We start from the raw sequence: 57,671 nt of genomic DNA, 5'->3' as shown, positions 1-57,671 counted from the left end.
CCTGGCGCACCCCGACCGTCCGGCGCAAGGTGGGCGTGGGCCCGCGACACGGGTCCGGACGACGGGGGGACGACATGTGCCGGTGGCTGGCGTACTCCGGGGCGCCGGTGACGCTCGACGACCTGCTCTACCGGCCGACCAACTCGCTGGTCCTGCAGAGCCTGCACAGCCACCTCGGTGCGGAGCCGACCAACGCGGACGGCTTCGGCGTCGGCTGGTACGACGGCCACGTGCCGGAGCCCGGGGTCTTCCGCAGCATGGAGCCCGCGTGGAGCGACCGGAACCTGCGGGAGCTGGCGCGGCACGTGCGGTCCGACCTGGTGCTCGCGCACGTCCGCGCGGCGGGCGGCAGCGCGGTGCAGCAGACCAACTGCCACCCGTTCCGGCACGAGCGGTGGCTGTTCATGCACAACGGCACCGTCGACGGGTTCCCGGCGCTCAAGCGGGACCTGCAGCTCGCGGTGGACCCGTCGCTGTTCCCGCAGATCGAGGGCACGACCGACTCGGAGACGGTGTTCCACCTGGCGCTGACGTTCGGGCTCGCCGACGACCCGCCCGCCGCGATGGCCGCCGCCGTGGGCATGGTCGAGCAGGCCGGGCGTCGCCACGGTGTGGAGTTCCCGTTCCAGGGCACGCTGGCCACGACCGACGGGAACCGGATCTGGGCGGTCCGCTACTCCTCCGAGGGGCGCTCGCGCACGCTGTTCCGCAACGCCGACGTGTCCGCGCTGAAGGCGCACTACCCGGAGAACCTCGCGGTGCAGCACCTGGCGGACGACACCCGCCTCGTCGTCTCCGAGCCGCTCGAGAACCTGCGCGGCGCCTGGCTCGAGGTGCCGGAGGCGTCGTGCCTGGTCGTCCAGGGGATGGACGAGGAGCTGCGGCCGTTCGTGCCGCGGGCACCGACCGCCTGACCGTGCACCGGCGGGCGGGGCGGCGACGCGCCGGTAGCCTCGGAGGTCGGCCGTCGACCCGTCAGGAGGTGCCGTGAGCTGGTCCGAGCACGCGATCTGGTGGCACGTGTACCCGCTCGGGGCAGTCGGCGCACCGATCCGCACGCCGGACGACTCCCCCGAGCCCCACCGCCTGCGCAAGCTGCTCCCGTGGCTCGACCACGTGCAGCTGCTGGGCACCAACGGCCTGCTGCTCGGCCCGGTGTTCGCGTCGTCGTCGCACGGGTACGACACCACGGACCACTTCCGGGTCGACCCGCGCCTCGGGGACGACGACGACCTCGCCGCCCTCTGCGCCGCCGCGCACGAGCGCGGGCTGCGCGTCCTGCTCGACGGCGTGTTCAACCACGTCGGAGCCGAGCACCCGCTGGTCACCCAGGTGCTGGCCGAGGGGCCCGACGGCCCGCGGGCAGGCTGGCTGCGCGTCGACTGGGAGCACCCGGACGGGCCGCGCACGGCCGACTTCGAGGGCCACCGCGCGCTCGTCGCCCTGAACCACGACAGCCCCGAGGTCGCCGCGTACGTCGCCGACGTGATGAGCCACTGGCTCGACCGCGGCGCGGACGGCTGGCGCCTGGACGCCGCGTACGCGCTGCCGGCGGAGTTCTGGGCGCACGTGCTGCCGGCGGTGCGCGAGCGGCACCCCGACGCCTGGGTGGTCGGCGAGGTGATCCACGGCGACTACGCGCAGGTCGTGGCCGCCTCCGGCATGGACTCGGTCACGCAGTACGAGCTGTGGAAGGCCATGTGGAGCAGCCTGGTCGACCGCAACTTCTGGGAGCTGGACCACGCGCTGCGCCGGCACGACGACCTGCTCGCGACCTTCGTCCCGCAGACCTTCGTCGGCAACCACGACGTCACACGCATCGCGACGCAGGTGGGGCCGCGGGCCGCCGTGCTCGCGCTGGTCGTGCTCATGACGGTGGCCGGCGTCCCGTCGGTCTACTACGGCGACGAGCTCGGCTGGACCGCGCTCAAGGAGGAGCGCGAGGGCGGCGACGACGCCGTGCGGCCGGCCCTGCCCGCCTCCCCGGACGACCTCGGGGACGACGAGCGGCACGTCCTGCACGTCCACCAGGCGCTGATCGCGCTGCGCCGCCGGCACCCCTGGCTGCACACCGCCCGGACCACCACGGGCGAGCTGACGAACACCCGCTACCGGTACACGTCGACGTCCGCGGACGGCGCCCACCGCCTGCACGTCGAGCTGGACGTGACGGATGCGCCGCGGGCCGTCGTCCGCGACAGCCACGGGCAGGTGCTCTTCACGGCGTGACGCGCCGCAGCCGCACCCCCCGGTACAGCACCGACGGCAGCACGATCCCCCGCACGAGGACCCGCTCGCAGGTCCAGCCCGGCGCACCCGCGACGGCCGCGCGCACGCCGTCGAAGGGCGCCACGCCCACGTCGTAGAGGTAGGCCGTGCCCGTGGGGCGCAGCACGCGCAGCACCTCCCGGACGGCGACGCCCAGCGGGGACCAGTGGTGGAAGCTCATGGTCGAGGTCACGGCGTCGAACGACGCGTCCGGGTAGGGCAGGGCCGCGGCGTCCCCGGCGACGACGTACGTGCGGTCCGCCAGGCCGGCGCGCGCGAGCAGTGCGCGGGCGTGCTCGACCATCTGCGGCGTGACGTCCACGCCGTCGACGCGCAGGTCGGGCCGCCGGCGAGCGAGCGTCCGCACGAGCATGCCCGGCCCGCAGCCGACGTCGAGGACGCGGCCGCCGGGCGGTGCCGCCGACGACGCGTGCGCCGCCGCCCGCCGCTGCAGGACGGTGAAGAAGGTGCCGGTGCTGCGCTGGTACGCGCCCGGCATCGTGTAGTCGACCATGAGTGCCCCCTCCGGTACCCGCAGAGGGTACCGACGCGGGGCTACGCGGGGTCGGTCGGGTCCGTCTCCCCGTCCGGCTCCCACCGCAGCAGGTCCCCCGGCTGGCAGTCGAGCACCTCGCACAGCGCGGCGAGCGTCGTGAAGCGCACGGCCTTGGCGCGGCCGTTCTTCAGCACCGCGAGGTTGGCGGGCGTGATGCCGACCCGCTCGGCGAGCGTGCCCACGGACATCTTGCGGCGCGCGAGCATGACGTCGACGTCCACGACGATGGGCATCAGATCACCTCGTCGAGCTCGTCGCGCAGGCGCCGGGCCTCGCGGTCGCGGTCGACGGCCTGCGCGAGCAGCATGCGCAGCAGCAGGACGACCAGCGCGATGCCGCCCAGGACCAGCGCCGCGCCGCAGATCAGCAGCACGATCCCGGGCGCGACGGCCTCCCCCGGCGCCAGCACGACGGCCAGCAGGAACACCAGGACCGCGGCGGCGACGATCGCGCCGATGATGACGTCGACCCAGCGGAACGCGGCGGGCGTGAAGACCTCCTCGCGCCGGACCATCGTCAGCAGGCGCCACACGCACACGGCGCAGACCTGCAGCGTGACCAGCCCGAGCACGAAGATCGCGACGAACGGCACCCGGACGCCCGGCGGGGCGTCCGCCTCGACGAGGTCGATCCACAGCAACGGCGCCATGAAGAACTGGACGAACAGGGACCCGGCGAGCGCGAGCACGATGACGACGCGCAACGCGAGGACAGTGAGGTTGCGCATGGGGACTCCTCGATCGAATGACGTGGAGAATCTATCGTTGAACGATCGATTCTTCAAGCGGTTCGATCGATACGTGGTGGCGTCCGCGGTGCGCGCCCCCCGCCGCCTCCACCGATCGGTGGAGGCCCGGCACCGGGGACGACGACAGCATGGACCGACCGCAGCCGGCCACACCGCAGTCACCGATCACAGCCACCGACCGCAGCCACCCACACCGCAGCAGGAAGGGGAGGCGTGACCGTCCAGATGCTTGCCGCTCCCGTGGCACCCCCTGTCGTCGTGTCGCGCCTGTCCAACGGGCTGCGCACCGTCGTCGTCCCGGACCCGACCGTGCACGTCGCGTGCGTCGCCGTCGTCTACGACGTCGGCATGCGGGCGGAGGCGCCCGGGCAGGCGGGGCTGGCCCACCTCGTCGAGCACTTGATGTTCGAGGGATCGGACCACGTGCCACCCGGGGGCCACGGACGCCTCGTGCAGGGGGTCGGCGGATCCTTCAACGGACTCACGGGGGCCGACCGCACGTGCTTCCACCAGCTCGTCCCGCCCGCCGTGGTCGACCGGGTGCTGGCGCTCGAGGCCGACCGCCTCGCGACCCTGGACGTGACCACGGACGGGATCGCCAAGCAGCGCGCTGTCGTCCACCAGGAGGTGCGGGGCCGGCTCGACCACCGGCCGTACGGCGGGTTCCCCCGGGTACCGCTCAGCGCGCTGCTCTTCGACGAGCACGCGTACGCGCACGACGGCTACGGTGACGTCGCCGCCCTGCGGGCCGTCCTGCCCGAGCACGTGGCCGACTTCCGGCGCCGCCACTACCGGCCCGACCGTGCCGTGGTCGCCGTCGTCGGCGACGTCGACCCGGACGAGGTCCTGCGGTCGGTCGAGCGGTGGTTCGGTGCGCTCCCCGGCCCCGCCGAGCCACCTCCCGAGCGGCCGGTGCCGGCACCGCTGCGCGCGGACCGGACCTCGCGTGCCGTCGACGGGGCCGCGCCGCTCCCCGCGGTCGCGTGGGGCTGGCGCGTGCCCGACCCGGCCGACCTGGCGGCGTACCTGCCGTACGTCGTCCTGGCCGACGTCCTGGGGGACGTCGGCCAGCGGCTGTCCGTGCACACCCGGCAGACCGGGCGACCGCTGGCCGCCTCCGTGGGCGCCGGCGTCGACCTCGCGGGCGAGCCGTTCGACGTCCGTGACCCGAACGGCTTCGTCGTCACCGCGATGCTCCTGCCCGGGGTGGACGAGGCCGAGCTGCTCGCCCGGTTCGACACCGCCCTCGAGGAGGTCGCGGCCCACGGCGTGACGGAGGCCGAGCTGGAGCGGCTGCACGCCTCGGCGCTGGAGCGCACGTGGTCCCGCGTCGCGTGCCCGACGCAGCGGGCGCTCGCCGTCGCCACGGCCCTGCAGCACCGGGGGACGCCCGAGCTGCCGTGGCTGCTGCCGGGACTCCTCCAGGCCGTCGGCTCCTCGCAGGTCAGCGACGCGGCCGCCACCCTGCTGCCGTCCCCGCGGGCACTGCACGTGGTCAGCCCCGGTGTCCCGGCCGGCCCTGCGACGGGTACCCGGGCATGAGCGTCGACCTGTCGCTGGTCGACTCCGCACTCGTCCCCTCGCCCGCCGGCCTGCGCGTCCCCCCGACGGCGTCGGCGCGCACACCCGCCGGCACGGACGTCGTCGTCGTCGCCCTGCCGGTCGTGCCGCTGGTGGAGCTCCGGGTCCGCGTCCCGCTCGGCCAGGCGCCGCCCGCGCAGGCCGCACTGCTCGCCCACAGCCTGCTGCACCCGCGTCGCACCGTCGCCGGCGAGCAGCTCGACGTCATCATCCGCCGCCTCGGCGGGACCCTGCACGCCTCTGTCGACGCGGACGCCCTCCACATCCGCGGCACCTGCCTGGCGGGAAGCGCGGCACACGCTCTCCGGCTCGTCCTGCGGGCACTGTCGACGCTCACGGAGGACGACGTCCGCGCACAGGTCCCGGAGGCGGCGCAGATGTCGGCCATGGCGCACGCCGGCCCGTCGTTGGCGGCGCTCGAGACGCTCAACCTGGGCGCCTACGGCACCGCCCACCCGTACGGCAGGCCGAGCGCGGCACCGCAGGACGTGCTCGCCGTCGATCCGCAGGACGTCCTGGAGCTCGCGTACCGGCGCGTCGGACCGGACGGCGCCACGGTCGTCCTGGCCGGCGACCTCGACGTCGACAGGGCGCTCGACGACACGGCGGAGGCCCTCGCGACGTGGGCGCCGGCCGGACCGCCGCTGCGGCCGGTCCCCGTGCCGCACGACCTGTCGGGGCCCGTCCTGCTGAACGAGCGGCCCGGCCAGGTGCACACCTGCCTGCGCGCGGTCCTGACGGTCGTGGGCCGGACGGACCCGTCGTACGCGGCGCTCAAGGTGGCCAACCTCGTGCTGGGCGGCTACTTCTCGTCACGGCTCGTGCACGACCTGCGGGAGCGTCGGGGCGCGTCCTACGGGGCGCAGACCGCCTTCGTGCACGCGGGTGCCGGCTCGCTGCTGCTGGCGTCGGTGGACGTCGCGGCGACCACGTCCGCGGACGGGCTCGTCGCGCTGGGGACGGCCCTCGACGACGTCGTCGACCGCCCCGTGACGCCCGACGAGCTCGTCCACGCGCGCGGCCACGCCGTGGGAGCGCAGATCCTCACGCTGGCACGGCAGTCGTCGGTGGCCGACTGGGCGGTCGAGCTGGCCCAGGACGGCCACGACCTGCACTGGGTGGCCGAGCACGTCGCGCAGCTCGCCGACGTGGGGCTCGCCGACGTGCACGCCGCCGCGGCCGCGCACCTGGGCTCCGCACGTGCGGCCCTCGCGGTCACCGCGGACGACCGCCGTCGCGACGCGCTGCAGGCCGCCGCCACGGCCCTGGGCCGCGAGCTGCGCACCGTCGGCGCGCACTGACCCGACCGTGCGCTGACACGCACGGCGCCCCGGGCGGGAGCACCCGGGGCGCCGTGCTGCACGGACTCAGCCCGCGAGGTACTCCTGGCGTGCACTGACCAGCTCACCGACGCTCATCTCGCCGAACCCGACGGACGCGGGCGCCGCGCTGGCCTCGGTGTACCCGAACACCATGTCCATCACGGCGTACCCGGCGAGCACCCCCTGGAAGCCCGCCCACGCCAGCGCCGGCGTGGCCAGCGTCGGTGTCGCGCTGCGCGGGAGCTCCAGCGGGCGGAGGGTCTCGGCCTCCACACCGGGGACGGTGCGGGCGGCTGCGGCTTCGATCCTGTTCATTTCCGACTCCTCTGTGACGGCGGAACCTGCACCGTCGACGCTAGGGAGGGGCCCGAGGCCGGGCATCAACCGTTGTGTGGAGATCGGGTCCGCAGGGCCGCCCCCACGCGCGTCATCGTCGCCCAGTAGTCGTCGACGACGTACGACCCGAGCTCGGTCAGCTCCACCCAGGTCGTCGGGCGCCGCCCGACGTACCCCTTGGTGACCGCGACGAGACCGGCCGCCTCGAGCGTCGCCAGGTGCCCGGACAGGTTGCCCTTTGACAGGCCGGTGACGCGCCGCAGGTAGGTGAAGTCCGCCGACGCGCACTCCCGCAGCGCGCTGACCACCGCGAGGCGTGCGGGCTCGTGGACGACCTTGTCGAGCCGCGCCAGCTCCGCGTACCCGTCGTCGGTCGTCCCGCCCGACGTCACTGCGACTCCTGGGGAACACCTGCCAGCACGCGCCGCAGCACCAGGTGGCACCAGATCGCGACGACGACCTGCGCCAGGGCCGCCGCCGTCAGGAGGACCGCCATGTGCGAGAAGGGATGGTTCCCGGTGTCGGTCCACCGCCCCAGCGGCAGCACCGAGAGCAGGAGGCCGAGCGCGCCGACCGTCACGATCGGCGGGGCGGCCGGCCCGGAGCGCCGGCCGAACAGGATCGCGACCACCGACATGAGGACGCCCTCCGGGCTCGTCTCCGTCTGCAGGTCGAGCAGCCGCACGAGGAGCACGCCCGCCAGGGCGCAGAAGGTCGCTGCCGCGTACCGGCCCCCGACCCGCGGTGAGCTGCGGACGATGCCGTAGGTGGTCTGGTAGCGGCGCGCCGCCCGTGCTGCGGCGACGGTCGCGGCGATCCCGAGCGCGACGACCAGGAGCTGCCCGCCCGCGCCGGACAGCAGCGGCACGGGCGTCGACGCCGCGTACATGAGCACCGCCACGACCAGCATGCCGGGCGCCACCACCAGTCCCTGCAGCATCTCGAAGTTGGCACTCACGAACCTCACCTCGGCGATACGCCCGTAGGTGGTGTCGTTCTTCGGCATGGTGCCCCCCTCGCTGGTCTGCGTCAGCAACCAGCCTGCGCCACGGACCGGACCGCGCAACAGACCGGACGGGGGCGCCGTCCGGGGTAGCCGAACGGCCAGGGTCGAGGCGACCGACCGTGCCTTCCGCCGTCCCCCGCACCGGGAAGATGCTGGAGGCTCGCGACCGCCCGCCAGGCGCCGGTCGACCGTCGAAGGAGCGCCCATGCCTGCGTCGACCACCACCGCGCTGCGGCCGCCACCCCCGGTGACCCCCGAGGTCCAGCAGCGCGCCTCGGAGCTCATCAGCTACATGAGCACGCTGCCGCAGTACGCGATCCGGGCTGTTGCGACCCTGCACGTCGCCGACCTCGTCGCCGCGGGTGTGACGGACAGCGACGAGCTGGCCGAGCGTTGCGACGTGCGGCCCGAGGCGCTGCGCCGGGTCCTGCACTACCTCGCGGTGCGAGGGTTCTTCGTCGAGGTGGCGCCGACGCGCTTCACGCTCTCCCCGCTCGGCGAGCTGCTGCGCGACGACCACCCCCTGGGGCTGCGCCCGCACTTCGACCTCGAGGGCGTCACGCACCGCATGGAGCAGGCGTACGCCCACCTCATGACGTCGCTGCGCACCGGCGGGCCGGCCTACCGCGTCGCCCACGGCACGGACCTGTACGACGACGTCGAGGACGACCCCGCGCGGACCGCGGCGTTCACCGACCAGATGTCGTCGCGCGCGGAGCCCTCGGCACGAGCCCTGGCCGACCTACCGCTGTGGTCCGAGGTCCGCGAGGTCGTCGACGTCGGCGGCGGGGACGGCGCGCACCTCACGCACCTGCTCACCCGGCACGGCCACCTGCGGGGCACGCTCGTGGACCTGCCCGGGACCGCGGCGCGCGCCGCGGCGCGGTTCGCGGCCGCCGGGCTCGGCGCCCGCGCCCTGACGGCCCCCGGCAGCTTCTTCGCCGAGCTGCCCGGCGGGCGCGACGTCTACCTGCTCGCAAGTATCCTGCTGGACTGGCCGGACGAGGACGCCGGCCGCGTGCTGCGCCGCTGCGCCGACGCGTGCACGCCCGGGAGCCGCGTGCTCGCGCTCGACTGGCTCCGCGTCCCCGGTGCCAACCCCGTCGTCACCAGCCACGTCGACGTGCACGAGATGGTCCTCGTCGGCGGCCGGGTGCGCACCGCCGAGGAGGTCGGGGCGCTCGCCGCGCAGGCCGGGCTGCGGCTCGTGTCGAGCGAGCCCTGCGGCCAGGGCACCACCCTCGCCGTGCTGGCGCCCGCGTCCGACGGCGCAGCCTGAGGACGCGGCGCGTGCGCCCCCCGTGGGCGCACCCGCCGCGTCCTACCGCCTCACGCGACCGTGGGCCCACGGGTCGGGACCGTCGGGCACCGGTGCCACGAGGGCGCGCGCGGACGGTGCGGCCGGTGCGGCCGGCCAGGGCTCCGGCGCCGGACCCGCCGGGCACGTCACGTCGGCGGACCGCCCGGTCTCCGCAGGGAGCGCGTCGTGGAGCAGGTAGTCGACCACGACCGCGTCGACGCACGCGTCCTGCCGCACGAGAGACACGCTGTGCTCACGCCCGCCGTCGGACACGACCATCCGCGACCGCGGGAACGCCCGGTGCATCGCCTCGCCGCCCGACAGCCGCATGCCGGCGTCCCCCGTGGCGTGCACCACCAGCGCCGGGACGGCGGTGCCGACCTTCGCGGGACGCCCGGGCACCGGCCACGTGACGCACGGCGCCACGTACCAGACGTTGTTCCAGCCGATGAAGGGCGCGTCCCGGTGCACCTGCTGCGCGTCGGTACGCCACCGGCCCCAGCTGCGCGGCCACCGCGCGTCCGCGCACTGCGACGCCGTGTACGCGGCGTACGAGTTGTCGTGGGGGTGCGAGCCGAACTGCTCGTGGACGAACCGCAGCAGCGCCACGTCGCCGCGGTCCGCGTCGCTGAGCGCCTGCCCCAGGAAGGGCCAGAACGCGGTCTCCCAGGCGAGGTTGAGGAACGTGCTCTCCAGCTCCCACGGGCCGATCACGCCGTCGACCGGCTCCGCGACCGTCCGCGCGCGCAACCGGTCGTAGGCCGTGGCGACCTCCTGCGCGGTCGTGCCCATGCCGTACACCCCGTGGTGCTCGGCCATCCAGGCGAAGAGCTCCTGCGCCCGCGCGTCGAAGTCGCGGCTCTGGTCGAGGTAGTGCTGGTAGAGGTCGCCGTCGGGACGCAGGCTCGAGTCGAGGACCAGGTGCGCCGACGACGACGGGTGGCGGGTGGCGTGCACCGCCGCGACGTAGGCGCCGTAGCCGTACCCGACGACCGACAGCCTCACCTCCCCCAGCGCGCGCCGCACCGCCTCCAGGTCCTCCACCGCGTCGGCCGTGCCGAGGCTCGGCAGCCGCGCCCCGTGCGCCCGCACGCAGTCGAGCGTGTACCCGGCGGCGTCGAGCAGCAGCGCCGCCTCGGCCCGCGGGTCGGCGGGCACGGGGTCGGGACGGACGGGCGTGAGGTGGTCGTCGTCGCACCCGAGGGTGGGCGTCGAGCCGCCGACTCCCCGCGGGTCGATCCCCACGACGTCGTAGCGCGCGAGCAGCTCGGCGGGCGCACGCAACGCGAACATCCCCGCGGCCGAGCGGCCCGGGATGCCCGGCCCGCCCGCGTGCACCACGAGGACACCGGCACGCTCCTGCGGGTCCCCCTGAGCACGGTGCCGGGCCACGGCGAGCCGCTCGCTGCCCGCCCGCGGCCACGCGCGGTCGCGCGGGACCTCCACGACGGCGCACTCCAACGCCAGTGCGGCGAGCTCCGGCTCGTCGCACGGCGCCCAGACGGTCACGGGCACCGCCGCGCCCCCCGGCGTGCGCACGGGCACGGGGGCGGCCGACGCCGGCGGCGCCACCAGCAGCGCCACGGCGACGGCGACCAGCACCACCGCGCCGGCACGCGCTCGTCGCCGCACGGTGCCGCTCACGACTCGCCCACGAGCGTCGCCTGGGCGTCGGGCGTCGGGATCGCGAACAGCGACGAGAGGGCCAGCGTCCCCGAGATCACCGCGACGAACGCCTGGCGCGCCTCTGGGTACCGCTGGTGGAAGTCCGCCATCGCGCGCGCCTGCGCGAAGTAGTCCTCGCGGTCGCGCGTCGGGTCGTAGAAGAACCGCACGTAGGCGAGGAAGCTGGCGATCATGCCCGCGTAGCCCGCGTCGTACGCCTCGAGCGCCGCCGCCTGCAGGTCCGGCCGCCGCAGCGCGGTGTCCACCGTGGCGGCCGCCGCGTCCGCACCGAGGACCGCGAGGCACACCCCGCCGGAGAACAGCGGGTCGATGAACGCCCCCGCGTCGCCCACCGCGAGCCAGCCGGGTCCCGAGAACCGCTCCGAGCAGTACGACCAGTCGCGCGTCGTACGGAAGTCGGCGACCCGCCGCGCCCCGTCGAGCAGCAGACGCAGCTGCTTCGTCTCCTGGCACCGCGACTCGTACAGCTCCTGCAGGCCGAGGCCCGACGCGCGCAGGTCGGCAGTGCCGGTCACGTACCCGACGCTCAGGCGCGCGGACCCGTCGTCGACCGGGATCGCCCAGAACCAGCCGTCGTGGACGCGCTCGACGAGGATGTTGCCGAGCTGGCCCTCCGGCAGCGGCCGCGTGTCCTCGAAGTAGGTCCAGTACGCGATGTTGCGCAGGTCCTCCTGCCACTCGATCTCCGTGAGCCGGCGCGTGAGCACACGCCCCTGGCCCGACGCGTCCACCGTGAGCGGCGCCCGCACCTCCTGCGGCTCGCCGTCGACCTCGGCCCGGACGCCCGCCACCCGACCGTCCTCGAGCAGGGGGGCGACCACCGTGGCCCGCTCGACGACGCGGACCCCGAGGTCGCGCGCGTGGTCGAGCAGCAGCGCGTCGAACTCGTCCCTGCGCACGTGGAAGCTGTACGGGTAGGGGCCCTCGATCTCGGCGAAGTCGACGTTCCACAGGTCACGGTCCGCGCCCCACACGATGCTCAGGCCGTTCTTGCGGGGGAACCCCGAGGCCTCGATCCGCTCCAGGACGCCGAGCTCGGCCAGCACACCGAGCATCCCCGTGATGAGCGACTCCCCGATGTGGTATCGCGGGAACGTCTCGCGCTCGAGGAGCGTGACCCGGTGGCCCTGCCGGGCCAGCAGCCCGGCGGTCACCGACCCGGCAGGGCCGCCGCCCACGACCACGACGTCGCAGGACGTCGTCGTGCTCGCGGGGGTCGAAGGTGCGTTCGTCATGAGGTCCTCCTGGCAGGGGTCCGGACGGCGGGCGCCGCCATGGGGTCGGGCGGGCCCGCCGGGGTGATCCGGCAGGCCGCGGTGGCACCCGGCATGCGGTGCCGGTTCCGCGCGACGGCGCGGTAGAGGGGTGCGGCGAGCCAGCGCACCGGGGGCAGGCCGAGCACGAGTCCGACGACCACCCAGCACGCGCGCGTCGACCCCTGCGCCCGGCGCAGCACACCGGCCGCCGCGAGCGCACCGCCCCGGGTGCTGCCGTCAGGACGCACGAGCACCATCTCGTGATCGACCCGCGCCTGCGTCAGGCCGCAGGCGGCGAGGTCCACCCGGAACGACGGCACAGGCACGACCCGGGGCCGCACGTGCCGGACCGCCCGCTCGACGGTGCGTGTGCAGAACCCGCAGTCGGCGTCGTAGACGAGGAGTGCGTCGTCGCCCGGGCTGGGGGGACCGACGAGCGCGCGGGCCAGCGGTGGGGGTGTCATCGAGGGCTCCTCAGCGTCCGCTGACGGCGTCCTGGCCGTCGAGGTCCGTGTCGTCGAGCTGCACGTCGAGCAGCCCCGTCCGGTAGGCGCGCACGACGGCCTCGGTGCGGTTGCGCGCGCCCAGCTTGCGGAGGATCGACAGCACGTGGGTGCGCACGGTCGCGGGCGCGATGAACAGCGCGTCCGCCACCTGCGGGTTGGACCGGCCGAGCGCGAGGTGCCGCAGCACGTCGTGCTCCCGCTCCGTGAGCGGCACCACGGGCGGCGGCGCGGGGCGCCGTGCCGTCACGCGCACGACCTCCGGCAACAGGATCGGCGGCACGAACGGGTGCCCCTGCGCGACCGCGCGGACGGCGGTCACGACCTCCTCGGGCGGTGACGACGTGTGGAGGAACCCCCGGACCCCGACGCGGAACATCGCCATGACCTCCGCGATGGTCGCCGCGTCGGCCGTCGCCATGACCGCGGCACCGTCGCACGCCGTGTGCCGCGCCAGCCACGAGCCCGGCTCGAGCCGCGCCGGGAGCCCCACGACGTGGACGACGACGCCCCGGCCCCCGACGACGCACGCGCTGCCCAGCGGCCGCGTCAGCACCGGACCGATGCCGTCGGCGCGCGCCAGGAAGGTCGCGAACCGGGCCGCCCACAGGTCGTCGGGGCCGCGAGGCCGCAGGACCACGGCCGTCGCGGCCGGCTCCCCGGCGCTCACGGCAGCCGGTGCAGGTTGGAGAGGAACAGGAGCAGGGGCTCGCCCACGTCCTCGTGACCGGTCGACCGTGCGATGAGGAACTGCGTGCGCCGCGCCCCCGGCGGGTGCTCGCAGCCGTGCGTCGCGTAGTTGAGCAGCACCAGGTAGGTGATGGTGACCTGGAGGTCCTCCTTCTTCTCCAGGATCCCGCTGTCGAGCGTGCGGATGATCTCGCCGATCGCGTCCATGACGACCTTCTCCGCCCGGCGGTCCGGGTGCCAGAAGATCTGGACGAGACGCCGCTGCTCGGCCGGGAAGCACTCCCGCCAGGGCGTGAGCGTGCCGTCCTCCAGCTGGTCGCGGTACAGCAGGTGGGTGTCGTGGACGCCCGGGTTCGGGGCGAAGAACCGCCACTCGGGCAGCACGATCCCCACACCCTCGAGCTTGTCGAGCGCCGTCAGGCGTCGCGTCGGCTCCTGCTTGACCGCGCTCGCGATGAACCAGGCGGACAGCACGGCGACGACCGCACCGAACCGCAGGTCACGGGCGCCCGGCCACGACACGCTCACCGCACGGCCCCCGCACCCGCGGCAGCGGTCGCGCTGCTGCCGGCCTCGAGCGGCGCTCCCGCGCGGACGGCCGCCACGACGTCGAGCACGGCGTCCGCCACGCGCTGCGCGTGCTCGCGGTCCGTCAGGACGGTGAAGTGGTCGGCCCCCGCGACGAGCCGCAGGTCGGGGTGGTCGGACAGCTCCGCGAGCTCGCGCTGCATCGGCAGGTGGGCCGGGTCCTCCTCGTGCGTGCGTTCCGCGACGAGCACGCACAGCGGCAGGTCGCGCCGCAGCGTGCCCGCGCGCACCTCGTCGTTCACCGATCGCGTCCACGCCTCGAACTCGGCGATCGACGCCGTCCACATGCCGCGCGCGCGGGACGCGGCGACCGCCGAGGTGACCCGGTCCGGTGGCAGGCCGACGAGGTTGAGCCGCTCGGCGGTCGCGGTCCGCCGCAGCAGGCCGACGCTCGCCTTGAGCTCAGCGTCACGCAGGTGCTGCTCCACCGCGGTCAGTCCCAGCTGCTGGCGTGGCGAGCGGCTGAGCTGGTCGGGGTGCGACACGTCGACGAGGACCAGACCCGCGACCTCCTGCGGGTGCGTCGCCGCGAAGTGCCGCACCAGCAGGCCGCCGTACGAGTGCGCCACCAGGACGTACGGCGGAGCGTGACCCGCCGCGGCCAGCGCCGCCCGGAGCTCGTCGACCGAGCGCTGCGCGGTCCGGGGCCGCGGTCCGGGCTCCGAGCGCCCGATGCCCGCCCGGTCGTAGGCGACGGTCGGGACATGCGCGCCGACACGCTCCTGCACCCACGACCAGATCTCCAACGGGCACGACATGCCGTTCTCGAGCACGACGGTCGGGCCCGGCAGGCCGCGGCCCCGCGACTCCACGTGCAGCCGCACGCCGCCCGCGTCGACGACCTCACCCGTCGGCGGGTGCGCGCGGCGGTCACGACGCGCCGCTACCGCCTCGGCCGCGACGCCCGTCGCGACCAGTGCGGCCACCACCGACGACGCGAGCGCGATGCCCTTGTAGAACTGCGCCTCACTCATCCGGTCACCTCCACGACCTCACGGCCGGCCACGGGGTCGTCGCCGGCGTCGAGCAGCTGGTGCCGCACCAGGCGGCGGTACGTCTCGTGCGCGAGCAGCTCCCGGTGCGGGCCCGAGGCGACCACGCGACCCTCCTCGACGACGTGGATGACGTCGGCCTGCGTCACCGTCGAGAGCCGGTGCGCGACGACCAGCACGGCACGCTCGCGTGCGATCTCCTGCACGGCCCGGCGCAGCGCGTGCTCGCTGTCGCTGTCGAGGTGGGCCGTCGCCTCGTCCAGGACGAGCACGTCGGGGTCCAGGAGCAGCATCCGCGCCACCGCGATGCGCTGCCGCTGCCCGCCGGAGACGGCCGTGCCCCGCTCACCGACCTGCGTGTCCAGGCCGTCCGGGAGGGACTCGACCCAGCGCGTGAGGTCGGCGCGCTCGAGCGCCACGGCGAGCGCGTGGTCGTCGGCGTCGGGTGCGGCGAGCAGGACGTTCTCCCGGATGGAGGCGTCGAGCAGGCCCGCCTCCTGCTCGACGAGCGCGACGCGGCGCCGCAGTTCGGGCAGCGGGACGGCCCGGACGTCCCTCCCCTGCAGCGTCACGCTCCCGGGCGGCGGGTCCCACAGCCGCGCGAGCAGCACGAGCAGCGTCGACTTGCCGGCGCCGGACGCCCCGACGATCGCCGTGACGCCCCGCGCCGGCACGTCCAGGTCGAGGCCACGCAGGACCGGCCGGTCGCCGTAGCCGAACGTCAGCCCGCGCACGCGCAGCGCGGGCTCGGGGAGCCCGGGCTCGCTGAGCGCGGGCTCGCGGAGCGCGGGCGGGTCCGCCACAGCCGCCTCGCGGGACTCGTCGGGCAGGTCCAGCACGACCGCGACGCGCGCCGTCGCCGCCAGGCCCTGCTGCAGCTGCGCGATGGCGGAGAACAGGGCCACGAGGGGCGAGACGAGGTAGAAGAGCAGCAGCAGGAACGACGCCAGCTCGCCGACACCGAGGTGTCCGGCGGCGGCCCGCGAGGCTCCGAGCGTGAACACCAGCGCGAACGTGGCCTGCACGCCGCCGTTTGCGACCGGGGTCATGAGCGCCGCGAGGCGCACCGCGCGCACGCCGCTGTCGTGCGCGGCCTCGGCGTGCCGGGCCAGACGCGCGGCCTCGCGGTCCTCGGCACGGCTCAGCTTGACCGTCACGATGCCGCCGAGCGCGCGCTGGAGGGCCGCGCCGAGGTCACCGGCGTGGGACAGCATGTCGTGGGTCGCACCTCGGACACGAGACGACACCACCAGGCTCGCGACGGTCGTGAGCGCGATGCACGCCGCCAGGACAAGCGTCAGGACGACGTCGATGACGAGCATGAGGACGATCGCGCCGAGGACGGTCACGAGCGAGAGCACGACGACGGCCAGCGCCTGCGTCAGGGTCGTGCGCATCATCGAGGTGTCGGTGACGAGCCGGGTGAGCGTGTCACCGGTGCGCAGGTCCGCGTGGACGGACATCGGGGCGCGCAGGAGCGTACGGGCCAGCCGTCGCCGCAGGTCGAGCACCACGCGGCTGCCCGTCACGCCGAGGACGTACGCCTGCAGTCCGAGCAGCAGGGCCTCCGCGACGAAGACCGCGACGAAGCGTGCGATCGATCCCGGGGCGATGCCGCCGTCCTGCAGCTCGGAGACGAGTCCCCCGACGAGCACGGGCTGGCTCAGCGACGCGCCGGCGGCCAGGATGCCGAGCCCGATCGCGACGCCGAGCGCGAGCGCGCGCGGCCGCAGCAGCCGCGCGACGAGGCGCACGGGCCCGGGCACGGCCGCACCGGGCGCGGCAGGCGTGACCACGGTCAGCGTCCTCTCGCGCGTCGGACCGTCCCGGTGACGCCGCGGACCAGGTCACGCGGGTCGTCGAGCGACATCGACCGGGCGCACGCCACGACCGCGGGGTAGGTGCCCACGAACGCCCACACGAAGCGGTTGAGCCCCATGAACATCGCGTTGCCGACGTGGAAGGAGGCCCCCATCCCGAGCAGCGCCCATCCTGAGCGCCGGGGAGCGACGAGCACCAGCGGCAGCACGACCTCCCCCACGACGACCGCCCACCCTGCGACGGTCGACAGCAGGCGACGGTCCTTGAGCATGGCGTGCACGCGGCGGTCGCCGTAGACCTTGGTGCGGAAGATCCCGGGCATCGCGAGCCCCGTCCGCCAGGACGGCCCCGCGGCCTTGGCGAGCCCGGCCGCCAGGTACGACAGGCTCGTCTGCCCCGCGATGAACCAGGTGCACGCCTGCTGGACCCGCGCGTCACCCGGCATGACGCGCGCGACGAACAGCGCGGCGTAGGTCAGCAGGGTCATGTGGTCCGTGCCGTCGGTGCCGTACCGGATCCGGTAGTGCAGCGCGTACGTCGTGGCCGAGATGTACCCGACCGCGATGGTGCGTGCGCGTGCGGGCGATGCCGGGTTGAGAAGGACGAGCGCCGCGAGCAGCCGCAGCGCGAACACGACGTAGATGCCCGGCGGCTTGGCCAGGACGTCCAGGACGTCCGCGCGGCGCCGGGACGCGGCGCGCATGCGCGTGCGCTCCACGTCCCAGCTCAGCAGGCCCTTGTCACCGAGCTGCTGCGGACGTGCGAGGTACTCCATCGCCGTGAGCGCGATACCCACGGACGTGATCGTCTCGACGCTCGTGAGTGCTCGGCTGAAAGGCGCCGAGGAATTCTGACCCATTGTCGCTCCGCTCCTCGTGCCGGCCATAGCAGGATCTGCAGCCGCCCGTTCATCGTGCGACCACGGCAACCCACCCGCCACGGCCCCTTCGGAGGGATCGACGGCTAGGGGAACCTAGCCTTCTGGCCATGCCCGCCGGCCCCCCTGGGTGGCGCCGGCGGTGGGCGCGCGGACGCCACGAGCCGCACGGGGGGCGAGTCCCGTGCGGCTCGTGGCCGTCGTGCGTCCGGTCAGCCGCGCAGCATCTGCGTGCGGCCCTGGATCAGCTCGTCGGCGGTGAGCTCGCCGCCCTCCTGGGCGACCATGCCGACGAACGCGGCCTCGGCGCTGGTGCAGCCGTTCTTGTAGCAGTGGTAGGCGGCACCGGCCGCCATGCCCGCGGCCCAGGCGAGCGCGACCGGGGTGAGCACGGGCGCCGCCACGGCGACGGGCTCGAGCGGCGCGATCACACCGGCGCCGTCGGACGGGACGAGTCGCTGCGCGGCGTTCTCGATGGCATTCATCGCATGACCTCCAGGATTTTGTCGTCGTCGCGGCCCCTGCCTCGACGCGACGACTTTATGAGCGGCCGCCCCGGGCGGCATCCACCAATGTGCTGGGAAATGCGTCGCAATTCCCGGGCGAGCCGACGGCGACCTTTCCGTTGGCGGTGACCGGCAGCAGGTCGTGCCGCGTGACACGGTCCGGCACCAGGTGCCGCGGCAGCTGCGCGGCGAGGTGGCGCACCACGTCGGCCGGCTGCAGGTCGGCGCCCGGCACCGGTGCGTAGTCGGCGGCGAGGACGGCGGTGCCGTCGGCCGCCGTGACCACGTGCACGACGCACTGCAGGACCTGCGGGTGCGCGCGCAGCACGGCCTCCGGCTCACCGAGCTCGACGCGGAACCCGCGCACCTGCACCTGGCGGTCCCGCCTCCCCAGCACGTGCAGCTCGCCGTCGGCGTCCCGCAGCCCGCGGTCGCCGCTGCGGTACGCCCGGCCGTGGGGGTGATCGACGAAGCGCTCCCGGTCCAGGGCCGGACGGTCCAGGTACCCGTGGGCGACCGACGCTCCCGTGACGAGGAGCTCGCCCGGGACACCGGCCGGGACGGGTTGCAGCTCCTCGTCCACCACGGTGACGCGCAGGTGGTCGAGCTCCCTGCCCACGGGCGTCGCCCCCGGCAGCACCGCCACCTCGTCCCCCGTCAGGTAGCGGTGGGTGACGTGCACGGTGGTCTCGGTGATGCCGTACATGTTGGAGAGCCGTGCCGCGGGCGCCAGGCCCGTCGCGCGCCAGCGCGCGACCGTCTCCAGGTCGACGGCCTCACCGCCGAGGACCACGTGCCGCAGGTCCGGCAGGGACACGGGTGCGTCGACCAGGGCGCCGACGAGGTGGCCGAAGACCGTCGGCACCAGGCTCAGCACGGTGACCTGCTCGGTCGCGACGAGCATCGCCAGCTCCGCCATGTCGCGCGTCGCCGACCGTGGCACGACGACGAGCTGACCACCGGACAGCAGCGGGCCGAACATCTCCCACACCGAGAAGTCGAAGCTCGTCGAGTGGAAGGACGACCACACATCGTCCGGCCCCGTGTCGATGCGGCGGGCGCACGCGTCGAGCAGCGCCGTGACGTGCGCGTGCCCGACGACGACCCCCTTGGGGACGCCGGTGGAGCCGGAGGTGTGGATCACGTAGCAGACGTCCGGCGGCAGCACGTGCGACTCCCCCGCGCGCGGCACCCCGACCGGGACGGGCCGACCGTCGGCGTCACCCGTCAGGACGACGGCGAGCCGCGCGTCGCGGACGACCTGCGACTCGCGCGCCGCGGGGTACGTCGGGTCGAGCGGCACGTACCCGCACCCGTGCAGGAGGACCCCGAGGACGGCGACGACGAGCTCGGTGCCGCGCGGCAGTCGCACCCCCACGAGCGTGCCGGACGGCACCTGCGCCGCGTCGAGGAGCCCGGCCACGTCCGACGCGCGGCGCACCAGCTCGCCGTACGTGGTGCACACGTCCCCGTCGACGACCGCGACGGCGTCGGGTCGTGCCGCCGCGATCGCCGCGACGCGCGCGTCGATCCGCTCGCCCGAGGGGACCCCGGGCGTCACGGCGGTCACGGGACGACCACCGGGACACGCTCGACGAACCCCACGTCGGCCATGTGCCGCACGTAGCGGGCGACGAGCTCCGCGTCCACGGGCACCCCCGCGGCGTCGGGACCGGCCCACCGCGCGGACTCGGCCGTCGCGTAGGTCGGCTCCTGCCGACCGGCCGCGACATCCAGGAGCCACGGCTCGAGGACGGCCAGCACCATGGGCCACGTCGAGCCGACCTCCTGCGCCGCGAGCTCCCGCAGCCGGCTCGCCCACACGTCGAGCGGCAGCGTCTCGACCGGGACGTCCAGCCCGGCGAGCGCCTCGACGAACACCGGGAAGCAGAAGCGCCGGCGCGCCGCGACTGTGATCCACCGGCCCACGGACCCGGGGTCGGACGCGGCGCGGACCACGGCCGCTGCCGCGACGTCCGCAGGCACGAGGTCGATCTCCCCGGCGGCGTCGGGGACGGCGCGCACCGCCACACAGGCGCGCAGCGTCTGGCTGAGCACGTCGCCGAGCTTCCAGCGACCCGTGTGACGGTCGCCGGCCATGCGCCCCAGGCGGTAGACGGTCACGGGGATCCCGCGGTCGTGCGCGAGGCCGACGACCTGCTCCGCCACCCACTTCGTCTGCTCGTAGCCGTTCTCGAGGTCGGTGGGGTCGGGCGACAGGCGCCCCTCGGCGCGGTGCGCCGGACCGACCGGCCACCGGCCGTGCACCGCCGTCGACGACACGTGGTGCACGCGCGCACCGCCGCGCGCCGCGATGCGCAGGACCTCGACGACCGCGTCGACGTTCACGGGCGCCAGACGCCGGTACGGCGGCAGGAAGTTCACCGACGCGCCCGCGTGCACGACGTCGCCGACGCGGGCGACGACCCGGTCGAGGTCGTCCGGCGCCAGCCCGAGCCCGGGCCGTGCGAGGTTGCCGACCACGAGCTCGACGCGTTCCGCGGAGCCGTCGAGCCCGGCCGCGCGCAGGACCTCCTCGATCCGCTCGGTCGCCCGCCGCGGGTCCCGCACGAGGCAGAGCACGCGAGCCGGCGTGCTGCGCAGCAGCTCGACCAGGAGGGCGGACCCGACGGTGCCGGTCACGCCCGTGAGCAGCACCTCGCCCCGCAGTCCCGCGTCGGGGTGGACCGCGCCGGTGGGGACGACGGCCTCGTCGAGCCGCACGTGCGCCCGCAGGTCCGTCGGTGCCGCCGCCGGCCGCGCGTCCGCCGGCGCGCCCGCACGTCCGCGGTCCACCTCGGCGGCGATCGCGGCGACCGTCGGGCGCTCGAACAGGACACGCAGGGGGACGTCCGCGCCGAGCTCGCGCGCGAGGGCGTTGACCGCGCGCGTGCCCAGCAGCGAGTGCATGCCGAGGTCCACGAGGTCCACGCCCCGGCCGATCGGCCCGGCCACCTCGAGCAGCGCAGCGAGCACCGCGGCGACCTGCTCCTCGGTCCCGGCGCGCGGCGGCAGCGCCGCGTCCGGGTCCTCCGGCGTGGCGCGCGGCGCCGGCACGGGGGTCGTGAGGTCCGGGACTGCACCCGCGGCGACGACCAGCTCACCCACCGACGCCACCCCGGCGGAGATCGCGGCCACGACGCGGGACGTCGCGTCGAGCAGGGCGCGTGCCGATGCCGGGCCGACCCGGCGCACGTCGTGCACCAGGCGCACGGGCAGGCCCACCGGCGGGACGAGCAGGCTCAGCGGCACGTGGGGCCGGCTGTCCATCGCGAGCCCCACGACGCGTGGGCCCCCGTCGCCGAGGTCGACCGCAGGCAGCGGCACGTTCATGTACTCCACCAGCGTCTCGACCAGCTCGCGCCCCGGCGGCGTGCCGGCCGCCTCCTGGACCACGTCGAGCGGGACGTCGAGGAGACCTCGTACCTCCTGCACCGTGCCCTGCACCGCCGTCAGCCAGTCGCCGACCGCGTCGGACGCGTGCACCCGCACGCGCACGGGTGCCGTCGCGAGCAGGCACCCGACGACTCCTTCGACGCCCGACACGTCGGCCGGCCGGTGGGCGAACGTGGTGCCGGCCACGACGTCGTCGCGGCCGCACGCCCGCGCGAGGACGAGCGACCACGCCGCCTGCACGACGCTGTGGCGGCTCACCCGGTGACGACGCGAGGCCGCGTCCAGGGCTCGGGTCCACGGCTCCGGTGCGTCCTCGACGAACCCCTGCGGCAGGCCGTCGACGGGTCCCGCGTCGGACGCCTGCACGGGTGGCGCCGGCTCGAACCGCGCGAGGGACCGCCGCCAGGCTGCCACCGCCTCGGCCGTCGCGGCCCGCGCGGCGCGCTCCACCCACGGGCGCACCGGTGGCGCGGGGGCGAGGACGGGCGCACGTCCCGCCGCGAGGGCGCGGTACGCGGCGGCGAACTCGCCGCACAGCACACCGACGGACCAGCCGTCGACCACGAGGTGCGACATGCGCAGCGCGACGACGTGCTCGTCGGCCGCGACACGGACCAGCGCGACACGCACCAGCGGCGGGCGCTCGAGGTCGAACCCGCGCCGCCGCTCGTCGTCCAGGAGGGCACGTAGGCGCTCCTCGGCGGTCGCGGCACCCGCGGCCCGCCAGTCGTGCTCCTCGCGCGGCAGGCGCGCGGTCCGGGCCACGACCTGCACCGGGACGCGCACGCCGCGCCAGTGGACCCCCGTGCGTAGCGACGGGTGGCGGTCGACGACGAGCTGCCAGGCACGCCAGAACGACCCCGTGTCGAGCGGCCCGACGAGGCGCAGCACCGTCTGCTCGACGTACGCCCCGTCCTGCGGCGCGCGCAGCCCGTGCACGAGCATGCCGCGCGCGAGGGCCGGCAGCTCGTAGATGTCCTCGACGTCGGTCATCACGCGACCTCCTGCTCGATCGGCGCCGGCCGCAGGACCGCGGCGAGCAGCCGGAGCAGCTCGTCGCGCGCGGGGCGGAGGAAGAAGTGGTCACCGGGAAGCACGTGCCGGGCGAACGCGCCGCTCGTCGCGTCGGCCCACGCGTCGAGCGCGGCGACGCTCACGGAGCGGTCCGCGTCACCACCCAGCGCGGTCACGGGGCACGAGATGCCCGGGCCGTCCCGCCACTGGTAGGCGTCGGCGACGGCGAAGTCGGCGCGCAGCACCGGCTCCAGCAGCGCCATGAACGCATCGTCCGTCAGCAGCTCGGTCGCCGTCCCGTTGAGGCGCCCCAGTCGTTCACGCAGGCCACGCGACGTCAGGCTCGCGGTCGTGACGACGGGCCCGGGCCAGCGTGGGCCGCGCATCGCCGCGACCACCAGGTGGTCGACCCGCAGCCCGTGGACGTGCTCGAGCCGCCGGGCGGTCTCGAACGCGAGGACCGAGCCGTAGCTGTAGCCCAGCAGCGCGACCGGCGCGGCGGCGAACGGCCCGACGGCACCGAGCACCTGACCGACGACGTCGCGCACGAGCGGCTCCAGCCGGTCCACCGGCTCCTCCCGCAGCCGCGTCCCACGCCCCGGCAGCTCGAGCGGCACGACCTCGACGCCGGGCGCCAGCACGGGCGCCCAGTCCTCGAAGACCCGGGCCGAGCCTCCCGCGTACGGCAGGCAGAACAACGCCGTCATCGGGCACCTCCGAGGATGACCGAGGCGATCGTCCGCAGCTGCATGTTCGTCGTCCCTTCGTAGATCGTGCCGACCTTGGCGTCGCGGTAGAGACGCTCGACGGGGTGCGCGTCGGTGAACCCCGCGCCGCCGAGCGTCTCGACGGCCTGCGACGCCGCGCGCTCGGCGACCTGCGACGCCAGGAGCTTCGCCGCCGCCGCCGCGCACATCCGCTCCGCCGGGTCCGGGTGGTCGACGAGCGCGATCGCGTCGTGCACCAGCAGACGCACGCCGCGCAGCTCGGCCGCGAGCTGCGCGAGGGGGAACTGCACGCCCTGGTACGTCGCGATCGGGGCGCCGAACTGCCGACGGGTGCGCGCGTACGCGACCGCGGCGTCGAGCGCACCGTGCGCGAGGCCCAGGAGCTGCGCGGCGATCCCGATCTTGCCGACGTCGAGCGCCTCGACCGCCAGCAGGTCACCACCCCCCACTTCGCCGAGCACGTCCTGCTGACGGACGCGCACGTCGTCGAGGACGACGTCGCACGTCGAGCTGGCGCGCAGGCCGAGCGTGCGGGCGGGCTCGCCGACCGTCAGACCGGGCCGGTCCCGCTCGACGAGGAACGCGGTGACCCGACCCGGAGCGGTGCCGCCCTCCTCCTGCCGCACCTGGGCGAACACGATGAACAGCCCGGCCTCCCGGGCGCTCGACGTCCACGCTTTGCGACCCCGCAGCCGGTAGCCGTCGCCGTCGGGCAGCGCGGTCGTCGACATCGCGAACGCGTCGCTGCCCGCGTCCTGCTCCGAGAGTGCGAAGGCACCGACCGTCCCCGTGGCCAGGCGGGGCAGGTGCAGCCGCTGCTGGTCACCGGTCCCGCGTCGCAGCAGCGTGGCGGCCACCAGGGCGTTCTGCACGTCGACGAGCACGCCGACCGCGGGGTCGACGCGGCTGAGCTCCTCGATCGCGATCATCACGTCGAGCAGGTCCCCACCGCGCCCGCCGTACGCGCGGGGCACCTGGATGCCGAGCAGGCCCGTGTCACCGAGCAGGGCCAGCAGCTCCGGGTCGAACCGGGCGGCGGCGTCCATCCCCGCCGACCGCGGTGCGACGTGGGAGCTGGCCAGGTCGCGGACCAGGGACCGCCACTGCTCGCGCTCGGGCGTCAGGACCGCCGCGGACACCAGGGTCGGGGCGCCCGTGCCGCGCGTGGACGACAGGGACCGGACGACGGGCGCTGCCACGACCGGCGCGGTCACCGGGTGCTCCCCTCACCGAGCGCGGCGAGCAGACCCGCCAGCTCGTCGTCGTCGAGCCCGGACACCGGGAAGTCCGCGGCGCGGGCGCCGGCCCCCGCCTCGGCCTCGTCGCAGCGGTGCGCGATCTCGCCCAGCGCCGTCACCAGGCGCGTGGCGAGGTCGTGCGCCTCGTCCTGGCCGTCCGCCGTCACCACGAGGCGCAACCGCCCTGCGGAGAGCCCGGCGGTCACCGCGCGCCGGTGCGTGCGCGCCGCCCCGGGGACGTGCTCCAGCACGACCGGCCCGTCCGGTGCGTCGAGCCGACGGCCGTCGACCAGGTGCAGCACGACACCCTCCTCGGACCCGTCCGCCGCGTCGCGTCGGTGCAGCGCGTCGCGTCGGCGCCGTTTAGCGTCGCGGAGCACGTCGAGGAGGTCCGTCGACGTACCGGCGGGCTCCGGGACGCGCACCGGCTGCCCGAACGCCCCCGCGGTGCGCCGCAGCGCGCGGCCCGTCACGGCCTCGCGGCCGTCGGCGACGAGCACGACCGGTGCCGTGGGCTCGGCGTGCGCCAGGGCCGCGAGGAGCAGGTCGGTCGGCTCGGCGCGGTCCGAGCGCCACGCCGCCTCGACCATCGCCGACGTGGCGATCCGGTCCCACGTCACGGCCGCGACGGCGCCCGGCGGCAGCGCCGGTGGCGGCGCGCCGGCGTCGCACGCCGCCCGCTGCTCCGACGCCCACGCCGCGAAGGAGTCCTCCCCGAGGTGGGCCGGGGGTGCCTCGCCGGCAGCGACCGCCAGGGTCGCGCGCAGCAGGTCGTCGGCGAGCACACGGCACGAGGGGCCGTCCACGACGACCTCGTGCAGCACCCACAGCAGTCGTCGCCCGTCGGGGCCGAGGTCGAGGAGCACCACGCGGGCCACCGGTCCGGTCGCCAGGGCGAGCTCGTCGCACAGCTGCGCGACGACCTCGTCGACGGCCGCGTCCCGACGCCCGGCGTCGAGCACGCCCAGGTCCACGACCGGGACGTCAGCCTCCTCGCCCACCGGGACGACGACCTGACGCGGCGTGCCGTCACCGTCGTCCACCACGCGCGTGCGCAGCGCGTCGTGCGCCTGGGTCACGTGCTGCAGCGCGGAGCGGACGACCTCGGCGCACGCGTCGGCCGGCACCGGGATCTCGACACGGAACACGCCCGCGCCCCCGTGCCCGGCGGACGCGAGGCGGACCTGCCAGGGCGTGAGGGGCGCGTCCTCCTGCGCCAGGACCACGTCCCGCTGCGCGTCGCGCTCCTCGACGAGCGCACCGAGCCCCGCGACGGACGTCGCCTCGAACAGGTCCTGGAGCACCACCGGCATGCCGTCGCGCACGGCGCGGTTGACGACCCGGACGCCGGCGATCGAGTCGCCGCCGAGCTCGAAGAAGCTGGCCCACGGGTCGACCTCCGTCACCCCCAGGACCTCGCACGCGATCGCTGCGAGCCGCTGGGCAGCCGCCGTCAGCGCAGGCCGGGGTGCGGTGGGGGCGGTCTGCCCGGCCCCACCCAGCAGGTCGACCGCACGGTCCCGGTCGACCTTGCCGTTGGCGGACAACGGCACGGCCGGCAGCAGGGCGGTCGTCGTGGGCACCATGTACGGCGGCAGCACGCGCCCCAGGTACGCGACCACGTCCGCCAGGACCTCGTCCGCGGGCGCGTCGGCCGTCGCGTCGGGTGCGAGCACGACGCCCGCCACGAGCCGACGGTGGTGGCGTCCGCCGGTGGCGGCGGCCACGGCCGCGAGCACGGCCGGGTGCCGCACCGCCGCCGCCTCGATCTCGCCCAGCTCGATGCGGTACCCACCGACCTTCACCTGGGTGTCGACCCGGCCGAGGAACTCGAGCACACCGTCGGGGCGGCGACGCACGAGGTCCCCGGTCCGGTACAGCCGCTCACCCGTCGCCGGGTGCACGACGAACGCCGCAGCGGTCCGCTCCGGGTCGTCCCAGTAGCCGTCGGCGAGCCCGGCACCGCCGATGTACAGCTCGCCCGTCACCTGCACCGGGCACTCGGCCAGGTCGTGGTCCAGGACGTGCAGCGTCTGGTTGCGCAGCGGCGTCCCGTACGGGACGGAGTCCCAGGCCGGGTCGGTGGTCCCGATCTCGAACGCCACGGACCAGATGCCGGCCTCCGTCGCGCCACCCAGACTCACCACCCGGCAGCCGGGTGCGACGGCGCGCACCCGGTCCGCGAGGTCCACGGGGACCCAGTCCCCGCTCAGCAGCGCGAGCCGCAGACCTGTCGGCTCGCCGCCCGGCGCCGCGCCCTCGGCGTGCTCGACCAGCATCTGCATGAGCGCCGGCACGGAGTTCCAGACCGTCACGCCGTGCGTGCGGACCAGCTCCAGCCACCGGCCGGGGTCGCGCCGCTCCGCGGGTGCGGGCAGCACGAGCCGACCACCGGCGCCGAGCACTCCGAACACGTCCCAGACCGACAGGTCGAAGCCGAGCGACGACAGCCCCAGGACCGCGTCCTGCGGGCCGACACCGAACCGCTCGTCGACGTCGACGCACGTGTTGAGGGCAGCACGGTGGGACATCACGACACCCTTGGGCGTCCCCGTCGACCCGGACGTGAAGATGACGTACGCCGTGTCCCCCGCGTCGCCCACCCACCGCGGGGCGTCGTCGCGGCGCGGCCCTCCCGCGCCCTGCGGCACCCGGAGGACCTCGACGCCCGCCGGACGCACGCGGTCGTCGCCGGTCGACGCGAGGGCGACCCGACACCGCCCGAGCTCGAGGACCTGGTTCTGGCGGGCCGGCGGGGCGGACGCGTCGACGGGCAGGTAGGCGGCGCCGGCGAGCAGCACCCCCAGGGCCGCCACAACCTGCTCGGTCGACTTGTCGAGCACGATGCCCACGCGCTGCCCGGGACCGACCCCCAGCTCGCGCAGCTGCCACGCGAGACCGCACGCGCGGGAGTAGAGCTCGCCGAACGTCGTCTGCCCGTGCGCGTCGACGACCGCGACGTCGTCGGGCCGGGCGAGCGCCTGCGCGACGACGGCGGAGTGGAGCAGGCCCTCGGGCACCGGACCGGCCGTCGCGTTGCAGCGGGCCGCGAGCTCGCGGTCCGCGGGGGGCAGCAGGTCGGGGTGGTCCGACCACGCGCTCGTGTCGTCGGGTGCACCGAGGCGCGTGACGAGGTCGAGGTAGGCCGCGAACATCGCGTCGACGACGCCCTCGCGGAACAGCCCGTCGACCGCGGGGAAGCCCAGGACGAGACCGGCCTCGACCTGCAGCGCCGCGGCGTCGAGCCACACCTGGGGGGTCTGGATGATCTCGTGCTCGAGCTCCCCGAGCCAGTCGACCATCGACGTGCGGTCCTCGCCCACGGTGTTGACCAGGGTGCTGGTGAACACGACCGGCATGAGCGCGCCGGACGCGTCGCCCCGCACGCGGGCGAGCTCACGGAGCACGTCGACGCCGTTCACCCAGCGGTGCTCCAGGTCCTCCCAGCTGCGCTCCTGCAGCGCGCGCGCCACGTCCAGGACGCTGGGTCCGCCCGTCAGGTCCACCGGCAGCAGCCCGAAGGACGCGAAGCCCCCGGCGATGTCGTCGACCTCCTCGTGCAGCGGGAGGCGGACGTTGCTCGTGACGTTGAGCGTGAACGCCGCGCCGCGGCTCCACCGGCCCAGCACCATCGCGTAGACCGCCAGCAGGACGGTCGACGCGGTCAGCCCGTGCCCCGCCGCCCGTGCGGTCACGCGGTTCCACACCTCGCGCTCGACCCGCGCCGTGCGCGGGGTGAACCGCGGGGCGTCGATGTCCTCGGGCGCCACCGCCAGCGGCAGGTCGGGCGCAGGTGGCAGCTGCGCGACGCGCTCCTTCCAGTACTGCAGGCTGCGCCGGTACCGCGGGGTCTCCTTCGCGCGCGCGGCCGCGAGCTGGTAGTCGCGGAACGACAGGGCCAGCGGCGGCAGCTCGCGCTCCGGGTGCTCGTAGAGCGCGCGCCAGTCGCGCAGCAGGATCCGGACGCTGCCCATGTCCGCCATGACGAGCTCGAAGCTGAGGAAGAGCCGGGTGACGCCCCCCGGCAGGAGCACCGCGCGCACGTCGAACAGCGGCCAGCGGTCCAGGGGCCGCATCTCGTGGGAGATCCCGTCCCGCAGCCGCGCGAGGTGGTCGTCGCGGCGCGTGGGCTCGGCGTCCCGCAGGTCCGTCACGTCGATCACGTACGGTCCGACGTCCGGCAGCACCTGCTGCATGCCGTCCTCGCGGATCACCGCACGCAGCATCGCGTGGCGCTCGACCAGCCGCTGCAGGGCCGCACCGAGCGCCGCCAGGTCGAGGTCCGTCGCGTCGACCTCCCAGTACATGTGCGCGCCGACGTTGCCGAGCGCGAAGCTGCTCAGCCGTCCGAGCCACTGCACCTGCTGGATCTCGCTCAGCGGGAACGGCTCGTGCAGGGCGTCGGGGTCCGGCACGGCGCGCGGCAGGGCGTCGTCGTCGGTGCCGGCCGTGACGCGGGCGTCGGCGTCCGCCCCGGGGGCACGTCCTCCGAGCTCGGTCACGACGGCCGCGAGCGCCTCGACGGTCGCGGCGCCGACGAGCCTGCGCAGCGGCACCTCGACGCCGGTCAGCCGCGCGAGCGACGCGACGACCTTGGTCGCGACGAGCGAGTTGCCACCCATCTCGACGAACGCGTCGTCCCGGCCGATGGGCGCGACCTCCAGCAGGTCCTCCCACACGCCCGCGACGCAGCGCTCCATCGCGGTGCGCGGCGCCTCGTACGCCGTGCCGAGGTCGGGCCGGTCGTCGGGCCGCGCGGGGGCGGGGCGCGGAGCGTCCGGGGTCGCCGCCACGGACTCGGCCGCCGGGTCACCCGCGGGCGGGGCGACGTCAGCGGTCCGGGCGTCGTCCGTCGGGTCGCCCGCCTCCCCGGCTGCGTCGTCGAGCCAGTACCGGCGGCGCCCGAACGACGTGCCCGGCAGTGCCGTGCGACGCGGTGCGCCCGGCGTGGTCGCCGGGGCGAACGCCTCCCACGCCACGTCGGTGCCCGCGGACCACAGCTCGCCCACGGCAGCGAGGAGCGTGCGCAGGTCGTCGTCGGCGCCGGCACCGCCCGCGGGGGCACCCGCCGGCATCGTCGCGACCACGGCAAGCCCGGCCGCGGCCGGCTCGGAGCGGGCGATGCTCGCGAGCGCCGTCCCGGGCCCCACCTCGACGAGCGCGCCGACCTCCGGGAGGGCCAGGGCCCGTCGCAGCGCGGGGCCGAACAGGACGGGCCGGCGCAGGTGGCGCACGTAGTGCTCGGGGTCGGTCGCCTGCGACGCCGTGATGGTCTCCCCCGTCACCGCCGTGACGTACGGCCGGCGCGGCGGGCTGAGCCGGACCGACGCGACGACCTCGCGGAACTCGCCCATGGCCGGCTCGACCGCCGCCGAGTGGAACGCGTGGGAGGTGACGAGCGGACGATGGGCGACGTCCTGGACGTCGAGGGTCGCGGCGAACCGCGCGACCGCCTCGGAAGGGCCCGCCACGACGCAGAGCCGCGGACCGTTGTCGGCCGCCACCTCGACCCCGTCCGGCAGCAGCGCCGACACCCGCGCGGCGTCCGCGGCCACCGACAGCATGGTCCCGCCGGGCAGCGCCTCGAGCAGCCGGCCCCGGGCCGCGACGACGCGGACGGCGTCGGGGAGGTCCATGACCCCGGCGAGGCAGGCTGCGGTCAGCTCGCCGACGCTGTGCCCGACCATGGCGGCGCGTCGCACGCCCCACCGTTCGAGGAGCCGCGCGAGCGCCCACTCGACCGTGAACAGGGCGGGCTGCGCCAGGGCCGTCCTGGCCAGGGCGGCGCTCGCCCGCCCGTCGGCGTCCGGGGGGTCCAGCAGCAGGCCGCGCAGGTCACCCTCGACGCGCGGCCCGAACAGCTCGAGGCACCTCTCGACGTCGGCGGCGAACCCGGCGTCCGCGGCGAACAGGCCCCCGGCCATCCCCGGGCGCTGCGCGCCCTGACCGGGCAGCAGCCACACCGTCGCGCCCCGGCCGGACGGCACCGCACGTGCCGCGCGCCGCGGGGGCGCGGCGAGCGCGGCGGCGGCCTCCGTCGGGGTGGCGGCGACGACCGCGTCGCGCCACCGCCCGTGGGTGCGCCCCTGCTGCAGGGTGAGCGCCGCGGCCGCCAGCGCGGGCTCCGCGGCGACGGCCCGCGCGACGGCCGCGCGCTGCGCCGTCAGGGCCTCCTCCGTACGGGCCGACACCGGCACGAGCAGCGGGCGCGGCGCCTGGGCACCCGTCGGGCGGTCCGGCGCCTGCTCGAGCACCACGTGCACGTTCGTCCCGCCGAACCCGAAGGCGCTGACACCGATCCGGCGCGGCCCCTCGGGCTGCCAGGGCGCCGTCGCACCCGCGACGCGGAACGGCGAGCCCGTCAAGTCGATCTGCGGGTTCGGGTCCGCGTAGTGGAGCGTCGGCACGAGCTCCCCGTGCCGCACCTGCAGGACCGCCTTGATGAGCGACGCGACTCCCGCGGCGCAGTCCAGGTGACCGATGTTGGACTTCACCGAGCCGATCACCACGGACCCCGGCGCGACCGGCGCGTCCTGCGACCACACCTTCGCGAGCGCGGCGACCTCGACCGGGTCGCCCAGCTGCGTGCCGGTGCCGTGCGCCTCGATCGCCCCGAGGTCGCCCGCACGCAGGCCCGCGGCGTCGAGCGCTGCCCGCACGACGGCCGCCTGGCCCGTGACGCTCGGGGCGGTGTACCCGACCTTCGCGGCGCCGTCGTTGTTGGCCGCGCTCCCCCGGATGACGGCGTCGATCCGGTCGCCGTCGGCGAGCGCGTCGGCGAGCCGACGAAGGACGACCAGGCCGGCCCCGCTGCCGGCCACCGTGCCCGCGGCCTGCGCGTCGAACGGCCGGCACCGGCCGTCCGGGGACAGGATCATGCCCTCGGTGTGGAGGTACCCGGTGTCCTGCGGGAAGCGCACGGTCACGCCGCCCGCCAGCGCCATGTCGCACTCGTCGTCGAGCAGCGCCTGGCAGGCCAGGTGCACGGCCAGCAGCGACGTCGAGCACGCGCTCTGCACGCACACGGCGGGCCCGGTCAGGCCGAGCTTGTAGCTGACGCGGCTCGCGAGGTAGTCCTTGTCGTTCGCGACCAGCAGCTCGAGGCCCTCCGGACCGGGCGGCAGACCGCGCCCGCGCAGGAGCACCTCCAGCAGGTACGTCGACATGGAGGTACCGGCGTAGACGCCGATGCGCCCGTCGAAGCGGTCGGGGACGTGCCCGGCGTCCTCGAGCGCGTGCCACGCGACCTCGAGCATCACCCGCTGCTGCGGGTCCATGAGGCTGGCTTCGCGGCGGCTGTACCCGAAGTGCTGGGCGTCGAACAGGTCGGCGTCGTCGAGCCGCCCCCACGCGGGCACGAACCTGGGGTCGTCGAGCGTCGTGCGCGAGACACCCGCACGCACCAGCTCGTCCTCCTGCAACCGGCTGATGCCGTCGACGCCGTCGCGCAGGTTCTGCCAGAAGGTGCCGACGTCGGGGGCGCCGGGGAACCGGCCGGCGAGGCCGACGACCGCGATGTCGGGCTGGGGATCGTTCACGGCTGCTGCTCCAGGTCGTCGTGGTGCGGGGAGGGGACGGGGGTGGGAAGGGGTGCGGGCGCGTCCGGTCGCGTCGCGGCGGTGGTGCGGCGGCGCGCGCGACGTGGCGCGCGGTCGGCGGCGGTGTCCGCCGCCGGGTCCGGCGCGCGGTCCGACGCGGGGTCAACGGCGGCGTCGAGGTGCGCCGCGAGCGTGCGGATCGTGGGGTGCTCGAAGAACGCCGTCAGCGGCACCTCCCGGCCCGTGGCGTTCCGCAGCCGACGGTGCAGGCGGACCAGTCCCACGCTGTCGACGCCGAGCTCGAACAGCTGGGCGTCCGGGTCGACGTGCACGCCGGGCAGCTCGCGGCCCACGAGGTCGCGCAGCATCGCGACCGTCGAGCCGGGGTCGGCCCGGTCGGTGCCGTCGGGGCTCCCCGATCGGCGGTCCGGTGGTGCCGGCTCCGCCACGGCCTGCGCCAGTGCGGTGCGGTCGACCTTGCCGTTCGCGGTGAGCGGGAGGGTCGGTCGCACGACGACAGCCGACGGCACGAGCGCGGCGGCCAGCACCTGCGACGCGTACGCCCGCACGGCTGCGGCCAGGGCCCGGCCCCCGTCGGGCAGGGCGTCCGCGGCGAGGGGGACGACGTGAGCGACGAGGCGCCGCTGCTCACGCGGTCCGACCGCGACGACCGCCGCGGACCCGACCTCGGGGTGCCGGACGAGCGCCGCCTCGACCTCCCCGAGCTCGACACGGTGCCCGCCGACCTTGACCTGCCCGTCCTCGCGACCCAGGAACTCGACGACCGCACCGGGACGCCACCGCCCCAGGTCACCGGTGCGGTAGAGGCGCTCGCCCGTCGTCGGGTGCGTCACGAAGGACGCGGCGGTCCGCTCGGGGTCGCGCCAGTACCCGTCGGCCAGCCCCGCCCCGGCCAGGTGGATCTCGCCCGTCACCCACTCCGGGCACTCCCGCAGGCGGTGGTCCAGGACGTGGATCCGCTGGTTGCGCAGCGCGCGGCCGTACGGGACCGAGTCCCATCCCGGGGCCGGCTCGTCCACGTCGTGCGCGACCGACCACACGGCCCCCTCGGTGGCGCCACCCAGGCTGACGAGACGGGCGGACGGCACCTGGTCCCGGAGCCGGTCGGGGAGGTCGACGGGGATCCAGTCGCCGCTCAGCAGGACCACCCGCAGCGGCAGCGGGACCGCGTCGTCACGGCCCGCGCGGTGCTCGAGCAGCATCTGCATGAGCGCGGGGACCGAGTTCCACAGCGTCACCCCGTGCGCGACCATCAGCCGCTCCCACTGCGCGGGGTCGCGACGGTCCTGCGGCGCGGGGAGCACGAGCGCGCCGCCGGCGCCCAGGACGCCGAAGACGTCCCACACCGACAGGTCGAAGCTCATCGACGACAGCCCCAGCACGCGGTCGGTCCGGCCGACCTGGTAGCGGTCGGCCACGTCGAGGCACGTGTTGTGAGCGGCACCGTGGCGCACGGCCACGCCCTTCGGCTCCCCCGTCGACCCCGAGGTGTAGACGATGTACGCCAGGTCGTCGGGCCGTGCCGGGCCCGGAGCGGCGGCCAGAGCAGCGTCCACGGCAGCGGCGTCCGTGGCCGCGCCGTCGACGTCGACGACGACCGCGGGCACCCCGCAGCGGTGGGCGAGTGCCGGGTCCCCGCCGGGCCCTACGAGCACGGCCGCCACGTCCGCGTGGCGCAGCAGGTGCTCCTGGCGTGCGACGGGCAGCGCCGGGTCGACGGGAACGTAGGCGGCACCGGCCAGCAGCACGGCGACGACGGCGACCACCTGCTCCGGCGACTTCGACGCGAGCACCGCGACCCGGGTCCCGGGTCCGGCCCCCAGGTCCGCCAGCCGTGCCGCGACGCCGCCGGCACCGACGACCAGCGCTCCGCGGGTCAGCGACCGGGTTGCCGTCAGCACCGCGGGCGCGGCGGCGTCCTCCCGGGCCCGCTCGACGAGGGCGGCGTGCAGGACGTCGACGCGCAGCGGCGCGACCGTCGCGTTCGCGGCGCCGACCCGTGCGAGGTGCTCGCCGTCGGTCGAGCGCGCGGGCGCGAGCCAGGCGGCCCCGTCGACCCCGGCGAGACGGTCGACGAGCGCCGCGCAGGCGGCCGCGACGGCCCGTGCGACGCCCGGCGGCAGCGCGTCCTCGACGACGTCCCACGTCAGGTGCAGGGCGCCGTCGCGCTCGAAGACCTGGTGGTCGAGCGCTACCTGGGGCGTCTGGGACACCGCCTGCACCTCGTCACCGAGCCAGGCCGTCGGCAGGTCGTCCCCGTCGCCCCGCCCGAGCGCGCACGTGAAGACCACGCCCGGCGCGGCGGCGCGCGTCCCGTCACGGCGGCGCAGCCGCCGCAGGACCTCGACCCCGGACAGCGCCCCGTGCTCCAGGTCCTGCCGCAGGCGCCGCTGCAGCGCGGCGCCGAGGTCGCCGAACGCGGGCGCGTCCGTCAGGTCCACGTCGAGCAGGTCGACGCCGGTGAGGTCCCCGACGACGTCCCGCACGCCGGGCACGTCCGGCAGGTCCGCCACCGTCACGGTCAGGTGGAACCGTGGCGTCCTGCTCCACGTGCCGACGGCCGCCGCCCACGACGTGAGCAGCACCGAGGCGGGGGTGAGCCCGCGCTCCGCAGCGCGCGCCCGCAGCCGGTCCCACGCCTCGGGGGCGAGCCTGTGCTCGACGCGCGTGAACCGCGGCGGCTGGCCCGCGGGCAGCGGGACCCAGGGCAGGTCCGGGCCCAAGGGCAGCGTGGGGAGACGGTCCTGCCAGTAGCGCTCGGCGGCCGCGCCCTCGGGGCCCGCCGCGCGGTCGACGAGCGCCTGCACCGCGTCCCGGAACGTGGTGCGCGGCGTCGGCAGCTCCGCACCGCGCCCCTCGTAGCACGCCCGCCAGTCACGCAGGAGCACACCGATGCTGCGGGCGTCGGCGACGACGAGGTCGACGCCCAGGTGCACCCGCCGCCGACCTGCCCCGAGGTCGGTGATCTCGAGGTCGAGCAGGGGCCATGCCGTCGGGTCGTGGACGACGTGCGCGAGCCGCTCGCGCACGTCGGCCAGGTGCGCGTCGCGGGTGGCGGCGTCGGCGCCGCTGACGTCGTGGTGGCGCACGGGGAACGCGGGGACGTGGTCCAGGACCCGCTGCCGCGAGTCCGGCGTGACGACCGCGCGGAGCATGGGGTGGCGTGCCACGACCTCGTCGAAGGCGCGCACGAGCCGGACCGGGTCCAGGTCCTGCGTGTCGACCTCGGCGTACCAGTGCGCGCCCACACCACCGAGCTGCAGGCCGGCGCCCCTGCCCACGACGTAGGCCTCCTGGACGTCCGTGAGGACGAACTCCGGCGCGTCCCGCGCGGGGACGGGCACCGGCGTCGGCGCCGCGGACACCACGGGTTCGCCGCACGCCGCGACGACGCGCTGCGCGAGGAGCTCAACGGTCAGGTCGAGCATGTCCGTGCCCCCGAGCGGGGCGCCGTACCCCTGCGCCACCTCGCGCTGCACGGCCAGGCTCCGCAAGGAGTCCACGCCGAGCGCCGGCAGCGTCCGGTGCCGGGCGTCGGTGCCGACCGGGCGTCCGGTGACACCCGCGACGTGGCGCAGCAGGTCGGCCACGACGACGTCGACGCGCAGGGTCACGGGCAGGCCCGCCAGCAGCGCAGCCATGGGCCGGGTCGGTCCGACGGCCGGTCCGACGGCCGGTCCCGGCGCCGGACGCGGGGCGACCCAGCGGCGCTGCTCGGGAAGCGTGCCGTCACGGAAGCGCTGTGCGCACGCGCCGCGCTGCACCTTGCCGCTCGTGGTCCGCGGCAGCCCGGCCGGCCGGACCAGGACGACGGCCGCCGGCTCGACCTCCGTGTCGGCCAGCACGCCTGCGCGGACCGCGTCGCTGATGGCGTCGAGCTCGTCACGGTCGTCGGTCCTCGGAACCTCGGCGACGACGAGCAGCCCCTCCTCGTCGTCGGTCGTCAGCGACGACGCCGCGCACAGGTGGGCGCGCACGGCCGCGTGCGACTGCGCGGCGGCGAGCTCGACGTCCTGCGGGTAGAGGTTCCGGCCCCGCACGATCACGAGGTCCTTGCGACGCCCGCACACCACGACGCCCGGTTCGCCTCCCGGTCCACCCTCGACCAGGAACCCCAGGTCCCCGGTCCGCAGGTAGGGCCCGGCCCCGTCGGACGTCCGCGCACCGAACGTCGCCTCGGTGAGCTCGGGGTGCCCCCAGTAGCCCGCCGCCACGCTCGGCCCGGCGAGCCAGATCTCGCCGACGCGGTCCGACGGCAGCACGCTGTGCGTCTGCGGGTCCACGACCAGCACCTGCTGCGCCGGGTCGAGCGACCGGCCGGAGACGACGAGCGTCCGCGCCACCCCCTCGTCACCGGCCGGGACCACACGCCCGTCGTCGAGCGCGGCGCCGTCGACACGGACCTGCCCGACAGGCGCACCGACGGGGTCGGCGACGACCGCGAGCGTCGACTCCGCCAGGCCGTAACCCCCGCCGACGGCCCCGGCGGCCAGGCCGTGCGCCGCGAACGCCTGTCGGAACCGCGCCAGCGACCGCGCACGCAGCGGCTCCGCGCCGACCGTCAGGCTCCGCCAGCTGGACAGGTCCAGGGCAGCGCGGTCCTCCTCGCGGACCTGCTCGACGCACAGGTCGAGCGCGAACGTCGGGGCGTACGCGTAGGTGCCGCGGTACCGCGTGACCGCCTCGAGCCAGCGCAGCGGACGCGCCGCGAACGTCGCGGGGGCCATGAGCACGGTGTGGCACCCCGACACCAGCGGCTCGACGATCCCCGCGACGAGACCCATGTCGTGGAACGGGGGCAACCAGCCCACGGCGACGTCCGTCGCGTCGGTGCCGAGCCGTCGGCGGAGCACCCGGGTGTTGTGCACGAGCCCGCCGTGCCGGACCATGACGCCGCGCGGGCTGCGGGTGGTCCCGGACGTGTACTGCAGCAGCGCGAGGTCGTCGGCGGTCGTGGGTGCGGGGCGCCACGCGTCGGGGTCGGCGGTGCACCCCCGCACGTCGAGCCAGGTGACCGGTGCGACGGTGCGGCGCGCTCCTCCTCTCTCGACGGCGGTGGTCGCCTCTCCTCCGGTGAGCACGACGCGTGCCGCGGAGTCCTCGAGGAGCGCGTCCAGCGCGCGGCCGCCGTGCGCGAGCACACGGGGGTGGCTGGTCACGGCGACCGTGCCGGCCGCCACGCAGGCGAGGAACGAGACCACGTAGTCGACGCCGGGGGGCTGCACGAGCAGCACCCGGTCACCCGCGGCCGTCTGCTGCTGGAGGTGCGCGGCCGCCGACTGCACCCGCTGCGCCAGCTCGGCTCGCGTCAGCGCCTCGCGCACGCCGCCGTCGCTCGCCAGGAAGGTGAGCGCGCGCGCCGCGGGCTGCTCCGACGCCCTGCGGAGCACCTCGTCGACGACCGTCGCGAACCCTCGGCCCACCGGGGGGCCACCCGCGTCCTGCAGCGTGCGTTCCGTGCTGGCGACTGACATCGGTCGACCTCCGCGTGACGTGCCCTGTGCAACGGGGCACAGCGGATCACGCGGAGTGCGGGCGCCGGAATGACCGGGTGGGGGTGCCGCCCGGGCACCCCCACGGGGCTGGTCGAACGGCTACCCCTGGCGGCCCGACAGGCGCGTCGGGCAGGCAGGGGCGCGCAGCCGCACCCCGCACGCGGGTGGCGCGGGCGCCGCGGTCAGACGCGGCCGGACGACACCCTGCCGCGCAACGCGCGCAGCGCCATCGTGTGCGTCAGGACCGCGACCACACCGATCGCGACGAACGCACGCAGGAGCGTCGGGCCGTCCCAGCCGTCGGTGACCAGCGACCGGAGGGCGGCGAAGACGTACGTCAGCGGGTTGACGTCGGCCACGGCCGACAGCCACCCCGTCATCTGCTCCTGCGGGACGATCGTCGTGGTCAGGAAGACGAACGGGAAGAACATGAGGAACGCCTGCGACGTGATCGTGGGGTTGCCGGTGCGCAGCGCGACCGCGTAGAGCCACCCGACGTAGCCCAACGCCCAGGCCGCGGCGATCCCGACGAAGGCGAGCACGCCGAGGACGCCCGTCGTGAACTCGACCCCGACGGCGAAGCCGAGGACGAGCACTGGCACCGACATCCCGATGACCATCATCAGGTCGGTCAGCATGAGCCCCAGCAGGAGCGCCAACCGGTTGACCGGCGCCATGAGCAGCCGGTCGAAGTACCCGGTCGTGATGTCGTTGACGAGAGCGGTGGCCCGCGTGAGGCCGGTCGTCGCGACGACGATCGCGACCGGCAGCTGGAACGCCCGGAAGTCGTCGACGCCGTTACCTCCGAGCAGGTCCTCGAGGGACCCCACGAACACGGCGAAGAAGAAGACCGGGATGAACAGTGGCCCGAGGAACTCGGCGGGCTGCCGGCGGGCCTGGCGCAGCGAGCGGCCTGCGACGGACATGACGTCGCGGAGGAAACCGGCGCGCCGTGCGACCGCCGGCGGTCGCGGCGTCACCGGACGCAGGGCGTGCGGCGTGGACACGGTCGTGATCGGTGCGGTCGTCATCGCACGGCCTCCGGGATGCGGTCGGTGCCCGGCGTCCTCGCGTCGCCCGACGGGTGGGCGGCGTCGATGTGCCGCCCGGTGATGGAGAGGAACACGTCGTCGAGCGTGGGTCGCCGCATGACGAGGCTGCGCACGGGGATCCTGGCGGCGTCGAGCGCGACTGCCACGGGGCCCAGGGCACGCGCGCCGTCGAGGACGGACGCGGTGAGCTCGTCACCGCGGACCTCGACGCCCTCGACGAGTTCGAGCGCGCCGACCACGTCGGCCGCCACCTGCGCGCCACCCTCGACCTCGGCGACGACGAGGTCGGTACCCAGCCCTCGCTTGAGGTCCTCCGGGGTGCCCTCGGTGACGACGCGCCCGCCGTGGATGATCCCGACACGGTGGGCGAGCGCGTCCGCCTCCTCGAGGTACTGCGTGGTGAGGAACACCGTGACCCCGAGGTCCCTGTTGAGCCGGCTGATCTCCGCCCAGAGCACCTCGCGGCTCTCGGGGTCCAGGCCGGTGGTCGGCTCGTCGAGGAAGATCAGCTCCGGGCTGTGGACGAGCGCCATCGCGACGTCGAGCCGGCGGCGCATGCCGCCGGAGTACCCGCCCGACGGTCGGTCGAGGGCGTCACCGATGCCGATCAGGTCCGAGAGGTCGGCGAGGCGACGATCGATCTGCGCCGGGCGCATCCCGTAGAAGTGACCCTGCAGACGCAGCAGCTCCCGACCGGTCTGCGTGTGGTCCAGAGCGGTCGCCTGCAGAGCCGCCCCGATGCGCAGGCGGACCTCATGCGGGTGTGTGACGACGTCGAACCCGAGGACCACGGCGCGTCCGGACGTGGGTGCGAGCAACGTGCACAGCGTCCGCACCAAGGTCGTCTTGCCTGCCCCGTTGGGGCCGAGGAACCCGTAGATCTCCCCGTCGCGGACCGCGAGGTCGACGCCGGTGAGGATCTCTCGATCCCGTCGCGTCCGACGCAGGTCCTCGACGAGCACGGCGCACGGGCCGTCAGGGGCGACGGGCCGTGCTGACACGGCTGAGGCGATCTCCATAGGTACCCATCTCTCCTTCGCGTAGCCGCTACGCTTCATAGCCTGCCGATACATTCAGGCACAGGTCAAGACATGATGTCTCGGAGTGATGCATGATGCCTCGAAGCGAGGGTGCGGGTACCGCCTGGCAGGCCGCCGTGGACGCGCACAAGGCGCGCTACCGGGACCGCATCGTGGACGCGGCGGTCGAGCTTGCCGCGACCGAAGGGGCGTCGCGCATCACGATGGCGCGCCTGGCGCAGCACGCCGGCATCGGGCGCGCGACGCTGTACAAGTACTTCGCCGACGTCGAGGAAGCCCTGCTGGCCCACGTGCAGCGCGAGCTCGACCGCTGCGGTGACGTGCTCGAGGCCGCCGCCGCGCCGTCGGGCGCCACGGGTCTCGAGCGGCTGCGTGGCTGCGTGGCGGCGCTCGCGGAGTACTTCGGCAGCGGTGGGCACCAGCACGGCTGGGCGAGCCTCGACCGGGCGGAGCTGAGCACCGCCGCCAACCGCGTCGTCACCGAGCGGATGTCGCGGCTGATCGAGCCCGTCGTGGCCGTGTTCGCCGACGGAGTCGACGACGGCAGCATCCGGCCCGGGCTGGCACCGCAGACCTACGGCCCTCTCGTTCTCAAGCTCGTCGTGAGCCTCCACGAGGAGCTCTACCGGGGCTCGATGACCAGCGAGGAGGCCGTCGAGATCGTGTGGCAGCTGGTGTCCACCGGGGTGGCCGCCGCAGCACCGCAGGGAGCGACCCCGGACGTGACGTCCGACGACGCAAGCTGACCGCGGACGGACGCCTGCCGCTGGCCCGACGACCGACTAGCTGTACCGGCCGGCCACCGCCGGCACCCCCGCCGCCGCGACCCCGGGCGGCACGTCCGCGCGGCGGCCGTCCACCTGACGCGGCACGGCGTGCAGCGCGGGGGCCGCTCCCGGGGCCGCCCGCTGGACCAGGTTCTCGCGCAGCGCCACGGAGACCGCGGACGTCCGGTTGGAGCAGTTGAGCTTGGCGAGGACGTTCGCGACCAGTCGCTTGACGCCGTGCTGCGATATCCGCAGCGCCTTGGCGATCTGCTTGTTGCTCATGCCGTCGACCAGGAGTGCGACGACCTCGCTCTCCCGCGGCGTCAGCTGGCCGTAGGTCACACGCGCCCCTGCGCCGGAGCGGGCGTTGGCCAGGAGCCTGCTCGCCAACGTCGGCGGCAGGTACACCCGCCCGTTGCTCACGCAGTCCACGGCGGCGGCGAGGTCGGCGACGGTCAGCTCTTCCTGCAGGAGGTATCCGTCGAAGGGGATGCTCATGACATCGTCCAGCGCGTTCTCGGCGACGCCCGGCACGAGCACGAGGACCCCGGCGCCCCGGGCGCGGCACTCCGCCGACAGCTCGCCCGTCTCCGCGACGTCGCTGTCGTCCAGACCCAGGATCACCGTCGCGTTCTCGCACGAGGCGACGACGGCACGGAGGTCCTGCCGACATCGGGACATCCGCACCACAGGCTGTCCCGTCGCCTGCAGCATCGCCATGAGACCGTGCCGCACCAGCTCCACCTTGGTGTGCAGGATCACGACACCTTGGTCGCGCGCAGCCTCGCTGTCCTCGCCCATCAGCTCCCCCTTCAGCCTGCGACCACGAGGGCTGCAGGCCGGCTGGCCGCCTGCAGCTTCGCGGCACTCCCACACTCGTGTGGGGCGAGTCACATACAAGCACAAGTGAGGACGTTTCGTCTCCCCTCATTTCACTCCGTCTTAGGGGCTGACAGAGTGTCCACGCCAGTGACGGGAGTCACAGCAAACAGAGCCTATGATGACGCATCTCGCGCCGCGTGTTGCGGCTTTCGCGCCTCGGACCGCTCGATCCTCGTGAGCCACGGCCCGGTGACCGCGGTCGTGACGACAGCAGCGACCAGGAAGGCCGTCGCCGTCGCACCGTCCAGCAGCCCCGCGCCGCGCGCCGCCTCGATCACGAGCACCTCGGTCACGCCTCGGGTGTTCAGCAGTGCCGTGAGGCGTGCGGCCTGCTCCGGCGGCACCGCGCCCGCACCGACCGACATCCGCACGCCCGCGACCTTCACGGCGACCGCGAGCGCGACGACCGCGACGACGAGGACGACCGACTGGACGGACGCGACCACTGGCCGGGCGGCCAACCCCGCGACCAGGAAGCACACGGGAAGCAGCGCGTGCGTCACGACGGACCGGACCGGCCCCGCGAGCACCCGGCGCACCGGCTCGGGGAGCGCGTCCCACGGCACGGCCGCACCCAGCACGAACGCCCCGACCACCCCGTGCGTGCCTGCTGCCCGGCCGAGCGCAGCGAACCCCGCGGTGGCCGCCGCGAGCGCCACCAGGACGAGCACCGCCCCGGCGGCACCCGGGCGGACGCGTGCCAGGCACGGCCGTGCGCAGCGCGCGGCGACGAGCCCGCCGGCGACCAGCCCGGCCAGGGCGAGGACCGCACCCACGCCGGTGCGGCCCGACGAGTGCGCGCTCGAGACCGCGACGACGCCTAGCACGAGCCAGACCGCGCCGTCGAGCAGGGCGGCGCTCGCCAGCGCGAGCCGCGCCTCAGGCGTGTCCGTCAGGCCCCGGCTGCGCACGATCTCACCCAGGACCGGCAGCGCGCTCGTCCCGAGTGCGCACGCGGTCACGGCGACGGACGTCGGCACGTCGACATCCTGGCCCAGCAGGACGCGCAGGACCGTCAGCACGGCGGCCGCAGCCAGTGCGGCGACACCACCCAGGAGAGTCACGACCGCCGCGGACCCGCGCCGGACCACGCCGCCGGCGTCCAGATGCAGCCCCAGGAGCGCGACGAGCGCGACCGTGCCGACCTCGGCCACACCCGCTCGCAGCGGTGCGCCCGACGGCGGCCACAGTCCGGCGACCACCCCAGGAGCCACGGAGCCGAGCGCCAGGGGCCCGAGCAGCAGGCCGAGCAGCATGACGCCGACCACGGGTGGCTGCCGCAGGTGCCGGGCGACGCGCCCGGCGACGGCGGCGCAGACCACGACGAGCACCAGCCCGGTCACGCGGCCGGCCCCCCGGTGCGGGCGAGGGCTCCCCGCGACGACGACGTCGTGCCACGGCGCGCTGCTCGCATGCTCCGATGCTGCGGGCGGGCGCCCGCCGCGTGATCCACCGACTGACGGAGGCGCCTGCCGTCGAGGCCGTCAGACGCGCACGACGACCTTCCCCCGCACGTGCCCCTCCGCGACCAGGTCGTGCGCGGCCCCCGCGTCCGCCAGCTCGAAGACCTGCGCGACGTCGACCTTCACCGCACCGTCATCGATCAGCCGCGTCAGCGCGTCGAGGTCCGTCGTGCTGGGCCGCACCCACACGTAGTGCCCGCCGAGGTCGTCGCGCGCGGCGGTGTTGATGACGGACGCGACCGTGCCGCCCTCGGCCAGCACCGCGCGCGTCGTCGGCACGAGGTCGTCCGAGCCGTAGTCCAGGACGACGTCGACGCCCTGCGGCGCCAGCCCAGGCACGCGCTCGGCGAGCCCGTCGCCGTACTCCACCGGCTCGACGCCCAGGCCGCGCAGGTGGTCGTGGTTTGCGCGTCGACGCCGTACCGATGACCCGGGCCCCGCGCGCCCGCGCGATCTGCACGGCGAACTGCCCGACCCCGCCGGCCGCGGCGTGCACGAGCACCGTCTGCCCCTCGCGCACGCCCGCGCGCTCGATCGACTGGTACGCCGTGAGCCCGGCCAGCGGCACCGCCGCGGCCTCCTCGAACGTCAGCGAGGCGGGCTTGCGGGCGATGGTCCGGACGGGCGCGGCGACCAGCTCCGCGAACGTCCCGCCGTGCAGCCAGTCCTTGCGGACGTACCCGTAGACCTCGTCGCCGGCCGCGAGCTCGGGGGTGTCCAGTCCCGGGCGCTCGACGACACCCGCCACGTCCCATCCGGGGACCGCCGGGAACTCGATGTCGATGATCGGGTCCAGGTACCCGGCGCGAATCTTCCAGTCCACCGGGTTCACGGACGCGGCACGGACCCGCACCAGGACGCTGTCGGAACTGACCTTCGGCTCCGGCCGGTCGGTGAGCTGCAGGACGTCGCTGCCGCCGTAGCGGTCGTAGGTGATGGCTCGCATACCCGAGCGCAACCCCGTCGGAGGGCGGGTCTGTTCCCTCCCCGTTCGTCCGGCTACGTCCGGACGGGTGCGCTGCTGCGGCCGTGCCCGCGCCCCGACAGCTCGGCGTCGAGCGTCTCCTGGGCGATTCGCATGCCGGCCGCGTACGTCGGCTCCTGCAGCCGCCGCCACATGACCTCCTCCGGCACGTCCTCGACCTGGCTCACGACCCACCAGATGTTGCCGAACGGGTCGCGGACCCGGCCGCCGCGCTGGCCGAAGGCGCTGTCGTCGAGCTCCGTGACGACGGTCGCGCCGGCAGCCACCGCGCGCTCGAACGCGCGGTCCGCGTCGGGCACCCACACGCGCAGCAGGCTGGGCAGGACCGGCCAGTCGGGGCGCCGGTCGAACGCCAGCAGCACGGTGTCGCCCACGCGGACCTCGCCGTGGCCGATCGAGCCGTCCTCGACGGGTACGCGCGCGAGCTCGTCGCCGCCGAACACCGCCACGACGAAGTCCAGGAAGGCCCCGGTGTCGTCGGTCACCACCCACGGGGCGACGGTCGTGTAGCCGGGGGGCGTCGTCTGCGTCACGGTCGAGCCTCCTGTCCCAAGGTGTCGTGAGCGCCACGCTAGCGAGGGAAGAGGTCGGAGCCTGTCCTGCTCTGCGGTGCCGTGGAGGAGATCAGCGCGCGTCGGGCGTCCCGACCGTCAGACCCAGCAGCGCGCGCACCGCACGCCGGACCATCGGCACGTCCGCCCCGCTCTCGATCATGGCGCCGGCCCGCTGCACGACGGCGTTGACGAGCTGCGCGACGACCTCCGGGTCGGCGACCTGCGCGTCGCGCAGCGCGCCGACGAGCGGCTCGACCAGCTCGGCGTGCATCTGGGCGATCCGCGGGTCGGCGAGCGCCCGCGGGTCGAACGACACGAGCGCGCTGATGACGGCGTGCTCGCCGTCGGCGACGAGCGTGAGGTTCGCGTCCGCGTAGGCACCGATGCGGGCCGCGGGGTCGTCGTGCGCGCTCGTGGCCTGCGCGATGGTCTCGCGCCAGCGCGGCAGGGCGTCCACGACGACGGCGCGGAACAGCTCCTCCCGCGACGCGAAGTAGTGGTAGATGCTCGGACGTGCGAGCCCCGCCTTCGCGGCGATCTCCGCGAAGGTGGGCTCGACGTCCGGGCGGGAGGTCAGCAGCTCACGGGTGGCCTCGAGGATCGCGCGGCGCTGGGCCTCGCGGTGCTCGGGAACCGTTGCGGCCGTGATCCGGGGCACGCGTCCTCCTGCTCGTCTCAGACGGCGCCGAGGCGTCCGTCCACCATCTCCAGCACCCGGTCGCTGTGCTCGAGCACGTCGTGGTCGTGGGTGACCATCACCGTAGCCACCCCGAACTCGTGCGTCTGCCGCGCGAGCAGCTCGACGATCTCATGGCTACGACGCCGGTCGAGAGCCGCCGTGGGCTCGTCGACCAGCAGGACCGACGGGGACGCGACGAGCGCCCGGGCGATGCCGACACGCTGACGCTCGCCACCGGACAGCCGGCCGGGACGGCGCTTGGCGTGGTCGGCCATGCCGACGGACGCGAGCAGCTCCTCCGGCGGCTTCACCGCGCGGCGGCCCGTGATCTTCTCGACCAGCCGGAGCTGGTCGATCGCGGTCAGGGCGGGCACGAGGTTGCCGGACTGGAAGACGAACCCGACGTGGTCGCGGCGGTACCGCGCCAGGGCGGCCTTGGACATGGTCGTCAGGTCGGAGCCGCCGACGACGACGGACCCGGAGGTCGGCTTGGTCAGCCCGCCGGCGACCGCCAGCAGGCTCGACTTGCCGGCGCCGGACGGGCCGACGACGGCCACGATCTCCCCAGGGGCGACCGTGAGCTCGACGCTGTCGAGGGCGTTGACCTGGCTGTCCCCGTCCCCGAAGGTCAGGGTGACGGCGCTCAGCGCGAGCCCGGTACGGGTGGTGGTGGTGGTCATCGGTTCTCTCCCAGCGCGGTCAGCGGGTCGACTCGGGCGATGCGGACGGTCGCGACGGCGGCGCCGAACAGACCGAGGCCGAGCAGCAGGAGCGCACCGGTCATGATGGGCCCGCTCTCCAGCTCGAACGGCATGCCCGTGCCGACGAGCAACGACCCCAGCCCGAGCCCGACGGCCAGGCCGATGCCGACGGACACGACGAGCAGGATCGTCGCCTGTGCCAGCCCGTCGCCGAGCAGGAAGCGCGTGGAGGCGCCCATGGCCCGCATGACGGCGAGCTCGCGGGTGCGCTGCACGGTCCACAGCGTGAAGAACGCGCCGACGACCAGTGCCGAGATGGCGTAGAGGAAGGCCTGGATGAGCTGCATCGTCATGATCTCGGCCGTGTAGCCGGGCGACGAGTCGTACGCCTCGACGATCGTGCGGGCGCTGGTGCCCGCCGCCGCGTCACCGGCCGCGAGGTCGGGGAGCTTGCCGTCGACGCCGCGCAGCGCGACGACGCTGGCCGAGTCGTACGCCTCGGGGCTGGCCTGCTGGCCGGGGACGGTCGAGGAGTGGATCTCCTGCCAGGTGGTCAGGGGCAGGAAGCCGATGTCCATGTGGCCGAAGGTGCGCTGGTCCGTGGTGAACCCGACGACCTCCAGCTCCGTGCCGATGCGGTCGATCGTCAGCACGTCACCGAGCTCGATGCCCTCGCTCTGGGCGGAGACGGACAGCACGACCTCGCCGTCGCCGGCCGGTGCGCTGCCCTCGCCGGTCGCCGGCTCGACGAACCCGCCGGGCTCGACGCCGAACAGGGTGAGGTCGACCGGCGTCCCGTCCTCGTTCTTCGCGTTGACGATCGCGGTGCCGAGCAGCTCGGCGTCCGCGACGTCGTCCCGGGCGGCCCAGGCGTCACGCTGGTCGGACGTCACGACGCTGCGGGTGAAGGCGGAGTCGGTCTTGGTGCCGGACTCGAACGCCACGGCGTCCAGGGGGCTGCGCTGCAGCCCGGAGACGCCGTCGACCACGAGGCCGGACGACAGTCCTGAGAGCAGGATCATGAGCACGCTGATGAGGGCGACGACGGCCCCCATCAGACCGAAACGGGTACGCGCGAATGCCAGTTCGCGCAGTGCGAGGAACATCGGGTGGCAGACCTCTCGACGGGGACCACGTCTTGTCGACGCGGTGTCAACATCTTACCGACGCTGCGTCGACAACGCATAGCCGCGCTGGTCAGGCCCCGACGAGGTCCATCACGAGGCCCGCCGCGATGGCCACCATCACCACGGCGATCACCGCGTCCAGCACCCGCCACGCGACCGGGCGCGCGAACACCGGGCGCAGCAGCGCCGCGCCGTACCCCAGGGCCGTGAACCACAGCACGCTGCCCACCCCCGCGCCGGCGGCGAACCACCACCGCCCGTCCCCCTGCCCCGCGGCCAGCGACCCCAGGAGCACCACGGTGTCGAGGTACACGTGCGGGTTCAGCCAGGTCAGCGCGAGGGTCGTCGCGGCGACGGCCGTCACGGCGGTCACACCCCCCGCCTCGCCCTCCACGACGAGCGCCCCGTCGCCGCGCACCGCGCGCCGGGCGGCGGCCGCCCCGTACGCCACCAGGACCGCGGCGCCCAGCAGCGTCATGACGACGGTGAGCGTGCGGCTCGCGGCGATGACGGTGCCGACGCCTGCCGCCCCGACCGCGATGAGCACCAGGTCCGACACCGCGCAGATCGCGACCACCAGGCCGACGCGCTCGCGCCGCAGGCCGTACCGCAGGACGTGCGCGTTCTGCGCGCCGATGGCGACGATCAGACCGAGGCCGAGACCGAGACCGGCCACCGCTGAGCTCCACATGCCACCGACGCTAGGCGTCACCGGCGCATCAGCCCAGCGAAAGTTCGTCATGCTCCATTAGCGTTGCTACATGCCCGACTGGGACCTCGGCCAGCTCCGCGCCCTCGCCGCCGCCGCCGACCTCGGCACGTTCGACGCCGCCGCGCGCGCCCTGCACGTGACGCCTTCGGCCGTCAGCCAACGGATCAAGGCGCTCGAGCAGACCGCCGGTGCCGTGCTCCTGCGTCGCGACCGGCCCGTCCGCCCGACCGCCGCCGGCGAGCCCCTGGTCCGCCTCGCCCGCCAGCTCGACGCCCTCACCGCCGACGCGACCCGGCACCTCGGCGGTGACACCGCCGTCCCGCGCGTCACCCTGGCGGTCAACGGCGACTCGCTCACCACGTGGGTGCTGCCCGCGCTCGCGCCGCTGGCCGGGCAGGTCGCCCTGCACCTGGTCCGCGAGGACCAGGACCGCTCGGCCGAGCTGCTGCGCGACGGCTCCGTCATGGGGGCGGTGACCTCGCAGGCCGTCGCCGTCCAGGGCTGCAGCGTCGAGCCGCTGGGCGTCATGCGCTACCGCCCGGTGGCGACGCCCACGTTCGCGGCCCGGTGGTTCGGTGACCGGTGGCACGCCGACGGGGTCCGCGCCGCCGCGCTCGCCGTCGCACCCGTCGTCGTGTTCGACACCGACGACCACCTGCAGGACCGGTGGCTGCGTCGCCGACGCGTCGACCCCGCCCGGCCGCCCCGGCACCTCGTGCCCGCCTCGGCGGACTTCGCGGCCGCCGTGCGCCTCGGGTTCGGCTGGGCCATGCTTCCCGGCCAGCAGGCCGACGAGGACGAGCGCGCCGGCCGCCTGGTCCGGCTCAGCGACGACGCGGTCGACGTCCCGCTGCTCTGGCAGCAGTGGTCGCTGCGCACGGACGCCCTCGACGCCGTCGCCCACGCCCTGCGCACCGCGGCGGCCACCGCCCTCGTCCCCCACCAGGCCCCGCGTTAGGGCCGCGGACCGCCGGACCACTGCGTGCACGTGGCGCCGTCGTCGACCGTGACCTCCTCGAGGACGCGGGCCGCGCTCCACCGTCCCAGGTTCAGGTCGCCCAGGCCCGCCGCCGCCGGTACCTGCCGGCCCCGGAGCGCGCACGACCGCAGGGGCTCGTCGAGGGCGTCGAGCGCGGGCACCGCGTCCGCGGACAGCCCGCGCAGGTACTCCAGGTCCAGCCGCTCCCTGGCCTCGTTGGTCGTGTTGTGCCGCACGATCTGCGCGTCCGGGTCCGCCAGCGCGAGGCCGAGCATCGCGACCGCGACGACCTGCACCACGGCCAGCGGCAGCCACGCCCCCCGCCACCGGACCCCCGCGACCATGACCAGCACCAGGACGGTCGCGAGCGCGACCTCGGCGACCAGCACGAGCAGCCGCAGCCGCGTCAGGCCGAACGCCTCGACGTACAGGTCCATGCGCCGCAGCGCGGAGGCGACCACACCGAGCGACCCGACGCACAGCACGCCCAGTGCGACGCGTGACACGAGCCGGTCCCGCGCGGTCGCGCGCGGTGCGCGCCGGGCGGCCACGCCGACGACGACCAGTGTCAGTGCGGTCACCGCGACGAGCTGCGCGAACCCCTGGCGCGCGTACTCCGCGTAGCTCAGACCGAGCGTGTCGAGCACGTGGGCGTGCCCGTCGACCAGGGCACCCACCTGCACCAGCACGAACGCCAGGACGAGCGCCGCGAGCGCCCCCACCGGCAGCAGCCACTCCCCGCGACGTGCGGGCCGGCGCTCGGCCATCCGGTGGTCCGACCACCCGGGCGGCGCGATCGCGAGGTGCGCGAGCGACGCCGTCAGGAGCGCGACGAGCCCACCGACGAGCACCTGCGCGGGGAGGATGCCGATGTCGAGCCGCGGCAGGTAGCTCGCGAAGACGCTGTCCGCGCTCGCGAACAGGGCGCCGAACACGACGAGCAGGACGACCGTGACAGCGACGCTGCGCAGCGCGACGAGCATCTGGGCGCGGCGCGCACCCATCAGCGCACCGACGCCGTGACGTACCCAGGGCAGGGCGCGCAGAGCGGCGAAGGCCCAGGTCAACGGGCTGAAGACGACGGCGGGGGTGCTGACGGCCGACGTCGCGGCCACCGCACCGGCGACGGCGGCGACCGTGACGCACAGCGCGACGACCCACCCCGCGTCGCGGAAGGCGACCATCGCCACCAGGGCGACCGCGAGCGCGGCCGTCACGAGCTGCTGCCACGCGCGCCGGCGCAGGAGCGTCGGCACCGCCGCGCCCCACACGGCCAGACCCACGAGCGCGCCCCCCAGCCCGGGCCGGTCGGTCACGAGCAGCGCACCCCCGAGCACCCCGACCGCGGCGCACGCGGCGAGCGTCACGGCCGGCGCGGGCACCGTGCGCGCGGCCCAGAACGCGTCCTGGGTGAGCGAGAGGGGCGTCGGCGGCAGCGGGTTCGGGGGCCGCCCGGGGGCTCCCGGCCGCGGGGCACCGTGCGGGGTGGTCGCGTGCGGGACGGTCGCGTACGGGAGGGCGCCTCCCGGTCCGGCGCCCCCGGCCTGCGAGGCGACCGCCGCCCGCCACACCTCCACCGGGGAGAGCACCGGCGCGGTCGGGGCGCCGGCGGGCGACGGGGCCGCGGCGACACGGTCCTGGCGCCCCGCCGTCGGGGGATCGGTCGGGGTGGCGGTCTCGCCCGCATCGTCCATGGCGTCACCGTAGGGCGCAGCCCCGCTCACCGTGGGCCGTTCCGCGCGGGGACCGCCCCGCCGGCAGCGCAGATCCTGTGAAGGGACGGTGGTCGTCGGCTCACCTAGGGGACGGTCGCCTCGAGATCCAGCTCCATGGCCACGACGACCCCTGGCGTGCGGCCACCGGCGGCCTCGTCGCCCGGTGCGTGCAGCGCCTCGAACAGCACGGCGTCGTCGGTGCGTGTCGCGCGCCGCAGCACGCCGTCCGCGGTCACGACGTCGAGCGCGCGGACCCCGTCCGCCCCTGGCCCGGCTGCCCCGGCCGCGGCCCGCTCGCCCGTGCCGACCAGCTCCCCCGCGACCTCGACCGGCGGGCGCGCGGCCACGGGAGCGAGCCCGAAGGACGCCGCCGCCGCGACGAGCTCGTCCCAGCGCACCCCCGGGCCGACGTGCGCGCGCGCCAGCACCGGCAGGATCGTGAGGTGGTCGAGCCCGGCGGTCGCGACCAGGAGGGCACCGTCGAACACCGGGGCCCCGTGCCGGCCGGCCGGCACCGCGACCGGCACCCCGTGCTCGCGGGCGGCGCGGACGACGTACGCGACCTCGGCCGGGGTGCGGGGCGTCACCACGGCTGCGGCACCCCCTGTCCCCGCCACGGGAGCGTCCGGTGCCCCGGTGAGGTCGGACGCCGCGGTCACGTGCACCGGGACGACGTCCGCCAGCGCGTCGGCGAGCTGGGCGAGGCGCGCCGCCGCGTCCTGCTCGCGTCCGCTCGGCGGGTCCGGCGGCGGTCCCGGCGGCGGGTCCGGCGACGCCACCGTCAAGGTCACGGCGTGCGTCGGCAGCGGTGTGAACACGCGCACCCCCTCCATGACGCGACACCCGCGTCGGTAGGTCAGGAGACGTTCCGACCCGGGGTGATACGCCACGATCGGGTGGCGCCCCCGGCCCCGTCGGTCGGTCGACCGCGGCCGCCGGCGCCCTCAGCCGTCCGTGCCGCCCGCCGCGACCAGGCGCGCACCCACGTCCCGGACGCACGCCCGCAGCTCCGGCCCGCCGACGACGCGGAACGGCACGGGCACGGCGGCGAGCTGCTGGGCATACCAGACGGGGTTGCTCGTCGTCGCGACCAGGCGCGTCGTCGCCGGACCGGCAGGTTCGAGACGACCGAGCGCGACCGGCAGCCGGCGCGCGACGTCCTCGTACGCCGCCTCGATCAGCACCTCGACGTCGTGCTCCCAGCCCTGTGCCAGGTGCTCCTCGAGCAGCACGACCGGGTCGACGTCCGGGGCGGGGGCGGCCGTGCCCGGCAGCGTCAGCACCGTGAGCACCCGGTCCACGCGGTAGGTGCGCACCCCGTCCCCGTCGTGCCGCCGGCACACGAGGTACCAGCGGCCGTGCCGGACGACGACCGACCACGCGTCGACGTCGGCGTCCCACTCGCGGCCGGACTCGGCGCGGTAGCGCACGCGGACGGGCCGGTGGTCCGCGCACGCCTGCACCAGGGCGGCCGTGACGACGGGGTCGGGGCGCGCGGCCGCCCGGTCCGGCGCCGTCGCGGTGGACCGGCGCACGACGGTGGCCTGCGCCGCGACCCGTTCCGGGAGCGCGCGCAGCAGCTTGTCGAGCGCGGAGGCGACCGGGTCGCTCCTGTCCCGCACGTCGTGGTGGCCGTCGAGCACGGCCATGACCAGGCCGAGCGCCTCGTCGGGACCGAACACCAGCGGCGGCAGCCGGACACCACGCCCCACCCGGTACCCGCCGTACGGGCCGCGCACGGACGTCACCGGGATCCCGGCCTCGCGCAGGACGGCGACGTACCGGCGCGCAGCCCGCTCCGAGACGCCGAGCACCGCGGCGAGGCCCGCCGCAGTGGTCCCCGGACTCGCCTGCAGCTCGGCGAGGGCGAGGAGAGCGCGGGACGTCGGGCTCGTGTCACTGGTCGTCACCGGCGCCCCCTCGGATCGCGGACCGACCGACCGGGAGAACCGGCAGCGGATCGTCCGGTACCGAACCTACGGTCGCTCCATGACCGACACCACCCCGCAGGGGACCCCGAAGCTGGACACCACGATCCACGAGCCCGCGCTCGACGCCGGCGAGGTCGAGCTCGCCCTCTTCATGCTCGAGCGCTCGCGCGCGACCTTCGCGTGGAAGGTCGGCGGGCTCGACGCCGAGGCGCTGCACCGCCCGTTCCCGCCGTCGCAGATGACGCTCGCCGGACTCGTCAAGCACATGACGTTCGTCGAGGACGACTTCGTGGCCCGCTGGCTGGGCGCCGGCGGCTACGGCACCCCGTGGCACCACACCACCGCGGACGACTGGCCCGGCTACGACTGGCGCAGCGCCGCCGAGGACTCCCCCGCGCAGCTGTACACGTGGTGGCAGGAGGCGGTCGAGCGGGCGCGTGACGCGTGGGCGCAGGTCACCGCCGACGGCGGCCTCGACCAGCCCGCTGCGATCGAGTGGGTCGACGGCAGCCCCAACCGCCGCCGCGTCCTGGTCGACATCAACGCCGAGTACGCGCGTCATCTCGGCCACGCGGACCTGTTCCGCGAGGCGATCGACGGGCTCGTCGGGGAGGACCCGCCCCAGCCGTGAGCGGACGCGCCGGCCCGGTCACGGCCGCTACCGTGTGCGCGTGCCTGCCTCCTCGGTCCTCGCGTACGCCGCCGTCGGGGGCCTCGGCCTCGCGATCGTCCTCGCCGTGGTCGGGTTCCGTGCCCTGGCCGTCGCGCGGGGAGTCCGGCGTGTGCGGGTCCCGGCACGCCTGCTGTCGGAGTCGCCGAGCCCCGGTGGCGAGTACGCCGACGTCGAGTACCCGGCCCCGGACGGGCGCCTGCTGCGCGCCCGGGTCCACGTGTTCCGCGTCCGCGCACCCGGCCAGCCGTACGTCTTCGACGGGACCGTCTGGGTCGACCCGGCCCGGCCCACGGACGTGACGCCGCGCCGGCAGGGCCGCACGACGGGCGCGGTCGTGACGCTCGTGCTGGCCGGCGTCGCCCTCGTCGGTACGGTCGGCTGCCTCATCGCGGCGGGGGTCGTGCGGTTCGCGGAGACACTGCCGACCTGAGGCGCTTCAGGCCGGCGAGCCCGCCGTCGGCGGGAACTCCGGCGCCGGACCACCGAAGAAGCACTGGCACGGCCCGTCGAGGTGACGGAACGGCGTCCCGGGACGCGCGGCGCACGGCACAGGGACCCGCTCGGCACGGGCGTCAGGGCGGTCCGGCAGCAGCAGACGCAGCAGCGCAGGCATGGTCGCCTCCATCCCCCCTGGTCGTCGCGGTGCCGACCCTCCTGGAGGAGCGCCGGGCGGTGCAGAACGTACACCGCCGCCGGCACCGTGGGTGCCGGCACGCACAGCATGCCGTCCGGCACCGACACCCGATCGGGACCTCGGCCCCGCGGGTGTCGGACCCCGGCCCTAGCCTGGAAGACGACAGATCGGACAGCCCGGGAGGCACCGCCATGGCGCACGGCGACATCACGCACATCGACATCCCCGTCAGCGACGCGACGGCGGCGTCGCAGTTCTACGGCACGCTCTTCGGCTGGGACATCAAGGAGATCCCCGGCTTCGAGGGCTACCCGATGTGGGCGGCTCCCAACCAGATCAGCGGCGGTGGCCTCGCGCCGCGCGTCGAGGGGTTCACCTCGCCGCGCAGCTACGTCGAGGTCGACTCGATCGACGCGGTGCTGGCCCAGGTCGCGCAGCTCGGCGGTGAGGTGCGGCTGCCCCGGACGGCGATCGACGAGACGAGCTGGTGGGCGTCGTTCGTCGACCCAGACGGCAACGAGATCGGGCTGTTCGAGGGGAAGACCGGCGGGTCCGCCTGAACCCCGGCGTCAGGCGTCGCCGCGCAGCGGCAGCACGAGCCGGGTGATGTTCAGGTCGGGGTCGCCGTCCGGCGCCGGGTCGGTCACGTACTCCTCCCAGAAGTCGCCGCGACCGTCGAGGCCGAGCGCGGCACGCTCCTGCTCGAGCCGCGACCACGCGTCGGACAGGCCGTCGTAGGACCCGGTGTGGATGAGCACGAGCGCGGCTCCACCCGGCATCTCGGACACCTCGACGCCCTCGGACGACTCACCCAGGGAGGCGCCCTCCACGACGAACCCCGCCGTGAGGTCCACCATGTCCGTCGGCATGCTGTGGTACCAGCCGAAGGCCGGTCCGGCGATCGTCCACCCCTCGCGTCCGGCTGCCTCCGTGACCCGCGCGTACGCGGAGTCGTAGAACGCGGTGAGCTCCGGCATCGGCACCGTCGCACGCACCGCTGCGATCGTTGCGGGGTTCAGGTCGGTCCGGGTGGTCTCCATGGCGTTCTCCTCGTCGATGGGCGCGTCGGCGTCCATCCTCACCGACGGCGCGTCTCCGCGGAACAGATCGGAGCGCGCGTCATTGGTCCGTTCTTCACGGACATGGGCCAGTTTTTCCGTTTCGACGCGGTGCGGCGGGTCCACGGGACCCCATCACGGTCGCTGCGGGCTCGGGACGACGACGACGGCGGGTGGTCCGTACCGTGGGGGGGTGACGCTCGTCGACCCGGTCCGACGCTGGCGCGCCCGCTCCGGCGAGGCGCTCTTCCTGCGTGTCGCCGGACCGCACGGGCACCGCAGCAGGACCCGCATCCACGGACGCCCGGGCCCGCGGTGGTTCCCGCCCGACGCCGCGGTGCGGGTCGTGCACGGGGACGCGTCGATGTTCGTCGGCGGGCTGCGCTCGCTGCTGCTGCAGTCCCTGCACCCGGCGGCGATGGCGGGCGTCGCGAGCCACTCGGACTTCCGCGACGACCCGTGGGGCCGGCTCGCCGGCACGAGCACGTTCCTGGCGACCACCGTCTTCGGCACGGCCGACGACGCGCAGGCGGCCGTCGACGCGGTGCGGACCATCCACGCGCGGGTGCGCGGTGTGACCCCGGACGGGATCGCGTACGCGGCGGACGACCCGGACCTGCTGCGCTGGGTGCACGTCGCCGAGATCGAGAGCTTCCTCGTCGCGCACGACCGCTACGGCTCGCACCCGCTGAGCCCGGCGCGCGCCGACGAGTACGTGGCGCAGACGGCCCGCGTCGGACGGGCACTCGGCGCGGTCGACGTGCCGGAGACCGTCGCCGGCCTGCGTGCTGCCATCGACGGGTACCGGCCCGTGCTGCGTGCCACACCGGCCGCGGTCGACGCCGCGCAGTTCCTGCTGCGTGAGCCGCCGGTGCCGTGGACGCTGCGCCCCGGGTACACCGCGCTGGCCGCGGCGGCCGTGGAGTCGCTGCCGACGTGGGCGACGGACACGCTCGGGCTGCCGCGTCCGGGACGCGTCCGGGTCGCTGCGGCCCGGGCTGCCGGGCACGGCGCGACGCGCGCGATCCGGTGGCTGCTCGCCGGCCAGCCGGAGGGCTGACACCGCGGCCGGACCTGCGCAGTCGCCCCGTCCGGGGAGGTCCGCGACGGCAACGGCGTTGCCGTCGAGCCATAAGGGTTTAGGCACGTTGACGCGCCGTGGAAAACGTTTGCACAGTGTCGCTCGACCCTGGGAGCAGTGCCGCTCGACGCGTCGATGCCGACCGTCCGGGCGCCTTCGTCTCCCGCCATCCCCACGGAGGGAGAGACCCGGTGAGAACCACGGGCCGCTCGAAGTCCAGACCCGCACTGGTCGTCCTGACGTCGTTGGCGCTCGCCGCCGCCGTCGTCGTTGCCGACGTCCCGAACGCCCCACCCGCGCAGGCCGCGCCGTTCGTCGAGGCCGTCGAGAACGTCGGCGCCGACTGCACGTTCCCGTCCCTGCCCGCCGCGGCGTCGAACTCGCGGCTGCCCGACCCGTTCCGGCGGGCCGACGGCACGCGGATCACCACCAAGGCCGACTGGCGCTGCCAGCGCGAGCAGACCAAGCGCCTCATGGAGCAGTACGTCTACGGGCAGAAGCCCGCCAAGCCGGCGTCCGTGTCCGGGAGCGTCACCAGCTCCCGGATCACGGTCAACGTGTCGCAGAACGGCCGCTCCACCAGCTTCTCGGCCAACGTCTCGCTGCCCAGCGGCACCGGGCCGTTCCCGGCGGTCGTCGTCTACGGCGGGTTCGGCGGCGACACCGCCACGATCCGCAGCTCAGGCGCCGCCGTCATCAGCTTCGACCCGTACGTCGTCGGCAAGGAGGGCACCGGCCGCGCGAACAAGCAGGGCGCGTTCTACGACATCTACGGCTCGAACAGCCAGACCGGTCTGCTCATGGCGTGGGCGTGGGGCGTGAGCCGCATCATCGACGTCATCGAGGCGTCGGGCGGCTCGGTCCTCAAGGCCGACGCGACGGGCGTCACGGGCTGCTCACGCTTCGGCAAGGGCGCCATCGTCGCGGGGGCGTTCGACCAGCGCATCGCGCTGACGATGCCGATCGAGTCGGGGACGGCAGGCGTGCCGATCTTCCGCGGCATCGCCGGCGAGGGCGCCCAGTCGCTGAGCAGCGCCTACGGCGAGCAGCCGTGGTTCGGCGACGCGTTCGGCTCGTACACCGGCAACCCGAACAACCTGCCGGTGGACACGCACCAGCTCGTCGGACTCGTCGCACCGCGCGGGCTGTTCATCATGGACAACCCGCACATCGCCAACCTCGGACCGCGGTCCGCGAGCGTCGCGGCGCTCGGCGGGGCCGAGATCTACAAGGCGCTCGGCGCGGGCGGCAACATCACCTACTGGTCCGACGTGGCCGACGGGTCGCACTGCGCCAACCGCTCGGAGTGGCGCACGCCGCTGCAGCAGAACATCCAGAAGTTCCTGCTGGGCAGCGGGTCCTCGCAGGGCCAGATGCGCATCTCGAGCCGTGCCGCCGGCAGCCTGTCGCAGTGGGCCGACTGGACGACGCCCGTCCTCACGGACGGTCCTGAGCCGACGGCCACGCCCACGGTGACGCCCACCGCCACTCCGACAGCCACGCCCACGGTCACCCCGACGGCCACGCCGACGGTGACCCCCACACCGACGCCCACCCGCACGTCGGTGCCGGGCGGCTGCACCGCCACCGTGTCGCTGAACTCCTGGAACGGCGGGTTCGTCGCGACCGTCAAGGTCACGGCAGGCGCGTCGGCGCTCAGCGGCTGGACGACGACCGTCACGCTCCCCGGCGGTGCCGCCGTCAGCAACTCGTGGAGCTCCGTGGCCAGCGGCACCAGCGGCACGGTCCGCTTCGCCAACGCACCGTGGAACGGGTCGGTGGGCGCGGGCCAGTCCACCGAGTTCGGCTTCCAGGGCACGGGCAACGGCCAGGGCCTGACAGCCACCTGCTCCTGACCTCCCCCCTCCCCTCCCCCCCCGCGCGAGAGGGCAATCCAGTCACCCCCCCCCCGCGAGAGGGCAATCCAGTCGCGCGCGCCGCTCGCACAGCGGAACTGGATTGCACTCTCACGCACCGGAGGGAAGGGGGAACTGGATTGCCCTCTCGCCGCGAGAGGGCAATCCAGTCCTCCGCTCCCCCCGCGAGAGTGCAATCCAGTCGCGAGCACCGGGACGCATGGGATCTGGATTGCACTCTCACGCACCACCCCGGGGACCGGATTGCACTCTCACGCACCACCCCGGGGACCGGATTGCACTCTCACGCACCACC

Annotated in this window: 47 protein-coding genes and 1 pseudogene; 12 read left to right on the top strand and 36 right to left on the bottom strand. The window is 75.2% G+C overall.

The window, feature by feature from the left end; all coding sequences use genetic code 11:
• Nucleotides 1–74: 74 nt before the first annotated feature.
• Both IR158_RS10995 and IR158_RS10990 read left to right on the top strand, forming a co-directional pair.
• A complete protein-coding gene (locus IR158_RS10995; RefSeq protein ID WP_291812897.1) occupies nt 75–914 on the top strand; it encodes a class II glutamine amidotransferase in 840 nt (279 codons plus the stop codon).
• A gap of 73 nt (nt 915–987) precedes the next feature.
• Entirely contained in the window at nt 988–2,229 is a 1,242-nt protein-coding gene (locus tag IR158_RS10990; protein ID WP_291812896.1) for an alpha-amylase family protein, read from the top strand.
• Here IR158_RS10990 and IR158_RS10985 read toward each other — a convergent pair.
• The 3 genes from IR158_RS10985 to IR158_RS10975 are packed head-to-tail and all read right to left on the bottom strand — an operon-like array spanning nt 2,219 to nt 3,551.
• The gene (locus IR158_RS10985; RefSeq protein WP_291812894.1) at nt 2,219–2,782 is read right to left on the bottom strand and encodes a class I SAM-dependent methyltransferase; all 564 of its coding nucleotides are present in this window, start codon (nt 2,780–2,782) and stop codon (nt 2,219–2,221) included. The genes IR158_RS10990 and IR158_RS10985 overlap by 11 nt on opposite strands.
• A gap of 41 nt (nt 2,783–2,823) precedes the next feature.
• On the bottom strand, nt 2,824–3,057 hold the full coding sequence (locus IR158_RS10980) for a helix-turn-helix transcriptional regulator (RefSeq protein ID WP_291812892.1): 234 nt from the start codon (nt 3,055–3,057) through the stop codon (nt 2,824–2,826).
• The gene (locus IR158_RS10975; protein WP_291812890.1) at nt 3,057–3,551 is read right to left on the bottom strand and encodes a DUF2975 domain-containing protein; all 495 of its coding nucleotides are present in this window, start codon (nt 3,549–3,551) and stop codon (nt 3,057–3,059) included. The genes IR158_RS10980 and IR158_RS10975 overlap by 1 nt, the downstream gene beginning before the upstream one ends.
• Before the next feature lie 234 nt (nt 3,552–3,785).
• Here IR158_RS10975 and IR158_RS10970 point away from each other — a divergent pair, with 234 nt between their 5' ends.
• Complete coding sequence (locus IR158_RS10970) at nt 3,786–5,114, top strand: pitrilysin family protein (RefSeq protein WP_291812889.1); 1,329 nt, start codon at nt 3,786–3,788, stop codon at nt 5,112–5,114.
• Nucleotides 5,111–6,454, top strand: a complete 1,344-nt coding sequence (locus IR158_RS10965; RefSeq protein ID WP_291812888.1) for an insulinase family protein — start codon at nt 5,111–5,113, stop codon at nt 6,452–6,454. The genes IR158_RS10970 and IR158_RS10965 overlap by 4 nt, the downstream gene beginning before the upstream one ends.
• 66 nt (nt 6,455–6,520) lie before the next feature.
• Here IR158_RS10965 and IR158_RS10960 read toward each other — a convergent pair whose 3' ends face one another.
• The 3 genes from IR158_RS10960 to IR158_RS10950 form a co-directional block, all read right to left on the bottom strand.
• Nucleotides 6,521–6,790 carry a hypothetical protein gene (locus IR158_RS10960; RefSeq protein WP_291812886.1) on the bottom strand — a complete coding sequence of 90 codons (270 nt, stop codon included), beginning with the start codon at nt 6,788–6,790 and terminating at the stop codon, nt 6,521–6,523.
• Between the two features lie 65 nt (nt 6,791–6,855).
• Nucleotides 6,856–7,203 carry a transcriptional regulator gene (locus tag IR158_RS10955; RefSeq protein WP_291812884.1) on the bottom strand — a complete coding sequence of 116 codons (348 nt, stop codon included), beginning with the start codon at nt 7,201–7,203 and terminating at the stop codon, nt 6,856–6,858.
• Entirely contained in the window at nt 7,200–7,817 is a 618-nt protein-coding gene (locus IR158_RS10950; RefSeq protein WP_291812883.1) for a hypothetical protein, read from the bottom strand. The genes IR158_RS10955 and IR158_RS10950 overlap by 4 nt, the downstream gene beginning before the upstream one ends.
• A gap of 205 nt (nt 7,818–8,022) precedes the next feature.
• Here IR158_RS10950 and IR158_RS10945 point away from each other — a divergent pair, with 205 nt between their 5' ends.
• The gene (locus IR158_RS10945) at nt 8,023–9,096 is read left to right on the top strand and encodes a methyltransferase (RefSeq protein WP_291812882.1); all 1,074 of its coding nucleotides are present in this window, start codon (nt 8,023–8,025) and stop codon (nt 9,094–9,096) included.
• Nucleotides 9,097–9,138: 42 nt separating this feature from the next.
• On the opposite strand, the gene IR158_RS10940 is transcribed toward IR158_RS10945, so the two are convergent.
• From IR158_RS10940 to IR158_RS10860, 17 genes are all read right to left on the bottom strand, one after another.
• The gene (locus IR158_RS10940) at nt 9,139–10,761 is read right to left on the bottom strand and encodes an alpha/beta fold hydrolase (RefSeq protein WP_291812880.1); all 1,623 of its coding nucleotides are present in this window, start codon (nt 10,759–10,761) and stop codon (nt 9,139–9,141) included.
• A complete protein-coding gene (locus IR158_RS10935; protein WP_291812877.1) occupies nt 10,758–12,038 on the bottom strand; it encodes an NAD(P)/FAD-dependent oxidoreductase in 1,281 nt (426 codons plus the stop codon). Before IR158_RS10935 ends, IR158_RS10940 begins: the two co-directional genes overlap by 4 nt.
• The gene (locus IR158_RS10930) at nt 12,035–12,523 is read right to left on the bottom strand and encodes a thiol-disulfide oxidoreductase DCC family protein (protein WP_291812875.1); all 489 of its coding nucleotides are present in this window, start codon (nt 12,521–12,523) and stop codon (nt 12,035–12,037) included. Before IR158_RS10930 ends, IR158_RS10935 begins: the two co-directional genes overlap by 4 nt.
• 10 nt (nt 12,524–12,533) lie before the next feature.
• The gene (locus tag IR158_RS10925; RefSeq protein WP_291812873.1) at nt 12,534–13,232 is read right to left on the bottom strand and encodes a response regulator transcription factor; all 699 of its coding nucleotides are present in this window, start codon (nt 13,230–13,232) and stop codon (nt 12,534–12,536) included.
• Complete coding sequence (locus IR158_RS10920; RefSeq protein WP_291812871.1) at nt 13,229–13,780, bottom strand: hypothetical protein; 552 nt, start codon at nt 13,778–13,780, stop codon at nt 13,229–13,231. The genes IR158_RS10925 and IR158_RS10920 overlap by 4 nt, the downstream gene beginning before the upstream one ends.
• Nucleotides 13,777–14,814: an alpha/beta hydrolase gene (locus tag IR158_RS10915; protein WP_291812869.1), complete on the bottom strand. Its 1,038-nt coding sequence runs from the start codon at nt 14,812–14,814 to the stop codon at nt 13,777–13,779. Before IR158_RS10915 ends, IR158_RS10920 begins: the two co-directional genes overlap by 4 nt.
• Entirely contained in the window at nt 14,811–16,628 is a 1,818-nt protein-coding gene (locus tag IR158_RS10910; RefSeq protein WP_291812867.1) for an ABC transporter ATP-binding protein, read from the bottom strand. Before IR158_RS10910 ends, IR158_RS10915 begins: the two co-directional genes overlap by 4 nt.
• A gap of 2 nt (nt 16,629–16,630) precedes the next feature.
• Nucleotides 16,631–17,449: a hypothetical protein gene (locus IR158_RS10905; protein ID WP_291812865.1), complete on the bottom strand. Its 819-nt coding sequence runs from the start codon at nt 17,447–17,449 to the stop codon at nt 16,631–16,633.
• Nucleotides 17,450–17,742: 293 nt separating this feature from the next.
• Nucleotides 17,743–18,015, bottom strand: coding sequence for a hypothetical protein (locus IR158_RS10900; protein ID WP_291812863.1), 273 nt, complete (start codon nt 18,013–18,015; stop codon nt 17,743–17,745).
• A 55-nt stretch (nt 18,016–18,070) separates the two neighbouring features.
• A complete protein-coding gene (locus IR158_RS10895) occupies nt 18,071–19,606 on the bottom strand; it encodes an amino acid adenylation domain-containing protein (RefSeq protein WP_291812861.1) in 1,536 nt (511 codons plus the stop codon).
• Nucleotides 19,603–22,425 (bottom strand): thioester reductase domain-containing protein, encoded by a 2,823-nt coding sequence (locus IR158_RS10890; RefSeq protein ID WP_291812859.1) that lies wholly within the window; start codon nt 22,423–22,425, stop codon nt 19,603–19,605. Before IR158_RS10890 ends, IR158_RS10895 begins: the two co-directional genes overlap by 4 nt.
• On the bottom strand, nt 22,425–23,153 hold the full coding sequence (locus IR158_RS10885; RefSeq protein ID WP_291812857.1) for an alpha/beta fold hydrolase: 729 nt from the start codon (nt 23,151–23,153) through the stop codon (nt 22,425–22,427). Before IR158_RS10885 ends, IR158_RS10890 begins: the two co-directional genes overlap by 1 nt.
• Entirely contained in the window at nt 23,150–24,388 is a 1,239-nt protein-coding gene (locus IR158_RS10880) for an acyl-CoA dehydrogenase family protein (protein ID WP_291812855.1), read from the bottom strand. Before IR158_RS10880 ends, IR158_RS10885 begins: the two co-directional genes overlap by 4 nt.
• Nucleotides 24,385–31,950: a non-ribosomal peptide synthetase/type I polyketide synthase gene (locus IR158_RS10875; protein WP_291812853.1), complete on the bottom strand. Its 7,566-nt coding sequence runs from the start codon at nt 31,948–31,950 to the stop codon at nt 24,385–24,387. The genes IR158_RS10880 and IR158_RS10875 overlap by 4 nt, the downstream gene beginning before the upstream one ends.
• The gene (locus IR158_RS10870) at nt 31,947–37,445 is read right to left on the bottom strand and encodes a non-ribosomal peptide synthetase (protein WP_291812851.1); all 5,499 of its coding nucleotides are present in this window, start codon (nt 37,443–37,445) and stop codon (nt 31,947–31,949) included. The genes IR158_RS10875 and IR158_RS10870 overlap by 4 nt, the downstream gene beginning before the upstream one ends.
• A 203-nt stretch (nt 37,446–37,648) precedes the next feature.
• Nucleotides 37,649–38,497: an ABC transporter permease gene (locus IR158_RS10865; protein ID WP_291812849.1), complete on the bottom strand. Its 849-nt coding sequence runs from the start codon at nt 38,495–38,497 to the stop codon at nt 37,649–37,651.
• Nucleotides 38,494–39,537, bottom strand: a complete 1,044-nt coding sequence (locus IR158_RS10860; protein ID WP_291812846.1) for an ATP-binding cassette domain-containing protein — start codon at nt 39,535–39,537, stop codon at nt 38,494–38,496. Before IR158_RS10860 ends, IR158_RS10865 begins: the two co-directional genes overlap by 4 nt.
• Before the next feature lie 92 nt (nt 39,538–39,629).
• Between IR158_RS10860 and IR158_RS10855 the strand changes: the two genes are divergently transcribed.
• Nucleotides 39,630–40,304, top strand: a complete 675-nt coding sequence (locus IR158_RS10855; RefSeq protein WP_291812844.1) for a TetR/AcrR family transcriptional regulator — start codon at nt 39,630–39,632, stop codon at nt 40,302–40,304.
• Between the two features lie 36 nt (nt 40,305–40,340).
• On the opposite strand, the gene IR158_RS10850 is transcribed toward IR158_RS10855, so the two are convergent.
• The 8 genes and pseudogenes from IR158_RS10850 to IR158_RS10815 all read right to left on the bottom strand — a co-directional run bounded on the left by IR158_RS10850 (nt 40,341) and on the right by IR158_RS10815 (nt 47,407).
• Nucleotides 40,341–41,126: a response regulator transcription factor gene (locus tag IR158_RS10850; RefSeq protein WP_291812842.1), complete on the bottom strand. Its 786-nt coding sequence runs from the start codon at nt 41,124–41,126 to the stop codon at nt 40,341–40,343.
• A 194-nt stretch (nt 41,127–41,320) separates the two neighbouring features.
• The gene (locus IR158_RS10845) at nt 41,321–42,550 is read right to left on the bottom strand and encodes a cation:proton antiporter (protein WP_291812840.1); all 1,230 of its coding nucleotides are present in this window, start codon (nt 42,548–42,550) and stop codon (nt 41,321–41,323) included.
• Nucleotides 42,551–42,691: 141 nt separating this feature from the next.
• A pseudogene (locus IR158_RS10840) lies at nt 42,692–43,616 on the bottom strand (NADP-dependent oxidoreductase).
• A 53-nt stretch (nt 43,617–43,669) separates the two neighbouring features.
• Nucleotides 43,670–44,188, bottom strand: coding sequence for a VOC family protein (locus tag IR158_RS10835; RefSeq protein WP_291812839.1), 519 nt, complete (start codon nt 44,186–44,188; stop codon nt 43,670–43,672).
• Nucleotides 44,189–44,279: 91 nt separating this feature from the next.
• On the bottom strand, nt 44,280–44,867 hold the full coding sequence (locus IR158_RS10830) for a TetR/AcrR family transcriptional regulator (RefSeq protein WP_291812838.1): 588 nt from the start codon (nt 44,865–44,867) through the stop codon (nt 44,280–44,282).
• A 17-nt stretch (nt 44,868–44,884) separates the two neighbouring features.
• The gene (locus tag IR158_RS10825) at nt 44,885–45,568 is read right to left on the bottom strand and encodes an ABC transporter ATP-binding protein (protein WP_291812836.1); all 684 of its coding nucleotides are present in this window, start codon (nt 45,566–45,568) and stop codon (nt 44,885–44,887) included.
• Entirely contained in the window at nt 45,565–46,644 is a 1,080-nt protein-coding gene (locus tag IR158_RS10820; protein ID WP_291812835.1) for an ABC transporter permease, read from the bottom strand. Before IR158_RS10820 ends, IR158_RS10825 begins: the two co-directional genes overlap by 4 nt.
• 142 nt (nt 46,645–46,786) lie before the next feature.
• On the bottom strand, nt 46,787–47,407 hold the full coding sequence (locus IR158_RS10815; RefSeq protein ID WP_291812833.1) for a LysE family transporter: 621 nt from the start codon (nt 47,405–47,407) through the stop codon (nt 46,787–46,789).
• A 70-nt stretch (nt 47,408–47,477) separates the two neighbouring features.
• On the opposite strand from IR158_RS10815, the gene IR158_RS10810 reads away from it, so the two are divergent.
• On the top strand, nt 47,478–48,386 hold the full coding sequence (locus tag IR158_RS10810) for an ArgP/LysG family DNA-binding transcriptional regulator (protein WP_291812831.1): 909 nt from the start codon (nt 47,478–47,480) through the stop codon (nt 48,384–48,386).
• Here the strand turns inward: IR158_RS10810 and IR158_RS10805 are convergent.
• The 3 genes from IR158_RS10805 to IR158_RS10795 form a co-directional block, all read right to left on the bottom strand.
• Nucleotides 48,383–50,101, bottom strand: coding sequence for a DUF4153 domain-containing protein (locus IR158_RS10805; RefSeq protein WP_291812829.1), 1,719 nt, complete (start codon nt 50,099–50,101; stop codon nt 48,383–48,385). The genes IR158_RS10810 and IR158_RS10805 overlap by 4 nt on opposite strands.
• Nucleotides 50,102–50,205: 104 nt before the next feature.
• Nucleotides 50,206–50,940, bottom strand: coding sequence for an FAD-dependent oxidoreductase (locus IR158_RS10800; RefSeq protein ID WP_291812827.1), 735 nt, complete (start codon nt 50,938–50,940; stop codon nt 50,206–50,208).
• A 126-nt stretch (nt 50,941–51,066) separates the two neighbouring features.
• A complete protein-coding gene (locus IR158_RS10795) occupies nt 51,067–52,032 on the bottom strand; it encodes a WYL domain-containing protein (RefSeq protein ID WP_291812825.1) in 966 nt (321 codons plus the stop codon).
• Between the two features lie 79 nt (nt 52,033–52,111).
• On the opposite strand from IR158_RS10795, the gene IR158_RS10790 reads away from it, so the two are divergent.
• On the top strand, nt 52,112–52,684 hold the full coding sequence (locus tag IR158_RS10790; protein ID WP_291812822.1) for a DUF664 domain-containing protein: 573 nt from the start codon (nt 52,112–52,114) through the stop codon (nt 52,682–52,684).
• A gap of 40 nt (nt 52,685–52,724) precedes the next feature.
• Entirely contained in the window at nt 52,725–53,156 is a 432-nt protein-coding gene (locus IR158_RS10785; protein WP_291812820.1) for a hypothetical protein, read from the top strand.
• Nucleotides 53,157–53,162: 6 nt separating this feature from the next.
• On the opposite strand, the gene IR158_RS10780 is transcribed toward IR158_RS10785, so the two are convergent.
• Nucleotides 53,163–53,339, bottom strand: coding sequence for a hypothetical protein (locus tag IR158_RS10780; RefSeq protein WP_291812819.1), 177 nt, complete (start codon nt 53,337–53,339; stop codon nt 53,163–53,165).
• Nucleotides 53,340–53,551: 212 nt separating this feature from the next.
• On the opposite strand from IR158_RS10780, the gene IR158_RS10775 reads away from it, so the two are divergent.
• A complete protein-coding gene (locus tag IR158_RS10775) occupies nt 53,552–53,920 on the top strand; it encodes a VOC family protein (protein ID WP_291812817.1) in 369 nt (122 codons plus the stop codon).
• Nucleotides 53,921–53,929: 9 nt separating this feature from the next.
• Here the strand turns inward: IR158_RS10775 and IR158_RS10770 are convergent, their stop codons facing one another.
• A complete protein-coding gene (locus IR158_RS10770; RefSeq protein WP_291812814.1) occupies nt 53,930–54,400 on the bottom strand; it encodes a GyrI-like domain-containing protein in 471 nt (156 codons plus the stop codon).
• 211 nt (nt 54,401–54,611) lie between these two features.
• On the opposite strand from IR158_RS10770, the gene IR158_RS10765 reads away from it, so the two are divergent.
• Both IR158_RS10765 and IR158_RS10760 read left to right on the top strand, forming a co-directional pair.
• Nucleotides 54,612–55,478: an oxygenase MpaB family protein gene (locus IR158_RS10765; RefSeq protein ID WP_291812812.1), complete on the top strand. Its 867-nt coding sequence runs from the start codon at nt 54,612–54,614 to the stop codon at nt 55,476–55,478.
• Between the two features lie 212 nt (nt 55,479–55,690).
• On the top strand, nt 55,691–57,355 hold the full coding sequence (locus IR158_RS10760) for a cellulose binding domain-containing protein (RefSeq protein ID WP_291812810.1): 1,665 nt from the start codon (nt 55,691–55,693) through the stop codon (nt 57,353–57,355).
• The last annotated feature ends 316 nt before the right edge of the window (nt 57,356–57,671 follow it).

The sequence above is a fragment of the Cellulomonas sp. genome (genome assembly GCF_015234515.1).
GTDB lineage: Bacteria > Actinomycetota > Actinomycetes > Actinomycetales > Cellulomonadaceae > Cellulomonas.
The sequence above is the reverse complement of the archived record's forward strand: the minus strand, read 5'-3'. Positions and strand labels throughout refer to the sequence as shown.

Coding starts and splice junctions, on each gene's coding strand:
- IR158_RS10855 (WP_291812844.1), top strand. CDS start 39,630: ATGATGCCTCGAAGCGAGGGTGCGGGTACCGCCTGGCAGGCCGCCGTG.
- IR158_RS10860 (WP_291812846.1), bottom strand. CDS start 39,537: ATGGAGATCGCCTCAGCCGTGTCAGCACGGCCCGTCGCCCCTGACGGC.
- IR158_RS10775 (WP_291812817.1), top strand. CDS start 53,552: ATGGCGCACGGCGACATCACGCACATCGACATCCCCGTCAGCGACGCG.
- IR158_RS10865 (WP_291812849.1), bottom strand. CDS start 38,497: ATGACGACCGCACCGATCACGACCGTGTCCACGCCGCACGCCCTGCGT.
- IR158_RS10935 (WP_291812877.1), bottom strand. CDS start 12,038: ATGACGAACGCACCTTCGACCCCCGCGAGCACGACGACGTCCTGCGAC.
- IR158_RS10805 (WP_291812829.1), bottom strand. CDS start 50,101: ATGGACGATGCGGGCGAGACCGCCACCCCGACCGATCCCCCGACGGCG.
- IR158_RS10915 (WP_291812869.1), bottom strand. CDS start 14,814: ATGAGTGAGGCGCAGTTCTACAAGGGCATCGCGCTCGCGTCGTCGGTG.
- IR158_RS10770 (WP_291812814.1), bottom strand. CDS start 54,400: ATGGAGACCACCCGGACCGACCTGAACCCCGCAACGATCGCAGCGGTG.
- IR158_RS10980 (WP_291812892.1), bottom strand. CDS start 3,057: ATGCCCATCGTCGTGGACGTCGACGTCATGCTCGCGCGCCGCAAGATG.
- IR158_RS10810 (WP_291812831.1), top strand. CDS start 47,478: ATGCCCGACTGGGACCTCGGCCAGCTCCGCGCCCTCGCCGCCGCCGCC.
- IR158_RS10975 (WP_291812890.1), bottom strand. CDS start 3,551: ATGCGCAACCTCACTGTCCTCGCGTTGCGCGTCGTCATCGTGCTCGCG.
- IR158_RS10930 (WP_291812875.1), bottom strand. CDS start 12,523: ATGACACCCCCACCGCTGGCCCGCGCGCTCGTCGGTCCCCCCAGCCCG.
- IR158_RS10850 (WP_291812842.1), bottom strand. CDS start 41,126: ATGGGCGAGGACAGCGAGGCTGCGCGCGACCAAGGTGTCGTGATCCTG.
- IR158_RS10960 (WP_291812886.1), bottom strand. CDS start 6,790: ATGAACAGGATCGAAGCCGCAGCCGCCCGCACCGTCCCCGGTGTGGAG.
- IR158_RS10995 (WP_291812897.1), top strand. CDS start 75: ATGTGCCGGTGGCTGGCGTACTCCGGGGCGCCGGTGACGCTCGACGAC.
- IR158_RS10965 (WP_291812888.1), top strand. CDS start 5,111: ATGAGCGTCGACCTGTCGCTGGTCGACTCCGCACTCGTCCCCTCGCCC.
- IR158_RS10870 (WP_291812851.1), bottom strand. CDS start 37,445: ATGTCAGTCGCCAGCACGGAACGCACGCTGCAGGACGCGGGTGGCCCC.
- IR158_RS10950 (WP_291812883.1), bottom strand. CDS start 7,817: ATGCCGAAGAACGACACCACCTACGGGCGTATCGCCGAGGTGAGGTTC.
- IR158_RS10885 (WP_291812857.1), bottom strand. CDS start 23,153: ATGACGGCGTTGTTCTGCCTGCCGTACGCGGGAGGCTCGGCCCGGGTC.
- IR158_RS10790 (WP_291812822.1), top strand. CDS start 52,112: ATGACCGACACCACCCCGCAGGGGACCCCGAAGCTGGACACCACGATC.
- IR158_RS10985 (WP_291812894.1), bottom strand. CDS start 2,782: ATGGTCGACTACACGATGCCGGGCGCGTACCAGCGCAGCACCGGCACC.
- IR158_RS10820 (WP_291812835.1), bottom strand. CDS start 46,644: ATGGGGGCCGTCGTCGCCCTCATCAGCGTGCTCATGATCCTGCTCTCA.
- IR158_RS10890 (WP_291812859.1), bottom strand. CDS start 22,425: ATGACCGACGTCGAGGACATCTACGAGCTGCCGGCCCTCGCGCGCGGC.
- IR158_RS10900 (WP_291812863.1), bottom strand. CDS start 18,015: ATGAATGCCATCGAGAACGCCGCGCAGCGACTCGTCCCGTCCGACGGC.
- IR158_RS10825 (WP_291812836.1), bottom strand. CDS start 45,568: ATGACCACCACCACCACCCGTACCGGGCTCGCGCTGAGCGCCGTCACC.
- IR158_RS10945 (WP_291812882.1), top strand. CDS start 8,023: ATGCCTGCGTCGACCACCACCGCGCTGCGGCCGCCACCCCCGGTGACC.
- IR158_RS10815 (WP_291812833.1), bottom strand. CDS start 47,407: ATGTGGAGCTCAGCGGTGGCCGGTCTCGGTCTCGGCCTCGGTCTGATC.
- IR158_RS10780 (WP_291812819.1), bottom strand. CDS start 53,339: ATGCCTGCGCTGCTGCGTCTGCTGCTGCCGGACCGCCCTGACGCCCGT.